This is a genomic window from Clostridium cibarium (genome assembly GCF_014836335.1).
GTDB classification, from domain to species: domain Bacteria; phylum Bacillota; class Clostridia; order Clostridiales; family Clostridiaceae; genus Clostridium; species Clostridium cibarium.
Window position 1 is genome coordinate 1 of the sequence record NZ_JACSRA010000016.1, and the last position, 57671, is coordinate 57671.

Sequence of the window (57671 nt, forward strand, 5' to 3'; positions counted from 1 at the left end):
CGCCGTATACCGAACGGTACGTACGGTGGTGTGAGAGGTCGGTAGATAAAATAATTATCTACCTCCTACTCGATTAAGCGTGTTATATTTGATTATGCAGTCAATCTTATTCTTATTTTATTCTTTTATTTCAAACCAATCAGGTGTTTTTTCAATTGAATTCCAAAGGTTTTTAGGTATATGAAGCTATTTTAGTTTTGAAATTTTGAGTTTTGTTGCAATTTCATTTTCTTTATCATTTGCTACTAGCTCAGTCCAGTTAGGATTTATAATTAATGTTTTACCTAATGCGATTAAAGGAATAGTATCTTTTACAATTTTAAGAATGGATTCAAGTGTTATTTTTTCATCTTTACTGTCTACAGGTTTTGCGGAAAGAATATTTTCTAATGAAGCATGTATATAATCTAAGTCAAGTTTAATTAACCGAATTCATCTTTTATTATAGTATGGAGAGAAGCAGTTTTGAAACCGCTTTATTACCTACATCATAAACTCTTTCATTGTAGTAGTTTAATTAATCATCAGAAATAGTTCTATATTCGTTACTTGACCAAGTTGTCATAGATGCCATTACTAATCTGTTTCTAGTAGTAATTCTACATGGGAATTTAAAAGTTTCAAATAAATTATTATACTTCGAATTCATTCTTTTGACTCCTCTTTTAAATATTTGCATTATTTTTTATTACTTCTAACCTCATGTATTATTATTTCTTCTTCGATAATGTTTTTATTTCTGTTTATTTATCATAGTTGCTAAAATTGCAAATTGAGTTTGTTGATATTTTGTAGATTTTAATCCAATAAATAGAAAAAAAGTAATAAAAATATAAAGTGTAAAAAAATATAGACGATATTCATATAGAGAGGAGAATGATAATATGAACAATAAAGAGACAATGCTTAAGTTGATTAATTTATTAAAGGGAAATGGGAGAAAGATTTTTGCAATTATTATTTTTTTGCTTATTTCTTCACTAATAGCTATAATTTCTCCATTAATTAATAGGGGCATTATGGACGATGGTTTTTTAAGCAATAACAAAAATGTTGTGATTTTTTATTCTATTCTTGCATTAGTATTAGTAATTATAGATAATTCGATAGAGTTGTGGAAAGAAAATGTGAGAGCAACTTTAAAGGCAGAAATTACATATAATCTTTTTAATAAGTCATTTCATAAATTAAGAAGGATAAATCTTTCAGAACTTAATAAAACAAATAATACTGAACTTTTAAACAATATACATAATGATATTTCTAATATATCAATGGTGGCTGATGGAGTTTTTTTTATTACCATAACACAAATATTTAATATAATAGGAGGAATTATAGGGTTATGTATAATTAGCTGGAAATTAACCATATTAGTTATATGCTTTATTCCTATAAAGTTTTTTGTTGCAAGGAAATTAACAAAAGAAAGAAATCAAATGGCAAATCACTATATGACAGGATATTCTAAATTTGCAAGGTGGTTTGGAGATACTTTAGGTGGGATAAAAGAAGTAAGGATATTTGGATTATTTAATAAAAAAATAGGAGAATTTAATGATATGCAAGGCAATGTCATTAAGCTAGAAAAGAAAATGACTATGCAAAATTCTTTTAACCTTGTATTTGATCGTACATTACAATCTTTTATTACAACTATATTATATATTATTGGTGCTAATATGGTATTTGACTTGAACTTAACTGTTGGAAGTATAGTTTCTTTTATTTCTTATTCTATTTATTGTATAAGTCCTATATCAGCAGTGCTTAATTTAGGACTAGTTCTATCAAATATACTTCCTTCAACAAGAAGATATTATGAGTTTCTACAAATGGATTCAGAAGAGGAAGAAAATAAAAGTACGGTTTCTTTAACAGAAGAGATGAGGAATAATCCACAAATTAATTTTCAAAATATATTCTTTTCATATGATGGTGAAAGAGATATTTTAAAGGATATAAGTTTTCAGATAAATCCAGGAGAAAAAGTAGCATTAATAGGGTTAAATGGATCAGGAAAGTCTACTATAATTACCTTGTTTATGAGATTTTATAGAGCATATAGTGGAAAGGTTCTTCTCAATGGAATGGATATTAATAAAATAAATATTGATGATTATAGAAAAAATGTATCTATAGTTTCTCAGGATAGTTATTTATTTAATGATACTATTAAAAATAATGTTTGCCTTTATAAAAACATTAAAGACGAAAAGTTTCAACAAATTTTAAAAGATTGTAATTTATATGAGTTTTATGAAAAACTTGATGAAGATTATAAAATAGGAGAAAACGGACGTTTACTATCAGGGGGACAAAGGCAGAAAATACTTATAGCTAGAGCTTTGGCTACTGAGAATAATATAATAATATTAGACGAAGCAACCTCCAATATTGATATAGATACAGAAAGGCAGATTAATGAATTGATTATGACAAAACTTGCAGATAAAACTATAATAATAATTAGTCATAAACCAAATGTGTTAAAATATATGGATAAAATAATAGTTCTAAAGGATGGAGAAATTAATGCTATTGGAGATCATGATGAACTTTTGAAAGAAAGTAAGGTTTATAATGATATATTAAATAATAGATAAATTTACAAAGTTACTATAGGAAAGAAAATTATATTTAAATACAATTGGCAAATTTGTGATTTTAATATATACTATTTAGTAGATAGGTTTCAAAAAAAGAGAGGTATTTTTGTGAGTGTTTAGTATCTAAAATAGTTAATTAAATATTAATTCTAAAAATGGTGGAGTATACCATTTATTTGTTGTGGAATTAATTATTACTATTAAAGATACAAGTCCACGAATTTACTTTATAAGGATAATACAATTATCTCTATTAATTGTTGAATTTTAAGCTGTGGAAGTATCCATAGCTTTTTTATTATACAAAAAAGAAATCTATCAAGATTTCGTAGGCTTGTAGTGTAATAAAGATATAAGGATGGTTTAATAGAATGAATAAAGAAACATTAGAAAAATTACATTACTACGAATTAAAAGAAATAATAAAAGGATATTGTGTTAGCGGACTGGGAAAAAGATTAATCGATGAGCTAGAGCCTAGTACTAATATAAAGATTATAAATAAAAGATTAAATGAAACATCAGAGGGAAGAAGATTACTAGATGCATCTTATATTATACCACTAGAAGGCATTTCTAATATTTTACTTCTTATAGAAAGTATGGAGAAGGGAGCTTCCTTGGATCCCAATGAATTAATTACTATATCTGATTTTTTAAGAGGATGTAGAAAGGTTAAGCAATTTATGAAGGATAAAGATGGATATGCACCTACATTAAGTTTTTATGGAGAAAATATTTCTGATTTAAGTTATTTAGAAGATGAAATAAATCAATCTATCACAGGCAGTATGGTAGACTCTAATGCTAGCAAAGAACTTAAAAAAATAAGAAGGCAAATTGATATATGCGAAAATAAAATAAAGGAAAAATTAGATAGATTCCTTAAAAATGGCGAAAACAAAGAGTGTATTCAAGAGTTTTTTATTAGTCAGAGAAATGGAAAATATACAATTCCTATAAAATCAGCTTATAAAAATAAAATTCAAGGGACTGTTATTGAAACATCATCAAAGGGAACAACTGTGTTTATAGAGCCAGAAATTATTGGGAGATATACAAGTGAGTTGTCTATATTAAAAGCAGAAGAGGATGTTGAAGAATATAGAATATTATCTACTCTAACAGATATGCTTTTTGAAAGAATAAAGGATTTAAAGATGAATCTTGAGGTTATATCTGAATATGACATGATTTGTGCTAAAGCTAAATATAGTAAAGCAATAAATGGGATAAAACCTAAAATAAATAATCGTGGATATATAAAGATTATTAAAGGAAAATATCCTCTTATAAATAATAGTGTTCCATTAGATTTTGAGATTGGTGAAAATTATAGAGGTTTAATAATAACTGGACCAAATGCTGGGGGAAAAACTATAGTATTAAAGACAGTTGGACTATTTACTTTAGCAGTACAGTCGGGATTCCATATAGGAGCTGTAGAAGGAACCGAGTTTTCAGTATTTCAAAAGATATTTGTTGATATTGGTGATAATCAAAGTGTTGAAAATGCCTTAAGTACATTTTCGTCCCATATAAAAAATCTAGCTGAAATAATTAGGAAAAGTACAAAGTCAACATTGCTATTATTTGATGAAATTGGCAGTGGAACAGAACCAAATGAAGGATCAGCTTTGGCTATAGCAATATTGGAAGAGTTATATCATAAGGGCTGTATTACTGTAGCAACTACTCATTATGGAGAAATAAAAAATTTCTCCAATGAACATCCAGATTTTGAAAATGCAGCTATGGAATTTGAAATAGAAACTTTAGAGCCATTATATAAACTTAGTTTAGGAAAAGTTGGAGATAGTAATGCATTGTATATTTCTAAGAAGATGGGATTATATAATTCAATTATAGAAAGAGCAAGAATATATATGGATACTAAAAATTACAATTACAGTTTATTAGAAGAGAGTAAGGTTATAAAAGACAAGGATGAAGAAATAGAAGAAGAGTTTTTAGAATATTCTATAGGTGATAGAATTATTCTTTTAGAAAATAATGAATCAGCAATTGTATATAAAGAAAGAGATAAGTTAAACAATATTATTGTATTATACAATAAGGAATTTATTCAGGTTAATTGTAAAAGAATAAAATTAGAAATAAAGGCAAGTGAACTTTATCCAGAAGGTTATGATATGAATCAGCTCTTTATAGATTTTAAAGAAAGAAAACTGGCAAATGACATTGCTAGAGGGTCTAAAAAAGCATTAAAAAAAATAAAAAAGAATAGTAAATTATAATAAGTATTGATTTTAGTTATAAAAATTTAAATTATATGTATTAGAAAAAGCTGAAGCATTTGCTACAGCTTTTTTATTTTAGATACAAAGATGTTGTTTACGATGCTATTAAGGTATTTTACGTAATAATTATGGACAAAAATTAGAAAGTGAAATAAAATTCTTATGGAAGTTTGTGTTATATTTAGTCAACAATGTACAATTAACAACTGGTAAATATCTATTGAATATCAAATTGTCAAAATATATTGATGGGAGGAACAATTAAATAAACAAATGAGATAATTATTGTATCAATAGATATATAGACTTCAGATATTTAATTCAAGTGATATGAAAACGATTGCTGAAGAACTAATGAAATTGTGAGGAAATAAATATGAAGTTAAGAAAAAGTTTGAGTTTTATTGTAGTTTGTTCTATGATGATGTCAGTATTTGGTAGTGTTGTGAGTGCTAAAACGTCAGATATTAAAAAGATAGTTGTTTCAAAAGATGGAGGCGGTGATTATACTACAGTTCAAGAAGCTATTAATGCGGTTCCTGATAATAATACTTCTTGGTATATAATAAATATTAGAAATGGTGTTTATAAAGAAGTAATCAGAGTGCCTGAGAATAAAAAGTTTATTAGTTTAATTGGAGAAAATGCAGAAAAAACTGTATTGACATATGATAACTGCAATAGTGTTTCAGGGACAACAGAGGATTGTGCCAGTACAGTTTTAGAAGGTGATGATTTTTTTGCTAAAAATATCACATTTGAAAATTCATTTGATTATAATAATTCACAACTAAAAAACAAACAAGCTGTAGCTTGCGAGCCTATGGGAGACAGGCAGGTATTTGTTAATTGCCGATTTACAGGTTATCAAGATACTCTCTATGTAAGAAAAGGCAGACAATATTTTCAAGATTGTTATATAACTGGACATACTGATTTTATATTTGGTGCTTCAACAGCTGTATTTAAAAATTGTGAAATAAATTCAAAATATAAAGAAGGTGCAAGTGTAACAGCACCAAGTACATTAACAGAGAGCAAGATTGGACTTGTATTTCTTGATTGTAAATTAACAAGTGATCCTAATCAACCAGCTAATTCTGTATACCTAGGACGCCCATGGCATCCAAGTTATGTAAAGGATCCAGTATGCTCAAGTGCTACTTTTATACGTTGTGATTTAGGAGAACATATTAATGTTAATGGCTGGACAAAAATGAAAAATGTAGATCCAAGTACAGAAAGACTTAGTGAATATAAAAATTTTGGACGAGGGGCTGTAATTAATTCGTTTAGACCACAACTAACGAAATTAGAGGCAAAGCAGTATAAAATTAAAAATATACTAAAGGAAAATGATTCGTGGAATCCTGAGAAAGTAATCTTATCTGCGGAGAAATGAAGGATATAGTATATAGTATATGGTTATAAGGAGTTGTATAAGAATGACTTTGCAATTATTCTAATTACAACTCCTTTTTTACACAAGCAGGTTCCATAATATTGGTTTTTGTATATAATATGATAAAACTTGCTTAAATTGTAAAAAAATATTATAATGAAATTGTGAAAATACTAGTATTTACACTAATTCCAAAATATATCAAGTGTTTTTGATTGGATTTTTAGAAGAAAATTAGGGATTAATGTACATTAAAGTCAAGATAATTAAAATATAATTAAGGATGATGTATATGCGTAAAAAAATAATAATTTCAACTATTTTACTTGTTTTTGCACTAAATTATGTTGGACAACCTGTGTATGCAAGTGAAAAGATGAGCACACAAAATGATAATTCAACTTTATATTCAGTTTCCAAATCATTTAATACTGGATGGGTGATTATTGGAGGAAATACTTACTATTTTAACAGTAATGGAGTTATGCAAGTAGGTCTTAAGGTGATTGGCGGAAAGCAGTATTATTTTGATACTAATGGAATTATGCAAACGGGTTGGCAAATTGTATCCAACAGAAAGTACTATTTTACAGCAGATGGATCAGCACAAACTGGTTTTTTTGCAATAGGATATAATACTTATTATGGTAATTACCTTGGGCAAATAGCAGTTGGTTTACAAACTATTAACGGAAAGCGTTACTATTTTGATGCTAATGGAGTTATGCAAACAGGCTGGCAGGTAGTAGGAAGTAGTAAATATTACTTCAAAGCAGATGGATCGGCACAACTAGGTTTTTTTACAATAGGAGGGGATACCTACTATGGTAATTCTTTTGGACAAATAGCAGTTGGTTTACAAACTATTAATGGAAAGCGTTACTATTTTAATGCCAATGGAGTTAAGCAAACAGGTTGGCAAGTTGTAGCCAACAGAAAGTATTATTTCACAGCAGATGGATCAGCACAAATAGGCTTTTTTACAATGGGAGGGTATATCTACTATGGTAATTACCTTGGACAAATAGCAGTTGGTTTACAAACTATTAATGGAAAGCGTTACTATTTTGATGCTAATGGAGTTATGCAAACAGGCTGGCAAGTAGTAGGAAGTAGTACATACTATTTCACAGCAAATGGATCAGCACAAATAGGTTTCTTTACACTAGACTATAATACTTATTATAGTAATTCCTTTGGTCAATTAGTAAAAGGAATACAAGTTATTAATGGAAAACGTTATTATTTTAATGATAATGGAATAATGCAAACAGGTTGGCAAACTATAGGAAGAAACACGTATTATTTTATGGCAGATGGTTCTGCTGCGACAGGATGGGTAACAATTGGTGGTATTTCTTATCATTTTGGACCTACAGGTATAATACTTAAAAATTAGATATTAAGTTTTTTCTATAAGCTAAGTTACTAACTAAAGGTTTATAGTATATAAATAATGAGCTGTTGCATTTGAATTGCTCTAAGGTAAGTAGAAAGTTCCAATTATGAAGTTAATGTCTGATTTCAATATTCAGTTGGAGTCAGACTTTTTTTTACTTTTCTGTGACCTCATTGTAATTTAATAAAAAAATAAAAATATAATATGTATTGTACAATTGTTGTAATTGGCTATGGAGTTATTTTATCTATATGCTAATACAATCCTCTATAGCATAAGCTTCCAATGATGGACTAGAAGAGGAAAATATTTTTATAATAAGAGAGGAGAATTTAATGGATAATTTAAAAATTAAAATGAAAGAAAAAATAGGGTATGCATCAGGGGATTTGGCAAGTAATTTAATATATCAAACTATTTCAATTTACTTATTATTTTTCTATACAAATGTTTTTGGGCTTTCTGCAGCGCAAGCAGGGGTGATGTTTTTAGTAGTAAGGTTTATAGATGCAATTAATGATCCAATCATAGGAACTTTAGTTGATAAAACAAATACTAGATTTGGACGGTTTAGACCATATCTATTATATGGAGCAGCTCCTTTTGCTGTTTTAGCTTTTCTTTGTTTCACTACTCCTAATTTTTCAGAAACAGGTAAACTAATTTATGCATATGTCACTTATGTAGGACTTTCAATTACGTATACCTGTATTAATGTTCCTTACGGGGCATTAACATCAGCTATTACAGATGATAATCAAGAAGTTGTTAGCTTGACATCTGTAAGAATGTTTTTTGCTAATTTAGGTGGGGTAATTGTTTCATATTTTGTTCCAGTACTTTCAGGATATTTTTCAAAGTCTTTTGGACTTTCAGGTGGTTGGCAAATAACAATGGGTATTTTAGGGATAGCAGGTGCAATTTTATTGTTATTCTGTTTTTCAAGCACTAAAGAGAGAGTGAAAAGTGTTAATCAGGATCATAAAATTAAGTTTTCAGATCTTTTTGAACAATTTAAAACTAATAGACCTCTTGTAGTGTTAAGTATCTTCTTTGTATTGATATTTGGTATTAATTCAATTAATAGTTCAATAGGAATATATTATGTTACTTATAATGTTGGACGACCTGATTTAGTACAATGGTATACAGTATTAGGTTCACTTCCTGCATTTATATGTATACCACTAATTCCTAAAATTAATAAAAAGATTGGAAAAAAAGCATTATTAAATATTTCACTTGCCATAACAGTAATTGGCACATTATCTCTTTTAATTATACCAACTGATATGGTTGGATTAATATTAATTTCACGTGTTATTACAGCAATAGGTTCTTTAACTGCTGGTGCATTTATGTGGGCATTGATTCCTGAGACTATTGAATATGGCGAATACGTTACAGGAAAACGTTTAAGTGGTTTGATTTATGCTATTATTGGATTTTTCTTTAAATGTGGAATGGCATTAGGGGGAGCAGTACCAGGAATTATATTAGGAAACTTTGGATATGTAGCAAATCAAGCCCAGTCATCACATGCATTAACAGGCATACTAATAACTGCAACAATCGTTCCGGCAATACTTATGGTATTAGCTTTAATAGATATTAATTTCTATAATTTAGATGATAAAAAATATAAAGAAATTGCAGCTAATTTAAAAGAAAGAGCTGAATTAAACATAGAAGGGAAGAATTTATAAGTATGATTAAAAATCCAATTTTAAAGGGATTCAATCCTGATCCAAGTATTTGCCGTGTTGACACAGATTATTATATTGCAACTTCAACATTTGAATGGTTTCCAGGGGTTCAGATACATCATTCTAAAGACCTTGTTAATTGGCATCTTATTACACATCCGCTAAAGACAACATCACTTCTTGATATGAAGGGAAATCCTAATTCTGGAGGGATATGGGCACCAGATTTAAGTTACCATGACGGAAAGTTTTGGCTAATATATACAGATGTAAAAGTAACAGATGGTATATGGAAAGATTGTCATAATTATTTAACTACATGTGAAAGCATTGATGGAGAGTGGAGTGAGCGCATTACTCTAAATGGATCAGGATTTGATGCATCTTTATTTCATGATGACGATGGAAAAAAGTATCTTGTAAATATGTATTGGGATCAAAGAATTTATCATCATAATTTTTATGGTATAGCTTTGCAGGAATACTCTGAAGATGAAAAGAAATTAATTGGTAAACCTAAAATCATATATAAGGGAACTGATATTAAGTATACAGAAGGACCTCATCTATATCATATTGGGGATTATTATTATCTTTTTACTGCAGAAGGTGGTACAACTTATGAACATTCAGAAACTGTTGCTCGTGCAAAAAATATAGAAGGACCATATGAGGTAGATCCTGATTATCCATTGTTAACTTCTTGGCACGATCCTAGAAATCCATTGCAAAAATGTGGTCATGCATCCCTCCTTCATACACATACTGATGAATGGTATTTAGCTCATTTAGTGGGCAGACCACTGCCCGTAGGAAATCAACCAGTCCTTGAACAAAGGGGATATTGCCCACTTGGACGTGAAACTTCTATACAAAGAATAGAATGGGTAAATGGCTGGCCAAAAGTTGTTGGAGGCAAACAAGGGTTAGTTAATGTTGAAGTACCTAAGATTCCAGAGGTAAAGTGGGAAAAAACTTATAAGGAAAAAGATGATTTTGATAGTGAGAGTTTAAATATTAACTTTCAATCACTACGTATTCCACTTACAGAAGATATAGCATCGTTAAAGGCAAGAAAAGGGAATTTAAGATTATATGGTAAAGAATCTTTAACTTCTACATTTACACAAGCATTTGTAGCAAGAAGATGGCAGTCATTTAAGTTTGATGCATCTACAAGTGTATCCTTTGATCCAGATACCTTTCAACAGGCTGCAGGGTTAACATGTTATTATAATACAGAAAATTGGTCTACTATACATGTTACATGGAATGAGGATAAAGGAAAAGTAATTGATATTGTTTCTTGTGACAATTTTAATTTTGATATGCCTCTTAAAAATGAAGTTATACCAATTCCAAGTTATGTTGAGTATGTGCATTTTAAAGTTGAAGTGCGTGTTCAAGGTTATGAATATTTTTACTCCTTTGATGGAATTGATTGGGTAAAGATACCTGTTACTTTTGAATCTAGAAAATTGTCTGATGATTATATAAGAGGGGGAGGATTTTTTACAGGAGCCTTTGTGGGAATGAATTGTATTGATATCACTGGAAGTAATAAAGCAGCTGATTTTGATTATTTTTGCTATAAAGAATTATAACAGTTAGACTTAAAAATGAAAATCACTAGCATAGTAATACTAAGCTAGTGATTTTTTTCATGTAATGGAACTAAAAATGATATAGTTATCTGTAACAAATGCCAATCATTTAAGTTATATTAACTAGGTACATAATTACTATAAGGAATACGAATGGTAACTCCGCTATCATCAAATTTATATGTTGTTCCATCAAGTGGATTTTTGTTTAAAGCTAAATTCATTCCAGTAATGTAAATAGCTTCAGCCATAGCGTGAGCATCTTGAATAATAGTACCTGTCATAAATCCTTTTTTAACAAGTTCTCTAGCTTCAGGGACAGCATCAACACCAACAATTGGTATTGTTCTTTCTTTATTTCCATTGTTATAGCCAAGCCTTTGTAGTATTTCAATGGCACCTATTGCCATGGTATCATTGGTTGAAATTATGGCTTCAATTTTATTGCCAAATCGTAAAAAGAGTAACTCCATTAATTTTTTAGCTTCCTCTTTATTGTTCCAATCACTATAAGCTAAATCAAGTTCCATAATATTTATCCCTGAATTTTTTATTGTAAGAACTGAATACTTAGCTCTGGCAATTGCTTCTAAATTATCTTTTTGTCCTTTAAACATGATATATTGCATTATATTGTCTTTGTTTTTGTCAATAATTGATTTCTTTTTATTCCATTCATCAATAAGGATTTCTCCTTCTAGGATACCTGCTTGCTCTAAAACAGTTCCTACAAATATAGCCTTGTAATAAGATTTAATAGGGTTTTTATTAGGTGGTTCTCTACTAAATAAAACTATAGGAATATTATGTTGTTTCACTTTATTAATTACTTCTTGTGAAGCATTTAGGTCAACTAGTTCTACTAATAAAAGTTTGAAATTTTCATTTTGTAATATTTTATCAAGAATTTTATTTTGTGTATCTTGTTTTTCGTTAGAAGAAAAAAATTGAAATTCAACTTTTCCTTCAGTTTCCTTTTGAATGTTTTTTAAATTATTAACGACTTCACATATAAATAGACCATTAATGTCATATACTATTACTGCTACCTTGCAAGGATTTATCCTCAATTTAGATTTGCCAAGTTTCATTTTGACACAAGTTTTTTGCAGAGTAAGCCAATTACTTGTCCATGTCATATTCTCATATCTCCTAATTTAATTAATAGATTAAATTAACAATTATTTTTAATATTATGCATTTATTTGGTATAGTGTTACACTATTATCTAAAGTTTTAAACAATAATTTATAGAATTTTTGAAAGAAGAATTATTTGAACCTCTTGGTATTAGAAAGACAGGATTTTTGATAAATTCGCAAAAAGAAGACGTCTTGTAAAAAACTATGCAGATGATATAAAAAGTTATGGCTGTAGTTATATAAACTGCAGCCATAATTCCTATTTATTCAAAATATCCATAGCTTCATCTCTATAAGAATCCATAATATAAGGGATCTTAGTAACTTTTGTACATTCTTCAGTAAGACTCATAAGGTCTTTTCTAGATAAAGAAGGAAGATTGAAACATCTTGTTCCGGCCATAAGTTGTTGTAGCCCGACTTTTATTTTATCAGAATAACTATAAATACCAATAGCTCCAAGAGGAATGTTTTCTATTTCTTTAGATCCTACTAAATTCTTAACTTTTTCATAGCAAACAAAAATTTCTTCAGGAGTTTTACCAAATTCACTAATTGTTTTAGGAAGATCATTAGATTTTAGCCATTTATCTATATTTTTACCTACCATACCAGGGATCATAAGAGCCCTTCCCATACAAACTGCTTTCACAAAAGGTGAGCCTAGAGCTAGTGCTTTAAATACTCCATCTTCAGAAGAAAAACCTCCAGCAAAAGCAACGTCGGGAACCTTTTCTCCTTTGTCTTCCAAAATTTTTAAGAATTCATAGGCTGCTGAATGTAGGTAAATAGATGGCATACCCCATTCTTCCATCATTCTCCAAGGACTCATTCCAGTTCCACCAGAAGCACCGTCTATAGTTAATAAATCAATATTAGCTTTAGAAGACCACTTTATTGCCATTGCAAGTTCAGGAAGTCCATAAGCACCAGTCTTTAGAGTTATTCTTTTAAAACCTAGTTTTCTAAGTCTTCGAATTTCTGCCATAAATTCATCTTCACTAATAAATCCAAGACGACTATGTCTTTCAAATTCTTTGATTGAACCATCTTTAAAAGCTGCTTGATTAATTGGATCAGAAGGATCAGGGGTTACTATATATCCTCTTTTTTGCAATTCTAAAGCTCGTTCAAGACTATTAACCTTAATTTCGCCCCCTATACATTTTGCGCCCTGACCCCATTTTAATTCGATTGTTTCTATACCATGTTTTTCTATAATATATTCGGCAACTCCAAGTCTTGTATCTTCAACGTTCATTTGTATAAGAAGTTCTCCAAATCCTTTATGATATCTCTTGTAAACTTCTATTCGTCTATCCATTTCAGGTGAAAATTTTACTTTATTATTGCTATCTAGTACAAGTCCGGGATCAATACCACAAACATTTTCTCCACATACAATAGTTACTCCAGAGATTGCAGCCCCTATAGCAAAGTGTTCCCAGTTCTTTCTAGCAATTTCAGTTGATCCAAGTGCTCCTGTAAAAATAGGGACACTCATTTTTACTTTTTTATCCCAGCCATATTCTGTTTCAGTATTAACTGTAGGGAAAAGAGCATTATCAGAATTTGCCACAGCATCATTTGGAAGACCTTTTCCACCTAGTGCATAACCATGTATGTTTAAATGTGAATAATCTACAGGATAATCTTTATCTCCTCCAGCAGTTATTTCTCCAAAAGGACCTGGATAGATAAGTTCTCTGCCACGAAAAGTAGATTTAAATACCTCACAATTTCCACGACATCCATCAATACATCTTGAGCATAATCCACTTGAAGGAACTACATTTCTTGAACGATTAAAAGTTCTTGTACAGTCATTTGAATTTGGTTGATCTAAATTCATTAATAGCCTCCTATAAAAATCAATTTAATTTTAAATCTATTTAATAAATAGATTTATAAATAAATTATATGAATCACTTAATAAAGTTAAGCAAAATATGGTTAAAAATTTAAAAAATTAAGTGTTTTGATAAAGTGGAGTTCTGAGGATTGTGTTATTAATGATTTAAAGTTAGTAAATCTTTGAGAAATTTTAGTAAAGTGACCACTATTATTACATTTTAATATCATATTTATGTGGAAAGTATGGAGAGCAGTGGTATCCAATAATATCTAAATGTTGTATGGTTAATTTCATTTGTGTATATTATCAATCACTTTTTTTAATCTTTCCAGAGCTTCAATTAAAGGTTTTGTTGGACATGCTAAATTCATACGCTCATATCCATTTCCCTCTTTTCCAAATAAATATCCCTCATCAAAGAATAGTTGAGATTTATGCATTAATTTTTCTAGTTCATTTATGGTTAAACCAAGCCCATTAAAGTCCATCCATTGTAAGTAAGTTCCTTGAAGGTCGAATACTTTAATAATTGGAATATTTTCTTCGATGTATTCCTTTAATTTTGCATGATTATTGTAAACTAATTTTATTAATTCATCTAACCAATTTTCACATTCCGTATATGCAATTTCACAAGCTTTATATCCTAAAATATTAAGGCCAAAGAATCCATTCGATTCTACTTCTTTTAAATACGTATTTCTAATTTTTTTATTTGGAATTATAATATTGGATGTTTGAAGCCCTGCCAAATTAAATGTTTTGCTAGGTGCAGTGCATACAATCATATTGTTTGCCAAATCTTCAGAAATTGAAGCAAATACAGTATGTTTAAAGCTTGGCATAATAAGATCAAAATGTATTTCATCAGAAATAATAAAAATATCATTTTTTAAACAAATTTCACCTATCTTTTCTAATTCAGCTTTATTCCATACTCTCCCGGTTGGATTGTGAGGGCTACAGAATAGTAGTATCTTATTATTTGATTCTTGAGCCTTCTTCTCTAGGTCATCAAAGTCGATTTCATAAGTTAATCCCTTTGTAATTAGTGCGCTAGTAACTAGTTTTCTATTATTTTTTCTTACTGCTCCATAAAAAGGATAGTAAGCTGGGGTTAAAACTATAACCCCTTCCCCTGGGGCAGAGAAAGCTTTAACTGCTGAGTAGAATGCTCCTACAACACCTGGAGAGCCAACTATCCATTCAGGACTTATTTCCCATCCGTGTCTTTTTTTCATCCAATTACATACTGAATTTAAATAGTTATCTGTAGTTTTTGTATAACCTAAAATAGTAGAATCAAGATGTTTTTTTAATCCTTCTATTATTTCAGGTGGGTTCTTAAGTTCCATATCTGCAACAGAAAATGGAATTATTTCAGCGGAAACGTTTGGAGTCCATTCCTTCATTTGTTCCCATTTTGCTGATCCTGTATTTTTTCTATCAACTATAGTTTCAAAATCGTACATAGTATTTCTCCTTTCATAAATGCTATTTTTTCCAGTGTAGCACAATAAGTTTTTGCTATCAATTAAAGTAAAAAAAGTGAAAAATTCATGTGGAAATAGAAGGGGAGAAAGTATAACCGTATAAAATGAATAAAAAATAGAAATATTGACAAAAATAAAATCCTATGATAACCTTGTCATACAAGGAAATACACAGTATTGTTATATGGTAAAATGCTAATACTCTTTGTGGTATTGTATTTTAGATTTTAATAAAAAATATTATTTTAATAGGATTGTTACTGGTAATGCAGGCTAGACCTAAGAAATATAAAATGAGAGTTCTCTTTATATTTCTTAGGTATTTTTTATATAAATTAATATTATATTTAGGAAATACTAAGTATAATAAACGAAATGCATTAATAATATATGAAGTTTAGGAGGAATAATTATGTCAATTAAATTTCCAGAAGGATTTTTATGGGGAGGAGCTACAGCTGCTAATCAATTTGAAGGTGCGTATAATGAGGATGGAAAAGGATTATCAACTCAGGATATAGCTCCAAAGGGGATAATGGGACCGTTAACTAATGAGCCAACAAAAGATAATATGAAACTCATTGGAATAGATTTCTACCACAAATACAAAGAAGATATTAAATTATTTGCTGAAATGGGATTTAAGACTTTTAGATTATCAATTGCATGGTCAAGAATATTTCCAAATGGTGATGATAAAGAACCAAATGAGAAAGGGTTAGAATTTTATGATAAGGTGTTTGATGAATTAGCTAAGTATGGAATTGAACCATTAGTAACAATTTCACATTATGAAACACCACTTGCACTTGCTAAAAATTATGACGGGTGGGTTAATAGAAAGTTAATAGGATTTTTTGAAAACTATGTAAGAACTATATTTACTAGATATAAACATAAGGTAAAATATTGGCTAACTTTCAATGAAATAAACTCTGCAATTCATGCACCATACATGAGTGCAGGTATTTGGACACCAAAGGAAAAATTAAGTAAGCAAGATTTATATCAAGCTATGCATCATGAATTAGTTGCAAGTGCATTGGCAGTTAAAATTGGACATGAAATAAACTCAGAATTCAAAATAGGATGTATGATCCTTGGAGTACCGAATTATCCATTAACTTCAATGCCAAGTGATGTGATTAAGGCGATGCAACAAGATCGGGAAAATCTTTTCTTTGCAGATATTCATGCAAGAGGAGAATATCCAAGATATATGAATAGATTTTTTAAAGAAAATAATATAGAAATAAAAATGGAACCAGGAGATAAAGAAATATTAAAAAATACAGTAGACTTTATTTCATTTAGTTATTATATGAGTGCTTGTGCTACTTCAGATCCAGAAAAGAATAAAAAAGGACCTGGAAACATTCTATCAGGAGTACCAAATCCATACCTAGAAGCTTCTGAATGGGGATGGCAAATAGATCCAGAGGGGTTAAGGTATATTCTTAATTTATTATATGATAGATATCAAAAACCATTATTTATAGTTGAAAATGGGTTAGGTGCTGTTGATGAACTTATCACTGATGAAAATGGTAATAAGACTGTAATTGATGATTATAGAATTAAATATCTAAATGATCACTTAGTTCAAGTTGCTGAAGCTATTGAAGATGGAGTTGAACTTATGGGATATACTACATGGGGATGTATAGACTTAGTAAGTGCATCAACTGCAGAACTTAAAAAGAGATATGGCTTTATATATGTAGATAGAAATGATGATGGAAGTGGAACTTTAGAGAGATATAAGAAAAAGAGCTTTAATTGGTATAAAGCAGTTATAGCTACAAATGGAACAAGTTTAAAAAAATAAATATAAAATCTTTAAATATATAAAGGTAGTCTATATGATATGCTCTCTTTATAGTAGACAGTTAAAATAATAAAACTGTTACTATAAAGGGAGTGTTTTGTTATGGAAAAGAGGCTAGAGTGCAAGTTATATTGAAGAATAAGCTTTTTTTATCTAACTAATTGAGTTATTGAGGAGAAACTTACATAACAATTACTAAAAGTCAATTTATAGAATAGCTGGATTTTCATAAAGTATAACAAAAAATACTCGAAAATAATAAATATGAAGAAAAATGTACCATTATGTAAATATTATGGTAATGATGCCGTTTAAGTATGTAAGAGATAAGAGATTAATAGTCAAAGGAGTGAAGATATATTGAAAGATTATATTGGAGTAGGATATGGTGATGATATACAAAAATCAATAGAAGAGGCTACAGCTGGACTTAATGATTCAAAAATAATATTTGTTTTTGCAGAAGCTAGTAAATTTAAAGAAGTAGTAGGATTAGTAGGGCAAAAGTATCCAAGTGCAATAGTTATAGGTACAACAGGTTATAGCTTTGCAAATAGAAATATAGTAAAAGATAATGTTGTAGTATGGGCAATGAAAAGTGGAGTAGAAGTGGAAGCTGGTGTTTTGCAAAGCGTAAAAACATTTCCAATAAAAGATATTAAGCCGTTAGAAGATAGTGTTAAAAGAATTGATGCTGGGAATGATAATACAGTTTGTATGGAATTTTGTACTGGGTCAGAAGAAAAAATAGTATCTACACTTAGTTCAGCAATAAGCAAAAAGAATATACCTCTAATTGGCGGAACTGCTCAAGGAGCTGATAGGGATGGAGTTAAATGTGTATCATTAAATGGAGAAATATACAATGATGCTTGTGTATATGTACTAATTAAAAATACAGATGGGAAAGTGAAAGTATATAGTGAAAATATATATAAGGTTAAAAGTGAAAATTTTGTTGCGACTAAAGTAGATGTAGAAAATAGAAGAATTTTAGAACTTAATAGAAAGAGTGCAGCAAAGGTGTATTGCGAAACTTTAGGTATTACAAAAGATGAAATATCTAATTATGTACTTACAAATCCTTTAGCAAGAGTAATAGGAAAGGAAGAATTTTTAACAGCTATTAAATTGGTAGGGGAAAATGGCGACTTAAGCTGTTTTAAAAGAATTAATCAGAATGATGTTTTGAATATATTAGAGCTAATAGATTATAAAGAAGCAATAAATAATACATTAAAAAGAATAAAAGATGATTTTTCTAATATATCAAGTATATTTTCAGTAAATTGTATATATAGATTTATGTTATTTGAAAGCAGAAATTTTACTGGTGAATATGCGCAAATGATGAGCTCGATTGGACAACATATAGGCATTATCGGGGAAGGGGAACAATATAATAAGCAACACGTAAATCAAACAATGGTATGTGTTGTTTTTGAATAGAGGAGAGATGATGAAATGGGTTTATTTGGACGTAAAAAAATAATTGAAAATAATGTAATTAATGATAATACTAAAACAAAAAATAGTGATTTAAGTGAAAAAATGTATCCACTTAAATATTCTGTGAACTATTTAAATAATAGAACAAATGATTTAATTAAAGAGGAAAGTGGTACAAGCAATGAATTAAAAAGAATTGAAGAATCATTTGTAGAAGTAAAAAGCAAGGCTCAAGAAGTAAATACATCTATATCAAACTTTAGAGGACATTTTAATGATATAAAAAATGTTTCAGATGAATTTAATGATAGAATGAATAATATATTGAGGTGCGTAGATGATGCACAAAAGAAGGTTGTAGATTTAAAGGGTAGTTCTAAATCGGTAGAAGATAGTTTTCTGATTATTGAGAAGACCTTTGAGCAATTTCAAAAATCCTATGTAATGATTAAGGAATATACAACAAGTATTATAGATATAGCGGATCAAACTAATCTTTTAGCCCTAAATGCGTCTATAGAAGCAGCAAGAGCAGGAGAGCAAGGAAAAGGATTTGCTGTTGTTGCGGAAGAGGTAAAAGAATTATCTGGAAAGATTAAAGAATTAGTTAATGGCGTAAATACAAGCATGGGAAATGTGGAGCAGGATACTAATAAGCTTAATATATCACTTAAAGATTCAAAGAATGCACTAAGTGAAAGTTATAAGAGTGTAAATAATACAGAAGAAATTTTTGAAGAAATAAAAGTTAATGTAGATGGAGTTAGTGATATTAATGGAAAGATATCTACAGTAATTAATGAGTCAAATATAGAAATACAAAATATAAATGATAATATGAATAATTCTATTAAATATTATGATAGAGTAACAGATGATATTGATAACTTAAATACTCAAATTACTAATAAGGGTATAATTTTTGAAGATATCACAAACTTCTTAGAGCAAATGAATCCGTTAATTGATCATATAGTTGAAAAGAATAAATAAAAATTTATTTTAGAAAAAACAACTACTTCTTGTAACAATTTATTATCTTGATTGTTGACAAGAAGTAGTCGTTTTTATTCAGTTTACACAAATCTATCTACATTCCCCAAAGCTTTTATTATGGAATTTTAAATTACTTTTATTTATTTTAATTTTATTCTTATTACAGACACTGAATTTTTATCAGCGTTATAATCAAAATTATTTGAAATGTAGGATAATTTTTTAGTCTTTATAGATATATTTTCAGGATTTTCAAATGAGTTAGTAGCACTTGTATTTTCACCAGTTATATATTCTACACTAGCTTTTGAAGAAATATTTTGACTTCCACTTATATTAATTTTGATTTTCTTGTCTTTATCTGCTACATTCACAACCTTAACTATTAAGTCATTTGAACTTGAATCGTAGCTAGTAGACGTGTATACGTCAGTACCTCTTCCTTCTTGAGTAAATTCATTAGTCAATTGTCCATTAACATAACAGCTTACTTTATTTCCATTAATAACTACCTTTATTTTATAATTTTCTCCAGTATTTATAGTTGCATATTTGGCATCAGCTTCACTTACAGTTGATTTTGATCCATTTACTATCTTTTCTACAGCAGTTTTAGTATTATTCCATCCACCCAAGTTATACCAATAGTAGTTTGAAGAGTCTTCTGCTCCAAATCCAACCAAGAAACCTTCTTTACCACCTAGTTTTTTTGCATCTACTTCAAAAGTATAATTGCTCCAGTTATTACTATTAGTTATTACCTTGCAATTATCAGCTATTTGATCTAATTCTAATTTTCCATCTTTGAGAGACCAATTTCCACTTACTTTATTCCATTTGCCATTATCGATGTCAAAGTTATCACTAAATATCTCTTCTCCAGTATTATTATTTGTTACTTTTACATTATCGTATTGAACTTGTGTTGACCATCCACCAAGGAGTATTCCTCCTTTAATATCATTATTTTTTGGTATAGTTGGTTTTATAAGATCTCCTTTAAGAATTTGAGTTCCTAAATTAGTACTAAATAATTTTTGTACATAATAATTTGGTGTAGCATAGTTTGTACTACCATTAAACCAAATCATATTAGGAGACCATTGATAATCATCTGATTTTGCAAATAATGGTGCATAAGATGCCATTTTTACTATATCTGAATTTCGTTCAAGGCCTGTTAAATAAGCACCTTCAGCAAGTGCAGATCTTAAAGTGTTACTTTGGGAAGCGTATTCACCAAGGAATACTTTTTGGTTATTTCGATCATATTTATCATATCTATTAGTATTATTCAAAAACCAATCAGGATCCATATAATAATGTTCATCTACTACAGTGTTAGGTACTTTTGCCTTTATCCAATTCCAATTATCATCAAATAATGAACCAGATGATGAAGGACCGGCCGAGGATATTAATGTTATGCCTGGACATTTTTTATTTAGTACCTTTTGAAATTCTTCAAATCTTTTATGATATTCATTTCCCCATTGTTCATTACCTATAGCCAAATATTTTAAGTTAAAAGGTTTCCTGTGACCCGCTTCAACTCTCTTTTTACCCCAAGTGGTTGTTTCATCTCCATTAGCGTATTCAACTAAGTCAACAGCATTTTGTATAAATGAATTAAGATCGCCACCTATATCTCCCATGTAATTAGGAACTCCATTAACACCTCTAGCCTGACATGTCATACCACAGTTTAGAACTGGAACGGGAATAGTATTAATGTCTTCACATAATTGGAAATACTCAAAAAAACCAAGACCAAATGATTGATTATATCCCCATATATTAGGGATTTCTTTTCTTTCTTCTACATTCCCAATAGTATTTTTCCAATTATACATTTCCTCTTTTTTATTACCCTCAATAACACATCCACCTGGGAATCGTAAAAATTTAGGCTTTAAATCTTTAAGTCTTTGAACTAAATCTTTCCTTAAGCCATATTTCTTATTTTTCCAAGTATCTTGTGGAAATAGAGAAACCATATCTAAATCTATTTTGCTTTCATCCCTTATTGAAACTGTAAACTTAGCATTAGAAGTGCTTTTTTTGGCTCTTAAATGACCTTCAAATTTAGTCCACTTATTATTTATTTTGTTAATTTTTTTGCTTTCGGAAATGATATTTCCATTTTCGTCTTCTATTTGAACAGTTAATGATTTACCATTTTCAACATTACGAGCCCAAAAGGAAAAATCATATTTATCTCCATCTTTAACAGTTATGCCTTTATAACCATCATTGGATATTTTTAAGTTATCACCATCAGTTGTAGAAATTAATTCTATATAACTTGGATTATTGCTATTTAAAGGATTGTCTTTGCATACTTTAGCAGATGAATTGTTTGAACCTTGTTGTTCAATTTGCCAAGAATCTAAGGGGTTTTTAAACTCAAAGGAACGATTTTCTATAAGTTCTGCATATAATCCTCCGTCTGCACCGTGATTTATGTCCTCAAAAAATAATCCAGTTAACATATCACTTTCATTGAATAATTTTTCATCAGTATTTACATTTAAGATATATGCATCATTAGTTTCAGTATCTTTTGCTGATACACTTGTGTATCCAGAAGCACTACTAGATGTGAAGATAATTGTAATAAAAATTGTAATAAATTTATGTTTCATAATTCTCCCCCTAACTATAGTATCTTTGTATGCGGAATTTTATTTTTGTTATTTATTTTTAAATCTTAAAGTTATCTTTTTTACCTCCTTTGTTACAATTTTAAAAAATAAAAATCCTACATATTCATACTTACAAATTTTGGAACATACAACGACATTCTATACCTTTTATTTGTAAAAGTAAACAGGTTTTCACCAGTTTGTAATTATGATTTTGAAATAAAACTATTTATTTATACGTACAAATCGTATACTGGATATACCAATGATGAGGCTGTTGTGCTTAAATTTACCTGTATTTTAGTATATAAGTTTATTTTATATAAAATTAAGGTTATATTAAAAGAGAATATAAATTTACTATAATTATTTACAAAATGTAATAAACTATAAGGATAAGGGAGGCGATAGATATGAACAATTTAGAGAAGAAAACTAAAAGATTTGAAACAGTATTAACTTTAGCTCTAAAAATACCAGGCATTAGAGTGAATAGAAAGGATTTTTTAGAAAAAGAGTTAAACGGTTATATTTCTCAGGAAAGAATAAATAAAGCTATTAAGCTTAATACAATAGAGGCTAGCATTAATTTAAAAGTATTAAATAAAATAGCTGATAATGTAATTAATAAAAGAACAAATCAAACCGCAGGAGCCTCTTTTATAGCAGGATTACCAGGTGGGTTTGGTATTACGGCAGCTATTCCAGCAGATGTTTTACAGTACTTTGGAGTAGCACTTAAAATAGCACAAGAATTGGCATACTTGTATGGTTTTGAAGATCTGTGGAAAGATAATAATATTGATGATGAAAAAGTTAAAAATGAGCTAATACTTTTTCTAGGAGCTATGTTTGGGGTTGGTGGTGCAACTACTGCTGTAAGGTTGATTTCAAATAGTATGGCAAAGCAAGTATTTAGAAAATTGCAAGAAAAGGCATTAGCTAAAACTATTTATTATTCTATAATAAAGAAGATAAGTATTGCAATAGGTATAACTATGACAAAGGACACATTTGCTAAAGGAGTATCAAAAGCAATTCCTATTTTAGGAGGCATAATATCTGGTGGAGTAACATATATGTCTATGAAACCAATGGGAAAGCGACTTAAAGATGTATTATCAAGTTCCTTTGGTGAAAAATATACAATAGAGAATTTAGAAAGAGATATTATTGAATTGGAAAAAGAAACTGGTGAAGTTATAGAAAAAAAGTATAAAGATGAAATAAAAGAATTAGCTATTGAAGAAGAGGGGGTGGGAAAAGATGGAAATATACATAGTGCAAGAAATTTTGATTTAGCAGATGAACTCTTCAAATTAAAGAATGTGTTTGATGAAGGAATAGTAACTGAAGAGGAATTTGAAGAGATAAAGAGAAATATTATTCATAGAAGTATGAAAGAAAATTAATAACACTTCATACTATATTTTTAAACTGTTATTACACTACTTGGTCTTGTAATAACAGTTCTTTTATTATTTCATGGATTTCATACCAATTGCAAACGCGGATGATATTTTTATTTATAGGTTTTCTATTATAGTTTGTGTCAATTAGCAGCACTTTAAAACCTGCATTTGAAAGTTCCATTGCGTTATCATAGCTATCTTCAATAAATATATGGCAGTTTAAATTCTTTGCAGTATCAACTTTATAAGAATTACCTAACACAAATAAATCGTCATAAGGAATTTTATTTTTTATTAAATATCTAATGGTAAGTAGAGTGAGACTTTTATCTCTTGCTGTGACAAAATAGATATTATTATCTAAGTTAAGTTTGGTTATAACTGATTTAGCATCATTTCTAAGTTTCTCAGTTGAATGTAAATTGAATTTATACTTTTCATAAAATTGGGAGTATTCCTCTTCCGTAACACCAACTACCTTGTGTATACAATATTCAGTTGCCTGCTCTTTAGTAATATTAGTATTAAAATATTCATTACAAAGATCAAGCCAGTAGTAAGCATCTGTTATGGTTCCATCAATATCAATACAAATGTTTAAGTTCTTCATTCATTTTCACCTCTCTTTTATTATCATAGTATCATTTATAAGTTAAAAATAAATTAAGCAATGATTATATTTTGTAGACATTTTTCTATGAATTTATTGTTTTGTGGATTATAGAGTATTTAGATAGTAACTTGATAGATGAATACAATGCTATATATAAGGGTTAAATAAGATTTAAGAAAATTTTACCTAAAAGGAATAAAATTGTATAAAAGAATGAAAAATGCAGTTGTATTTTGTATAAGTTAACAATATAAAACAAAATATAAAAGAGTTACACTATATTGGAAGATGAAAATCAAGGAATAAAAAATAGAAAACTATAATAATTTATTTGGCTAGAATTTCTTACTTGTATTAATAAGTTTTGAAGTGGAGGATAAAAATGAAAGGATTAGTTTTTGACAAAAATCGAGAAATTATAGTAAAGGATAGGAATGAACCACAAATATGTTCTGAATGTGAAGTGAAAATTGAAATAAAATATTCAGGAATATGTGGTACGGATTTACAAGTGTTAAAAGGAAATTTAAACTGTATACCGGATATTATTCGAGGTCATGAAGCAGTAGGTGTAGTAAAAGAAGTTGGTTCTAAGGTAAAAACTGTGAAAGTTAATGATAGGGTAGTTATAGATCCTAATCAATATTGTGGTAAATGCTTTTATTGTAGAAATGGTGAAAGTAATTTTTGTATAGGTGATGATGGCAGATTGGCTGTTGCTGGAATGACTAAAGATGGATTATTTGCAAAATACTTTGTTTGTGATGAAACTTTTGTCTATAAAATACCAGATGATTTAAGTTATGAAGCAGCGGTATTAGTTGAGCCGTTAGCTTGTGTATTGCATAATATTAAAGCTGCAAACATACAACCAGAGGATGCTGTACTTATAATAGGGGCTGGACCAATGGGAGCACTTTCCCAAATAGTTTGCGAAAAGATAGCAAGATTAACAGTAAGCATTGAAAAAAATGATTTTAGAAAAAAACTTTCTGAAGAAATAGTTCATTATGCATATTATCCAGGGGAATTAACAGAAGAGAAATTAAGAAAAATAAATATGAATAGAAAATTTGATGTAATCATTGATGCTGTAGGAAATCAAATGAATATATGCGAAGCTATGATAGAAAGAGGAGGAAGAATTGTTATTCTAGGAATTGATTCTACTTATAACTTCAAGTTTAATCCTGCTAATTATCAAGATAAGGCAATAAAAATAATAGGAGCTGGTGAATATAATTTATTGTTTCCAAAGGCTATAAAATGTGCAACTATGTTAGATGGTTTAGAGAAATTGGTGACCAAAATATGTCCTATAGATGAAGGAAAAGAAGCTTTTGATGAGTTATTATCTGGAGAAATGGAAACCATGAAAACAGTTTTTAAATTTGAATAAAAGAAATTAAAATTGTATATAGAGAGTGATTAATATGATAGAAGTAAGTAATTTAAATAAAATAGAAAAATTTATAGAAAGACAAAAGGAAAAGAAAAAATATTTAATATGGATGCCCAAAGTTTGGAATACTATATGTTTTGAGAATATAGTATCAGCAAAGGAAAATGAGATTGAAGTAGATGCATATGAATATATTTTTAAGTTAATAAAATTCTTAAAATCAACAAACTATGAAATGCCAAAAAGTAATGATTTTGATAATAGTTCAATATATTGTTCTTTAGTTAGATATTCAACTGCTTGGGACTATAACCATGACGGTAAATTAGAAATGGGAACGTTTCTAAAATTAATTATATTATTACCTATGCTAAAAAATATAGGAATAGATATTTTATATTTATTACCTATAACAGAATATAGTGAATTATATAAAAAAGGAGATATAGGAGGCCCTTTTGTAGTAAAAAATTATTTTAAATTAGATGAGAATTTACATGATGAATTGTTAGATGAGATAGATGATTTCTCGTTAAACAATGAATTTGCTACATTAGTTGAAGCCTGTCATCTTTTAGGAATAAGAGTAGTGATAGATTTTGTGCCAAGAGTTACGGCGCGGGATAGTGACATAATAAAGGAGCATCCAGATTGGGTATATTGGATTAAAAAAGAATATGAAGATGGTTTTCAAACTCCAAAGATACCTGAACTAGGATTTTTTGAAGAATGTACATATGATAACTTAGAAATAATATATAAGTCTAAAGAGACAAAACAGCATTTAAGAAAGTTTTCTCAGTCACCAGATATATTAAATCCAAGTTTATGGAAAAAGTTAAAGGAGAGGTCAGAAGAAACGGGGGAAAATTTGTTGTTATTAGTTGAAAAAGAAATGAAAATAACAACTCCACCTGCACATTCAGATTGGGTTAATGATGTACAACCTATTTGGACAGATATTACTTTTTTGAAGATATTTATGGATGTGTACCCTGAAGTTCAAAATTATTTGAATAATGATCAAGCGCCTTATGTTATGTTTGACACAATAAAGGCTAATAAATTTCAAGGAAGAGAACCTAATTATGGATTGTGGCAGCATTTTGAGGATGTTTTGAGGTACTACATTAGAGAATATGACATAGACGGAATAAGAGTAGATATAGGACATACTTTACCACAAAGGTTATTAAATCATTTATTCGATGTTGTGAAAGAATTAAAATCAAATTCAATATTTATGAGTGAAGATTTATTTAATAAAAATCATGAATCAGCCTATGAAAGCGGTTATAACATAATGCTAGGAAGTGAATGGCTAGAAATGTCTAGAATAAATAAAGAGAACTTGACCAATTTTTTGGCAGAGCTACAAGGGTTAAAGATTAGTATTTTTGGTTGTGCTGAAACTGCTGATACTCCTAGAATAACAACTAGAGACGGTGGAATTCAACTAGCTCGTTCAATTGCGGTGTTTAATAGATTCTTACCTAATGCAGTTCCTTTTATAACAACAGGTGGAGAAGTAAATGAAGATGAACCTATAAATTGTGGACTTGCAGATAATACAAATGGAGCTGAAATACCTAGAGCGTTTTTTAACAAAATGAAGATAAAATGGACTAACAAAAATGCTCAGTCAATGATTGATTTATTAAAGAATTTGAAAAAGTGTAAAAGTAAATATTTAAATATGTTAAATACTAAACATTTTGAAATTTTAGATTCTCCAAATGAAGTAATTATATATGCTTACAAATTTAAGGGGAGAGCTTTAGTATTAGTGTTTAACTTAAATATGAATGAAGAAAAAGAGATAAATATAAATAAAGCAATTAATTTTACAACAAATCCTATAATTGTTATAAATAGCGTGGAAAATGATGAAAGGAAAATATTAAATAAAGAAACTGATAAGCTTAAAAATGGACAAGCTATTGTTTTAGTTTCTGATTATTTAATAAGTAAGGAATAAAGTGATGAGCGTAGAAAATAAGAAAAAAATAGTAATATGGCACGAATACGATGGAAAAGCAGATACGATATTAGGCTTTCTCGAAGAGATAGCTAAAGAAATAAGTGAAAAAATAAATGTAGATTTTATATTTAAAATGATGAATATGGTTGAGTATAAAGAAAAGCTTAGTAATATTTATAGAACGCAAAATGGTCCACATATGGCTTTAATCCCATCAGATTTGATAGCATTTGCTGAACGTGGATTATTTTCTGAGGTGCCAGAATCAATATTTGATGGATATGCTGATAAGAAGATATACAAGACAATGAGTTACAAGGGAAAACAATATGGTGTGCCCCTATTAGGTGGAAACAATGCTGTTATTTATTATAACAAGGAAATATTAAAGAATGTTCCAAGAGATTTTCAAGAATTGAGAAAGATGAAGGTTGAATTTCAAAAGAAAGGTATTACTCCAATGGCTGTTGATATGGAAATACCTTTTTGGTTTATACCATTCTTTTCAGCATTTGATGGTTGGCCAATAAAGGATGAAAATTTAAAATTAGATTTTGATGCTTTAAAGAAAACATTTGAGTTTTTAAGAGAGTTAATGCAAGAAGGGATAATTGTACATTATAGTTCCATTGATCCTGTGACTAATACAGATTCTACGAAGTCAATGATAGGCAATTTTATAGATGGGAAAATAGCCTGCATGATGAATGGAGAATGGATATGCGATTACTTAATACGTTCATCCTGCAAAGAAAAATTAGGTGTGTGCTTAATCCCCAATATAAAAGGAAAACAGGCTAAAGTAACTACGTCTACTGCAGGAGTAGTATTCCCTTGTAATTCGTTAGAATCTCAGTATAAGGAACCTATAATGGAATTTGTTAAGTATATGATGAGTGAAGAGTGTCAATTAAGATTATTTAAGGAGATTAATAGAATACCTGTTAACAAGAAGGTTGTTGAAGAAGTTAAGCGAAGTGGATCAGAAGTTATAAAAGGTATTTTAAATCAACTTAATTTTAGTGAGACAATCCCGGTGGATTTAAAAATGAAGAGTATTTGGGATGACATAGAACTTGGAATTAAGATGTTAAAAGATGAATCAAATTCAATTGAGGATATAGTAAAAGTTGTCTTACATGAAAATTAGGGATATGCCTAAAGCAAAATAGCAATAAGGAGGATTTGTGAATATGAAGATAATACTTTTAAGTCAAGTATCAATAGATGGAAAGTTAACACTAGGAGTAGGAACTTCAAGTAAAGATTTATTTAATCTTTTAGATGATAATGATAAAAAATTTATTCATGAGTTTAGAGGGAAAGTCAACGGAATAATGGTGGGAAAAAAGACTATAGATACAGATAACCCATTTTTGACTAATAGATATGAAGAAAATAAAAATCCGGTAAGAATAGTGCCAACAAGTACGATGAATTTAGATTTTTCCTCAAATATTTTTACTGATAATGAGAAAACAATAGTAGTAACAACCGAAATGGGGAAAGATGATAAAAAAGTAGATTTTATAAGAAACTTAGGAAAAGAATGTTTGATTTTTGGAAAAGATAAAGTGGATTTTAAAAGTCTTTTTAATTATTTAGAAAAGGAACTTAATATGAAAAGCATAATGGTAGAAGGTGGAGGATATCTAAACTGGACACTTTTTGAGCAAAACTTAATTGATGAAATAATACTTATGCAATTGCCAGTAGTAATAGGTGGTTATAATAATATTTCACTTGTAGATGGAGAAGGATTTAAGGATTTAGAATCAATTAAGAAATTTAAATTCACAGAATGTAGAACAAGAAAAAATTATAATCTGTTAAAATTTGAAAGATAAATAATAATTATATTTAAAATACATATTAGCATATAAAACTTAAAAACTGAGGAGGTAAAGGATGAATAGACAAGACATTAATGCAGTTATATTTGATATGGATGGAGTTCTTGTTGATAGTGAGCCTATATATTTTGAAATAGAAAGGTATTTATTTTCTCACTTTAATGTAAAAGTATCTAAAGAGCAACATGAAGCCTTTGTTGGCACCAGTATAGAAAATATGTGGGATAAGCTTATAAAGGAAAATAACTTAAAGGAGAGTAAAGAGAGGGTAATAAAATATCATAAAAAATACGTTATAAGCCATATGGAAAGTTTGCCTCAGTTATCATTGACCAAAAATGCAAGAGAGCTTTTAGAAGATTTGAAAGAAAAAGACATAAAAATTGGATTAGCTTCATCATCGCCAAGACAGCTAATAAATATAATTTTAAGTAAATTAGATATAAAAAATTATTTTGAGGTTATAGTTAGTGGGGATGAGGTTGAAAAAAGTAAACCTCATCCAGAAATATTTTTAAAGGCAGCACAGCTTTTAGGCGTAGAATCAAAGAAATGTGTTGTAATAGAAGATTCAGCAAATGGAATAAAGGCCGCAAATAATGCAGGGATGAAGAGTATTGGATTTTTGAATACTCATTCTGGTAAACAAAACTTAGAAAATGCAGATATTATAATAAGGGAATTTCCACAAAAAAGCTTACATCTAGATATTTAAGTTTTTGAATAGTTACTTAAAAAATATGATGAGAAGGTGTAAATATGGATTTAGAAATAGATAATAAGTTTAAGGAAGAATGTGGAGTTTTTGGTGGTATAGATTTTGATAATAAATTAAATTGCAGTAAGTTAACATATTTCGGATTATATGCACTTCAACATAGGGGGCAAGAAAGTTGTGGAATAGCTGTATATTTAAAAGATAGAATAAAATGCCATAAAGATGTAGGTACTGTGAATCAAGTATTTAATGAAGAGATACTTGATGGTTTGAAAGGAAGTTTGGCTATAGGGCATGTTAGATATGCAACAAATGGGCAAAACTCTAATATAAATGCTCAGCCCTTCATAATCTCTAATGGAAAAGAAAAAATAGCAATTGCTCATAATGGTCATCTTTTAAATGCAAAAGATTTAAAAAGTAAATTAGCAAAGTACAAATTAAATTCAACAGTAGATTCAGAAATATTAGGATATATGATATTAAATGAGCTAGAGAAGAATGTATCTATTGAGAATAGCATAATAAGTTTAATGGATGATATAAAAGGAGCATATTCATTGGTGATAATTGTTAAAGACAAACTTATTGGTGTACGAGATCCTTTAGGAATGAGACCTTTATGTATTGGCAAATTAAATAATTCATACTTTATAGCATCAGAAAGTTGTGCTTTAGATGCTATAGGAGCAGAATTTGTAAGAGATATAGAACCAGGTGAAGTAGTTACTATAGATAAGTATGGGATAAAAAGTGAAAAGAAACAAATAGAAGAGCAAAAAAAGCTTTGTATATTTGAATTCATGTATTTTGCAAGAGAGGATAGTAAAATAGATGGTATAAGTGTTTATAAAGCAAGAGAAAACATAGGAAAAGAATTAGCAAAATCATTTAAAATAGATGCGGATTTGGTTGTAGGAGTACCTGATTCAGGTATACCAGCGAGTATAGCATATGCTAAAGAAAGTGGTATACCGTATGGACAAGGCTTTGTAAAAAATAAATATGTAGGTAGGACATTTATAAAATCAACTCAAAGTGAAAGAGTAATGGCTGTTAAAATTAAGTTAAATCCAATACAAGAAAATATAAATGGGAAAAGAATAATACTAATTGATGATTCATTAGTTCGAGGTACAACTTTAAAAGGAATAGTGAAACTACTGAAGGCGTCTGGAGCAAAAGAGGTTCACGTTGTAATTGCAGCTCCGCCTATAAAGTTTTCATGTTTTTATGGGGTAGCAACATCAAATAGAAAAGAGTTAATAGCTTCTAGTAAATCGATAGAAGAAATAAGAAAATATATATCAGCAGACTCGTTGGATTTTATGAGTGTTGAAAGTTTATTAAGGGCTGTAGGTAAACAAAACAATAGCTACGGATTTTGCACAGCGTGTTTTAATGGAGAATATCCTTATGTTGAAGATGAGGAGGTCCAGTTAACCAAAAAAGCTATTAATTTTTAAAATATTAATATTACAGATAATTTTATTATAATTTAAAAAGTAGTAGGTGATTACTACATATGAAAAGTTTGAAGTGGAGAAAAAGTATGATTGAAAAAATTTTTAAAAGAAATCCATATCTTAGAACTATGTTAGCGATAGCTATACCAGTTTCTATTCAAAGTTTATTTCAAGCTTCATTGAGTATTATTGATCAAATAATGGTAGGTGAGCTGGGAGAAAATGCAATTGCGGCTGTTGGATTAGGGTCAAGATTTCCTAATATTTTTATAACGACTTTAAATGCAATTGGTGTCTCAACTTCTATTATGGTAGCTCAATATTGGGGAAAGAAAGACAAAAAAAATATAGCACGTTCATTTGGAGGAAATTTATTTATTGGACTTGCTATAACTATTATATTTTTTATTATTTCATTTATACTTCCAAAACAGGTATTAGGTTGTTATACAAAAGATGCTAATGTAATCGAACTTGGAAGTCAATATTTAAAGACCATTGCTGTTGGATATATACCAATACTTCTAATAACTATGTTTTCATCAGTTTTAAGAAGTACAGAACATGTAAAATTGCCTATGTATGCAGGAGTATTTGGTATTGTAATGAATACTTTATTAAATTATGTTCTTATATTTGGCAACTTTGGTTTTACTCCAATGGGATTACAAGGTACGGCATATGCTACAAATATAACTAGATTTTTAGAAGCTTCAATTCTATTTGTGTGTGTATATGTGAAAAAATATCCTGGAGCGTATAAGTTTAAGGAAATATCTGATTTGTCAGTTAGCTTTATGAAGAAAATTATTGCTATATCTACTCCGATAATAATAAACGAATTTCTATGGGCATTAGGAGAAACAATGTATTCTATTGTATATGGTAGGATGGGAACTAGCGATATTGCAGCTATGACTTTAACATATCCAATACAAAATTTAAGTATTGGTTTACTTTCAGGGGTAAGTGTTGCAGCTGGCATTATGGTAGGAAATAAACTTGGTCAGGATGAAAGGGAAGAGGCATTTAAATATTCAAGAAAGTTTGTTCAGTTAGGCATTGTAAGTTCTGCAGTATTTGGAGTTTTATTAATTTTATTGTCAAAAGTATATGTGGTTATATTTAATATATCTGACGATTTAAAGGAGTGTACGGTAAAGATATTAATTATGTATTCTCTAGTTTTATGGATTAAAGTTTCAAATATGATAATAGGTGGCGGAATTTTAAGGAGTGGTGGTGAAACTAAATATACGCTATTTCTTGATATGTTTGGAACATGGGGAATAGGAGTTCCGATGGGATTTGTTTCGTCAATTATTTTTAAATTTCCTATTGAATGGGTTTATTTAATAATTTCAAGTGAGGAGCTTGTTAGATTTATTATTGGAATGAAAATAATGTATTCAAAGAAATGGATGAATAATCTTACTGAAAGAGACGTTGGTAAATCTATAAGCTGAACAGATAAGAAATTTTTTTGTGTGGTAAAATTAAGTGTTTGGTTAAATTTGTATTATAATATTGTGGTATAGAGTTAAAATGTAGTGCAAGAAAAGGAAAGGAGGGATATGAAGTATGGAAACTAAATTGAAAATTACTGAGAATTATAATCATACAATTTATGCTTCTTTTATAGGTTATATTGTACAAGCAATTATTAATAACTTTGCGCCACTATTATTTTTAACTTTTCAGAAAGAGTATAATGTGTCGTTGGATAAAATTTCTCTACTTATTACCTTTAATTTTGGAGTTCAGTTGATGATTGATTTGCTTTCTGCCAAGTTCATTGACAAAATTGGATATAAGATATCCATTGTGGTTGCACATATATTTGCAGCTGTTGGATTGATTTCACTTTCCATTTTGCCAACAATTCTTTCCAATCCTTTTGGTGGATTAGTGGTAGCAGTTATGCTTTATGCCATTGGAGGTGGATTAACTGAAGTTTTAGTTAGTCCTATTGTGGAAGCCTGTCCTACAAAGAGAAAAGAAGCAGCTATGAGTCTGTTACATTCTTTTTATAGTTGGGGACAAGCTGCTGTTATCTTATTATCTACAGCTTTTTTTGTAGTAATAGGTATATCTAATTGGAGAATTCTTACGATTATATGGGCAATTGTTCCCTTATTAAATGGAATTTATTATGCCATTGTGCCTATTGAGACACTAAACAAAGAAGAAGAAGGTATTAGTATAAGGCAGCTTATGAAGAATCGAGTTTTTTGGCTAATGGTAATGTTAATGATTTGTGCAGGTGCGTGTGAACAAGCTGTCAGTCAGTGGGCATCTGCTTTCGCAGAGGCTGGACTTGGGGTTTCTAAAGCTATAGGGGATCTAGCAGGTCCTTGCGCATTTGCTCTTCTTATGGGAAGTGCAAGAGTATTTTATGCAAAATTTAGTTCGAAAATAGAATTGCAAAAATTTATGATGATAAGTGGTGGATTGTGTTTAATAAGTTATCTTATTACATCACTCTCACCATATAAAGTTATGGGATTAATTGGATGTGCGCTGTGTGGACTTTCTGTGGGAATTATGTGGCCAGGAACATTTAGTATTTCATCTCTTAATATTAAAGGTGGTGGAACAGCTATGTTTGCTTTGCTTGCTTTAGCAGGAGACCTCGGATGTTCTCTAGGGCCAACTTTTGTTGGCTTTATGTCTGAAACTTTGAATAATGATTTAAAGAAAGGAATCTTAGCAGCGATTGTTTTTCCCATTATGCTTATTGGAGGATTATTAATTTTAAAAAACACACAAGAAAAAAATTGTAAAACATTTAAAAATAACCTATAATTATTAAAAATACTATATATTTGGAGGACAAAAATGGAAGATGAAAATTTTAAATTATCAGAACTTCCTTATGAAAGAATCACAATAGAATCTTTTGAAAAAGAAGCTTTGGGAATAATTAATGAATTTAAAGAGGCTAAGAGCGGAGAAGAACAATTCCAAGTTCATAAAAAGTACTATTCCTTATATAAAAAGGTATATACTGCAATAGTTTTAGCAGGACTTAGACATAATGGTGATGTATCAAATAAGTTTTATGAAGAGGAACAGGAATATTATGATGAAGTATCTCCTAAAATTAAAAGCTATCAAGTAAAATATCAAAAATTACTTTTTAACTCTAAATATAGGCCTTTCATGGAAAGTAAGATAGGAGAAGTAACTTTTAAAAATATTGAAATTCAATTAAAAGCTTTTGATGATGTGCTCATTCCACTTAAGCAAGAAGAAAATACTCTTGTATCAAGATATAATAAGTTAATTGCTCAAAGCAAGGTGGAATTTAGAGGTGAAACTCTTAATTTTTCTTTATTAGAAAAATACTTAAAGTCAGATAACAGAAAAACAAGGGTTGAGGCTGCGAAAGTAAAATGTGAGAAATTACTTACAATTCAAGATGAATTAGATGAAATTTATGATAAGCTTGTAGCTAACAGAGATGCACAAGCTAAAGCTATGAATTATGAAAATTATGTTGAACTTGGTTATTATAATATGAAACGTAATTCCTATGATAAAAATGATGTAGCTAATTTTAGAAATCAAGTTAAGAAATATCTTGTTCCATTTGCAACTAAGATGCATGAAGAGAGAAGAAAGCGCATTGGAATAGATAAACTTGATTTTGTTGATGAAGGAGTTTATTTTCTTAATGGAAACCCTGTTCCTGTTGGAACACCTAATGACATTTTTGCAGCAGGTAAAAAAATGTACAGTGAGTTATCTCCTGAAACAAAAGAGTTTTTTGAATTTATGTTAAATCATGAATTATTCGATGTCCTTGGAAGACCTAATAAAGTAACAGGTGGTTATATGGATATGCTTTTATCTTATGGGGCACCAATTATCTTTGCTAATTTTAATGGAACAAGCGGAGATGTAGATGTTATGACTCATGAATGTGGTCATGCATTTCAGGGTTATCTAACAAGAGAGTATGATATCATAGAACATAATGATATAACTATGGAAACAGCGGAAACCCATTCTATGTCCATGGAGTTTTTTACAGGTAAATGGATGGATTTATTCTTTGGAGATAGAGGGAATGACTATAGAAAAATGCAATTAGAAGATGCTATTTCATTTATACCATATGGGTGTATGATAGATGAATTCCAAGAAATTATTTATACAAGACCAGAACTTACTCCTAAGGAACGAAGAAGAGTTTGGAAAGAGTTGGAGAATAATTACAAACCACATTTATCTTATAAAGATGATCCATTTTATAGTGATGGACGTAGATGGCAAGTACAAAAGCATGTATACAACTATCCATTTTACTATATTGACTATTGTATTGCGCAAACATGTGCTCTTCAGTTTAAAATAATAATGGATGAAAATTACAAAGATGCTTGGAATAAGTATTTAGAATTTTCTTTAGAATCAGCTAAAGGTTATTTTCCTAATATGCTTCATAAAGTGGGAATTAAAAGTCCTTTTGAAGATGGTTTTATAAAAGAGCTTGTTGAAAAAATTAAATTATAAAAGTTATTAAAAATGCTATGATGTAGATTTTCATTATAGCATTTTTAAAAGAAATTAATTACATAAATTATATAAAATTTTTAATTTTCTAACTTTAATTTATTAGGAATAAGCTATTGAAATTTTACCTGAATAGTAGTAAACTGGCTATTAATCAAGAATATAATCATTAGTAAGTTTAAAAAAACTAAAGGAACTATAATACAATAATTAGAGATTTTTCTAGTGAAAAATAACTTACATAAGAAAAGAGGAATTATGAAGAAAATATTTGGTTTAATAATCAGGATTACACTTGGATTTTTATTATGCGCATTTGGAACTGTAATGGCTCTTAATTCTAATCTAGGATTAAGTCCATGGGATGTATTTCATCAAGGACTGACAAAGGTAACTAGCCTAACAATGGGACAAGCTAGTATTATAGTTGGAATACTTATAGTATTAATTACTAGAATACTTGGGTTAAAAGTAGGTTTGGGGACAATAGCTAATATGATAGTAATTGGATGTTTCATTGATTTTATAATATATATAAAAATAATACCAGTTTGTAACAATTTGTTTACTGGAATAATTATGATGATAGGAAGTTTATTTGCATCAGCTATAGGCAGCTACTTATATATTGGGTGTGAAATGGGTTGTGGTCCAAGAGATGGACTTATGATTGCATTGGTTAAACTAACAGGTAAATCAGTAAGTATAATAAGGTTTTTTATAGAAATGGGAGCTTTAATCATCGGTTGGTTATTAGGTGGCTTTGTGGGAATTGGAACATTATTTACTGCATTTGGAATAGGATATTGTGTTCAATTTATATATAAGATATTTAAATTTGATATAAAGCTATTAAATCATAGGAATATTAAAGAAGGAATACAATTCTTTAATGAATGTATTACAAATTAATATGAATGTAAGGGTCATAATGAAAATTTCATTATGACATATTTTTTTATGATTTTGTTTAATTAAAGGATAAGAACTAAAATTAAAGTATAAGTTTACTTAAGTTCATGTTGAAATAAATAGGTATGAAACTAGAAGAGATGAGTAATTCTTTATTTAAGATACTACTTAAATGCAATACAAAAAAATAAGCTATATCAAGCAATTGCGATATAGCTTATTTTTTATATTATTCCATCATTTTTGTTAACTTCTTATTTAAAGTTAATAGAATTAAACCTATAACTATTGAAATGACAGCTATTCCTCCGAATATTTCTAAGTGTCCTAAAGTTTCAGTATATGCAGCAACAACTCCTGCTAATTTATTTGCAACAAAGCTGCTTAGTAACCAAATTCCCATTAAGAATGATGCGAATTTTGCTGGAGCTAATGAACTTACCATGGAAAGCCCAACTGGGGATAAACAAAGTTCTCCCATAGTATGAAGATAATAAGCACCTACAAGCCATATCATGTTAGCTTTTATTGCAGTATCAACTACATTTCCACCTCTTTGCATAACAGCTCCTACCATAAGCAAGAACCCTATACCTAGCATAATCATACCTATAGCCATTTTTTGAGGGATACTTAAATCTCCTTTTTCTCTTGAAGCTAGTTTGTACCAAAGCTTTGATACAGGTATTGCAAATAAAACTATAAAGAATGGATTTAGTGATTGGAACCATGAAACCGGTACTTCCCAACCTCCAATATTTCTATTTATATACTCTTGAGTATATATAGTAAGTGAACTTCCGGCTTGTTCAAAGCCTGTCCAGAAGACAACAACAAAAGCTGTTAATATACATATAACTATAGTTCTGTTTCTTTCTTGTTTAGTTAATGGTTTATTTTGTACTTTTTCACCCATATTGTTTTTTTCTTTAGTTACTGGCAATTTTCCTAAGTCACCAAGATATTTGTTTGATAAGGTGTTAAATAAAATTTGTCCAATAACCATACCAATACCAGCAGCTAAGAAACCATATCTGAATCCATAATGAATAATTTCTCCACCTTGTGTTGTAGCCATTATTTTTTCAGCTAAAGTACCACATACAAGAGGAGCTAAAAATGATCCTAAGTTTATCCCCATATAGAAGATTGTGAAAGCAGAATCTTTTCGTTTATCTCCATCTGGATATAGTTGTCCAACTAAAGTTGAAATGTTTGGTTTAAAGAAACCATTACCAATAATAAGTAAAAATAATCCTATGTACAATGCGGTTGTACTTTGATTTGAAAATAAGGTGAATTGTCCCAAAGCCATTATAATTCCACCAATAGTAATAGCTTTTCTATGTCCTATATATCTATCTGATATATAGCCACCTGCTAATGGGGTAAGGTATACAAGAGCTGCAAAAGAGCTATAAATACTCATAGCTGAAACTTTGTCTACCCCAAGACCACCTTTGACGAATTCCGTAGTTAAATACATTATAAGTAATGCTCTCATACCGTAATAACTAAATCTTTCCCACATCTCAGTAAAAAATAACATATATAATCCTGGTGGGTGCTTCATTTTTTTTGAAACTTCATTTCTAATATCATCATTTTTTTGTCTAAGTTCCATAATAACCCTCATTTCTATTATTTACACAATATTATGATTTTAGCAATTAATTTTACATTTTGCAACAAGGAAAGTTTGATAAATTGTTATTTATTATAGAGAAAAATTAAAAAAATATGAAAATGAATATAAAATTTTTTGAAAAATAACATGATTTTTTAGGATTGATTTTACTGATTTGTAAAGGAAGAGAATTTATAAATTTTCTTAAACAACGAATATTTATACAAGTAATATATTAATTAAGAAGGGGAAAAATTATTAATTAGGAATATTTTGATTTAAGTGGTACAGTGAGGTAAAATTTATTATGAACAGGGGGTTTTACAAATGAAAGAGTATATTAACAATTACAAAGGGTTGCCTAAAGAGATGTATATTTTATGTTTTGCTAATCTTATTAACAGGCTTGGGGATTTTGTTGTACCATTCCTTGCATTATATCTTACTCAAAAAATAGGTATGACGGCTACAGCTTCTGGAATTATAGTTACTTTATCGTCAGTTATAGGTATACCTGCATCTATTATTGGTGGAAAAGTATTAGATGTGTTTGGAAGAAAAAAGATATACATACTATCTCAAAGTACATCAGCATTAGCTTTAATACCTTGTGCTTTTACTAAAAACGTATCAATAACAGTGGTGTGTCTATTAGTAAGCACGTTTTTTAATGGATTTATACGTCCTGCCTTTAAGTCAATGGCTACTGATATACTGCGTAAAGAACAAAGGCAAGCAGGTTTTTCACTTCAATATCTTTCAATAAATTTAGGGGTTTCTATAGGACCTATTATGGCAGGATTTTTATTTAATAATTTCTTACCTATGCTATTTATTGGAGATGCAATGACATCATTAATAGCGGTATTTTTAATATGGAGAAATGTAGAAGAAACTTATTCAAGAAGCAAGAAAGTTGTAGTAGAAAATAAGGCGGAAAAAGCCGAGAAAGGAAATACGTTTCAGATGCTTTGGAAAAGACCTCATTTATTAATGTTTTTAATTTTAAGTGCAATGTATAGTTATATTTATAGCCATTTCAAATTTGCATTACCTATAACATTAAATGATCAGTTTAATGAAAATGGTGCTAAGTATTTTGGATATCTAATGAGCATAAATGCATTAACGGTAATATTATTAACTGTATTTGTAACTGCTTTAACTAAAAAGAATCACCAGTTAACAAACATGGTTTTTGCAGGAATTGCATATGCGATAGGTTTTGGAATGATGTCCTACATTAGTGGTTTTGCGTTATTTATTTTATCAACAACAATATGGACTATTGGGGAGATATTAAGTTCTATAAGTTCAGGTGTGTATTTAGCCAATAATAGTCCAAGTAATTATAGAGCTAGACTAAATGCTATTTCAAATATAGGGTGGTTTTTAGGTTCAGCATTAAGCACTTCATTATCGGGAGCGTATATTGAAAACTATGGAAGTAAAACTATATGGACATTAATATTTATTCTATCACTAGTATCAGCTTCACTAATGTATGCCTTAAAAATATTTAGTAATAAGAAAAGTAAAGAGGAAGTTATTGCTGCGTAAAGTAATAAGTATTTTTTTATTAGGAAAAGGTAATATTTGCTTTTAGTCCATGGTGCAAAGAACAGCAGAATTTTAGCTTTGACTTTGCACCTTGCTATCAATAAGCTGTAAATTATTTTCTTTTATTATGTCTATTAATAAATCGGCATAAATGTTATTTCCTGTTTCATCTTGCTTTGTGCTATATCCAGCATTCTCCATAGACTGAGCTTGGTCAATATACTGTGAAGAATTGAAAACACCATTTTCTTTATAACGCTTATTATTTAAAATAAATTTACCATAATCATCTAAAGATTCTGATTTAGTTGAATAACTTCTAAAATTGTCTTTTATAACAGAATTATAATATTCTGATGTAGTCATGGTTACTTTTTTTCCCTTCCAACTATTATCGGCTTTTATACCAAAAAGATTATTTGCTTGGACACTAAGATCAGATTTTCCCCAATTAGATTCTAAAATAGCCTGAGATATTGTAATTGAAGGAAGGATTCCGTAGTTATTATATAATTCAATTGCTTTTGGAGAAAGTTCATCAATAAACTTTCTACTGGAAGAATCTTTTCTTAAGTTATTTGGAACTAAACCGATTGAATCCAACTGTTCTACATATTTATAAGCTTTTTCTTTTTCAGAATCAGTAAAAGATAATTTCTTAAGTCCGTCTTCCAAATTTAGAAGTTTATATTTATTTTCTTTGGAGGTATTTTCTAAGAAAGTTTGTCCCAATTCTTGAATGCTGACATCGGTTGATTTGGAAATATCTTTCTTATATCTTACATAATCAATGGCAGCTAAATATTTCCAATTAACTTGAAGTTTTCCTTTGCTTATTTTATCTGCAGAATCTATATAAAGTTTTATTTCTGTATCATTCAATTTGATAGTATCATCTTTATGAAAAATAAGTAATAATATAATTCCAATGCATCCAATCAAGAATAGAAATATTAATCTCTTTAATGTTGTTAGTATTTTTCTTTTAATTCTTTCATACAGTGTAAGTCTTGTTTTGCTTCTATTTTTTCTTTTTCTCTTCATAAATCCCTCATATATTTTAAAAAAAGTTTTTCTTATCATCTATGGAATGAATTAAGCTATATATCTATATTAGCATAAGATTGATTTCATTTAGTAATATTCTATTAAGATTAATATTTTTTTAATCAAAAAACAATTTTCATATAAGATATATAATAGGTAACAATAGAAATAGAACTACTGGTTAAATCCCGGTAGTTCTATTATTATGATGTATTTTTTCAATTTAACTAATTATTTGCTGTTAATAGGTTTGTTGGATTAGGGAAAAAGTTAATTATTTAGCATATTTGGATACTAGTTCAAGTAGTTCTGGTTCATAAGAATTTACATATTCATAGAAATTAATATTTCTATTTTCAATAAGTAATGCTAGTTCATATAGAAAATGTGGTATTTCTCTTGCTAGTATATCACCAAATATTTTTCCAAGTTTTGCATTGTTATTTCCAAATGATCCATTTATGTGAAGTTCAAAGACATCTTCTATAGTATCATCAACTTTTTTACGTTTTCCTGTGAAACCAATATCAACTATTTCATGAACACCACATGAATTTCCACAGCCAGATATATGGATTTTTGGAAGTATATCTTTTGTATATCCTTTTTCTTTGAAGAAATTAATTATTTCATTTAAAGTTTTTTGACTTTGCAAAATTCCTACTTGACATATTGGAACGCCAATACAAGATACACTTTGTTCAAGAGAAGTTTCTCCACCAAGTCCTTGAGTCAGCAAAAGTAGTTTCTTAGCTTCTTCGCCATTTAAATTTCTAAAATAAATGCCTTCAGTCATTGTAAGTCTTATATCTAAATCTTCTACTGATTTTAATGAATCTAATAGTTTTCTTAAATCTTTAATATATATTTGACCGCCAATTGGATGGAAATATACACTGTATAATCCATCTTGTTTTTGTTCATATAATCTTGGATGTTTAATATCTATTTTCTTTCCTTCTTTTAGATATTCTTTTGAGTTTACTATTAAATCTAAATTTTCTTTACTCATAACTTCTTCTAAATGTTTTTTATAGGTTTGAATAAATGTATCTTTGCCCATTCTTTCTAGTATGTATCTTATACGAGCTTTACCTCTATTTTGATAATCACCTTCAGCTATAAACATATTAGTCATAGCTTCTATATGGTAAAGAACCTTGCTTGGTTCAATAAGTTCATCATATTCAATAGCAGTTTTAGGATTTCGACCAAGGCCACCAGCCATAAAAACTTTAAAATATTCTTTGTTATCTTGTTTGGTAGCTAGAAACCCTAAATCAGTAACGGTACAGTGTCCAAAATCTGCATCACTACTTGAAAAAGATACCTTAAGTTTTCTTGGTAATTTATATGATGTTATTTTGTTTAAAAAGTGATTATTTACAGCTAAAGCATATTGAGTAACATCAAAAGCTTCTAATCTATCAACTCCAGAAAGTGGAGATAGAGCTACATTTCTTGGATAATTTCCACCACTTCCTCTAGAATATATTCCATTTTCTATTCCATCTTTCATTATCCCACATATGTCGTCTATTGATAAGTTATGGTATTGGACAGCTTCTCGTGTAGTCAAGTGTATTTTATCTAATTCATATTTTTCAGCTAAATTACATAAAAACTTTAGGTTAGATATATTTGTTATACCAGAAGGTATTCTAAGTCTTATCATAAATTCTTTTTTGCTACGTTCAGAATATACTCCCATTCCGCCAGAAACTTTTTTAAAATTTGCAACGGAAACTTCTCCTTGTAAAAATTTATGACCTATTTCTCTAAAGTTTTCTATTTCATTTAACAACTCTTCATTTAAATTATTCAAAATTATTCCTCCTTACGTAAAGCAAAGTTACTTTTATCACATTATATCACAAGCTTATAAGTTTAGTATGTGATAAAAAATACAAATTTAATGAAATTTACGGTGAAATTGTAATATTAATCCTAGAACTAATTAAAAAAGAGTGAGTTTTTGCTGAAAAGTTTTAGCCTACTTTCTATTTTAAAGATTTTTAGAAAAAAACTAATTTATAATTGTTGTTTATTAAAATATTTTATTTATTAATAGAAAAATGTTACAATTTTAATTATAAAAGGATAAGTAAGATAAGTCTGTATATTTAAGATAAATGGAGGTAAGGTATGAGGTTAGAAATAAGTAACTATTTAAAAAAAGTTAAACCGTTATTAAAAGAATTATTAAAAGAATTATTAAAAGAATATGATTATGCATCAATATTAGCAACAGATTCTAAGGGTAAAAAGTATAAAGTAGACAAGAGTAATATAGAGCTAGGTGATGAATATTTCTCTGAAAGAGGTTTTTTAGCTAGAGTATACTGCAGTGAAGGATATTTTGAATATGCTTTTGATGAAATTAGTAAAGAGGAAATTCCTAGTTTGCTTAATAATATAAAAGAGGCTTCAAAACTCAGAAATAATACTAATTTAGATACTATAAAATATGAAAAGAAGGTTGAAGAAAAAATGTTCTTTTCAAAAGGTGTAGATATAAAAATACATCCAGAGAAAGTTAGTGCGGAAAAAATTATTAATGAATTAATAAGTATTAAGGATAATGCACTTAAATATGAAAAAAATCTTTTGGATATTTTTATTATGTATGATTATCTAGTTGTAAATAAGATGTTTATCTCATCAAACAAAGATTTAGAGCAGGCATATATTAATTCCATGGCAGTAGTTATTCCATATATAAATTCTGATAACGGTATTAAGGAGAGATACACTGGTTTTAGTGGCATAAAGGGAGTAGAAATATTGGAAGAAATAAAAGAAGAAGTTGAAGGCGCAATAGATATAGCTAAAGAATTAGTAAAAGCTGAGAAGATGATTTCTGGAGAATACGATGTTGTATGCACTCCTGTTATTACTGGATTAATAGCTCATGAAGCATTTGGACATGGTGTAGAGATGGATATGTTTTTGAAAGATAGGGCAAAATCAAAGGATTATATAGAAAAATATGTAGCATCTCCTCTGGTAACAATGAGAGATGGTGCAGTAGCGGCTCTTGAAAATGGCTCATATTTCTTTGATGATGAAGGGGAAATAGCCAGTGATACTGTAATTATAGAGAAGGGTATATTAAAGTCAGGAATTAATGATATGTTGACAGCTAATGCGTTAAAGGTAAAATCTACAGGTAATGGTAGAAGAGAAAGCTTTCATAGAAAAGCATATACAAGAATGACAAATACATTTATAGAAAGTGGTAAATCTACATTAAATGAAATGATTGCGTCGATAGATTATGGATTTTTAATAGATGAAATGAGAAGTGGTATGGAAGATCCTAAAAATTGGGGTATTCAATGTATGGTTAACATAGCAAGAGAGATAAGAAATGGAAAATTAACTGGGAAAATATATTCGCCAGTTATTATGACAGGATATGTGCCAGATTTGTTAAAGTCTGTTTCAATGGTGTCAAAAGATTTTGAGTTATCAGGTTGTGGACATTGTGGAAAAGGGTATAAGGAATATGTTGTTGTATCTGATGGTGGACCATACATTAAATGTAAATGTAGATTAGGGTAAGGAGGTATTATAATGTTAGAAGTTATATTAAGGGAACTTAAAAATAATAATATTGATGAATATATTATTACAGAAAGTCAATTAGAAGCTGTAGAACTTTATTTTATAAAAAAAGATTTGGAAATGAATAGAAAGAAAAAGTTGAAAGAATATAGTGTTAGAGTTTTTAAGAATTTTATTGGAAATGGAATAGAGTATAAAGGAGATTCAACTGTAAAAATACATGCTTTTACTAGTGAAGATGAAATGAAAAAAATAATAAAAGATGCGTATTTTTCTGCTTCATTTGTTAAAAATAAATCATATTCACTTCCCGATGGATTTATGGGGGTAATAAAAGAGAAAAATAATATGAGTAAATTAAGTTTAGAAGAAAATGCGATAGAAGTGAAAAAATCATTATATAAATATGATAATTTAGATAAGGGGTTTATTAACTCAGCAGAAATATTTGTGGAAAAAAATAATAAAAGAATAATCTCATCTAAAGGAGCCGATGTTTCATTTGTAAAATATAATGTTTCAGGTGAATTCATAACACAGTGGATAGAGAATCAAGATATAGAAATTTACAATAACTTTAGTTATGATAGCCTACCTGGAGAAGAATTATCTTTAAAGGTTAAGGAAGCATTGATAGCAGCAAACTACAGGGATAAAAGTAGTGAACCATTAAAAAGTGGAAAGTATAATTTAGTTCTATCAGGGGATAGTGTTATAGAAATATTAAATTATTATATAGCTCAATCTAGAACATCATTTGTTTATAATAAATATAGTGATTTTAAAATTGGAGATTTATTACAAGGAGAAGATGTTAAAAGTGATAAGTTAAACTTAATATTAAGTTCTAGTATTCCTGTAGATGATAATGGTACAAAGCTAGTAGATAGAGTTTTATTAGAAGATGGAAAGTTAAAAACCTTACATGGCGATTTTAAGTTTGCAGATTACTTAAATGTACCTAAAACAGGGGATTATAATTGTGCTTCATTAAAAGGTGGATCTGTAAGCGTTGATGAAATGTTTCAAGAAGGAGATATTCATATTTTAAGATTTTCAGATTTTCAAATGAATCCTTTGACAGGTGATTTTGGAGGAGAAATAAGATTGGCTTTATTAAAAAAAGATAATAAGGTTATACCTTTTACGGGGGGATCATTATCTGCAAATATTAAGAAATTACAAAGTGATATAATACTATCTAAGGAAATATATAATAATAATTCCTCTACAACCCCCAAGGCTATAAAATTCAAAAATGTTGAAATATCAGGGAGCAATTAAAGGGAGTAATATATAAAGAAATTTATATGTTTTATAATTTTTTATTATCCAAGCATGTAAACCCATGACAATAAAATAATTGTCATGGGTTAGTTTTGTTAAGTAATAGTTCTAGAAGAAGGTAAACTTTCTAAGTCATTTGCTTTTTCAATGCTTTTTTCACTAGGTGAATAATTAGCTTTTGAATTTGGAAGATACAGTCTTTTGAATATTTTTACATCAGAATCGCTAGGACCTGATGTGTTTTGAACGGGAATTTCTTGTATAGGATAATCTCCTGACATTTTATTTGAGGGAATTTTCTCTTTATTCATTTAAACACTCCTAACATATTTATATATAATTCTATTTATATAAATATTCTTTGAAAAAGGAAGAGTATTATTCATAGAATATTTAAATAAAGCATATCAATATATAATTAAGACTGAAAATGGAAGGTGAGAGTCATGTCAGTAGAGAGTATGCTAATTAAAAAACTGTTTAAACAAGAAAATCAAACTCCATTTAAAGTTATATTTAAAGATGGAGAAGTATTAAATATAGGTGAAGGAAAAGCAAAATTTGTAATTAGGATTAATGGTAATATAGATAAAAATTTATTGATCACGAGTACATCATTAGCTTTAGGAGAAGCTTATATGGATAAGATAATAGAGATGGAAGAAGGAGATTTATATAATGCTTTAGATATTTTATTAGGTAAATTAGATGAATTTAAAGTAGATGAAAAAGCTTTAAGTAAATTAATGTTTTCTTCTACATCTAAAAAAAATCAAAAGAAAGAGGTCACTTCGCATTATGATATAGGAAATGATTTTTATGAGATGTGGTTAGATGATACTATGAGTTATTCATGTGGATATTTTAAAAATAATAATGATACATTGCTTGAAGCTCAGAAAAATAAGGTTCAACATATCTTAAAGAAGTTGCAATTAAGTGAGGGAATGAATTTACTTGATATTGGATGTGGATTTGGATATTTATTAATTGAAGCAGCAAAAAAATATAAAGTTCATGGTTTAGGAATTACATTAAGTGAACAACAGTATTTAAAGTTTAAAGAAAGAATTAGGGAAGAAAATTTGGAAGAGTATTTAGAAGTTGAACTTATGGACTATCGTGATCTGAAAAAGAGTAATTTGAAATTTGATAGAGTTGTAAGTGTTGGAATGATAGAACATGTTGGTCGTCCTAATTATGATCTTTTCTTTAAAAATGTTGATTTGATTTTAAAGGACAAAGGATTATTTCTATTACATTTTATAAGTGGAAGAAGAGAATACCAAGGAGATCCATGGATTAAAAAATATATATTTCCGGGAGGTGTTATTCCAAGTCTCAGAGAAATTATAAATATTGCAGGTGAGTTAAATTACTATACATTAGATGTTGAAAGTTTGAGAAGACATTACCAAAAAACATTACTTTGTTGGTATGAAAATTTTAATAATAATATAGATGAGATTTCAAAGATGTTTGATGAAAGGTTTGTTAGGATGTGGAAGTTGTACTTAGGTGCATGTGCTGCATCTTTTCATAATGGAATGATAGATTTGCACCAAATATTATTCTCAAAAGGAAATAACAATGAATTAGAAATGACAAGAGAATATTTATATAAATAGAAAATTTAGAAGGTACAGTTACTAAATTAGCTGTACCTTCATTTATTGTGATTTATGGCAAGTGATAAATAATATAATTATGTTAATGCTAATTATTTAATTGTTATATCATCTAATGCTACATAACCATAGTATTTATAGTAAGTAAATCTTATTTGTTTTGTATTTTTATCTAGATCATAGCTTAAGGTATCTCCGTAACTTGGAAAATCAGAAATATCATCAATAGTTGTCCAGTTAGTTCCATCAAATTTTTCAATTAGGAGTTCTGAATAATATATGCTATTTCCCTTTAGCCAAAATGATAGAGTTCCTTGACCTGAAAGGTCGAAGCTAGGTGTTACAACTGTACTTCCATCTGAGTTTAATCTTAAAGCTGGTGCTGATTTTCCAGAATTACTGCTTGTAGTATATACACCTATACCAGATGAAATATCCCATCCTGTTGGTATTCCTGATGATATAGAACTGCTTGTTCCAACTAGATTATCAAAACCTTCATTTAAGGAATCTGATTGTTGTGAACCAGAAACGGTAACAACGCAAGTAGCTGTTTTTCCGCCATCTACTGTTTTAGCAGTAATTACTGCTTTACCAGCAGCTTTTGCAGTTACAAGACCATTAGATACTGTAGCAACGGATGGGTTGCTGCTTGACCAAGTAACAGATTTATTTGTTGCATCAGCAGGTGTAATTGTTGTGCTTAAAGATACAGTACCGCTTACATTAAGAGTGGCAGAAGTTCTATTTAAAGAAACGCCTGTTACCTTAACTGTATCAGTTGATGAACCAATTCCTACGGCTGCATATGCATTATTTATAGCTGAAACTTCAGCACTATTAGCACCGTACAAGTCAGTTGCTGCTTGAACTAATGCATTTCTAGATCCAAGGAAGTTAGTTGAAGAAGTCATATATTCTGTTAATCCTCTATAATAGATTTTTGCAGTTTTTTCACATCCTATAGATTGAGCTACTAAATATGCAGCTTTGTTTGGAATACCTGAATTAGTGTGAACTCCGCCATTATCTGAAGAAGTATTTACATAGTCGCTCATATTATCTGGTTGATCATATAATGTTGGATTAGCTAAGCTTCTAAGTGCATCTCCAGGTTTATTTGGGGTATAAACATCATCTCCAACTACCCAGTCAGAAGAATTGAATTCCCATGTTCCGCCATTTTTAACGTTATATCTGTCATATGTTTGAATAAGTACTCCTAATATATCGGATATAGACTCGTTTAATGCCCCAGATTGATCTTGATAAGTTAAGTTAGCAGTACGTTCAGTAACTCCGTGAGTCATTTCATGACCAACCACATCTAAGTCACCACTTAAATAAGTAAATGTGCTTCCATCACCATCGCCGTATACCATTTGAGATCCATCCCAAAAAGCATTGTTATAGTTAGAACCATAATGAACTGTAGATACTAAATTCATACCACTATTATCGATACTTGTTCTGTTAAATAAGTTTTTATAGAAATCATATACAACTCCAGCAAAATAATGAGCGCTAACAGCAGCTTTTAATGAAGTAGTATTGAAAGTACTTGAATTGTTAGTAATTAAAGTACCTGGTTGAGTTTCTCTATTGTTAGCAGTGTAAGTTAATATTTGACTTCCAGAGCTAGCTTTGGTAGTATCCTTTAGCTGATACTTGCTTCCAGATAAATAGATATTAAGTGGTTTAGTACTTCCATCAACAGCTATGCCAGTTCCTTTTGCAGCACCGTCGTATCTAATTTTATCTTCTTTGTTTATTATAGTTCCTGAAGTAGCTTCAACATAAACATCATAGTTTGTTATTTCAGGTTCATAAAATTTAATATTTACTTTATAAGTTTTATAGGCTTGTCCATCTTTAATGAAGGCTACAGTTTCTACTTTAGGATCATAAGCCAATTCCTTATATTTGAATTCTTTTTCAGCTATTTTTATAGCATCCTTTTCTGTTATGGATTTGTCTCCTAGCTTAGAAATGCTTGAAATTTTATTTTCTACGTCTCCTGTGACATTAGTAGCTTGTCCATCTTTATTATAATGAAGAATAATAGATTTATCTTTAACAGGTATACCATCAATATATTGATTCATTTTAACGTGTGTAAATCCTAAAGAATCTCTTTCGGATTTTTCAATCTTAAGATTATCTTGTACGTTATCCAAATTAAATAATTCCTTGTTTTTCTCAATAAAGTTAAGTGCATCATCGTTATTTGTTATTTCTTCATCCGATAACTTTCCTGATAGAAATACTTTTCCTTCTGAAGAATCGATATCGTATTTTAGTTTATTATCACTTAAACCTTGAAACTTTTGCAAAATTTGTTCTTTTGAGTCTGATATCGCGATTTTCGAATCAGTGGCGTAAGCTACATTAGGTAAAAGTGATAAAGTTAAAGTTGAACTAATTAATAGTGATAAAATTTTCTTTTTCATAAAAATACCCCCAATATAATATTTATTTGCTATTAAATTACAATTGCAACTGTTGTAAATAATTTTACAGTAAATATAAAAACTGTCAATAGAATACTGCTAAAAATATTATTTTTTTTAATATATTTGGATGAAAATTATAAAAATGAAAAAAATGCAACTATAAACTTAATTAATACAAGTTTTTCAATAAATGACTAAAAAAGTAAATTTATTAAAAGTGCTTTTTAAATCTCTATTTCAGTCATAGAATACTTAAATTAAGTGAGAAATGTAGAATAAGGAATAAAGTGGGGATTTTACGAGGATAACAAGAAAATTGTACCAGTAAATGGTACAATTTATTAAAATAGTGGAGGTGATTTTATGAATTATAGAAAAATTAAAAGAGCAATAGCACTTATAATAGTAACTCCTATATTTTCAGTTGTGGGATTTACTATGCCAGCTAAAGGAGAGGTTTTGCCAAAGTATGCAAACAAAGTTGTAGAATCAAAGGAAGAGAAAGTCAAAGAACCCTACAACTACGCCAAGGCTTTTCAGTTATCTATGTACTTTTATGATGCAAATAAATGTGGCCAAGTAAATGGAAATGATAAACTAACTTATAGAGGAGATTGTCACTTAGATGATGCTAAAATACCACTTGTACCTAGAGAAAATCAAGGAAAAGGGACAAACATGTCTAAAGAGTTTATCGATGCAAATATAGATACACTAGATCCAGATAAAGATGGTTGTGTTGATTTAAGTGGAGGGTATCATGATGCAGGTGACCATGTTAAATTTGGCCTACCACAAAGTTATTCAGCTTCAACTTTAGGTTGGGGGTATAATGAATTTAAAGATGCCTATGCAAGAATTGGAGAGCAACAACATATAGAAGATATTTTAAGATGGTTTAATGATTATTTCTTAAAATCAACTTTTAGAGATAAGGATGGAAATGTCGTAGCATTTGCTTATCAAGTAGGTGATGGAAATTCAGATCACTGTTATTGGGGATCACCAGAATTACAAACTACTGATAGACCAGCATATTTTGCAACATCAGAGACTCCTGCCAGTGATCAAAGTGCAGGTGCGGCTGCTTCTTTAGCAATAAATTATTTAAACTTTAGGGATAAAGATGCAGAATATGCAAATAAATGTTTAGATACAGCTAAAGCATTATATAAATTTGCACAAAATAATAGAGGCCTTGGTTTCTCAGGAGGATACTATAACTCAGGTGGAGATGAAGATGAACTTTCTTGGGCAGCAGTATGGCTAAATATTGCAACTGGAGAAAATTCTTATATAAATGACATAACATCTGTAGATGAAAGTGGAAATTATACAGGTTATATTAAGAAGATTCTACACAGTAAAGCAGATTCATGGCAAAATATTTGGGTTCATTCTTGGGATACAGTTTGGGGGGGGGTATTTGCAAAACTTGCACCTATAACCAATGATCCAAACCATTGGTATTACTTTAGATGGAATGCAGAGTATTGGTCAGGTGTTCAACATGAAAGTTCAAGTGATGCAACTTATTTAAAACCAACACCAGGCAATTTTAGAGTAATAAGTACTTGGGGATCTGCAAGATATAATACAGCAGCTCAGCTTTGTGCTTTGGTCTACAATAAATACAAGCCTAATAAAGGATTTGTAGAATGGGCAAAATCACAAATGGATTATATTTTAGGAGATAATCCTTTAAATAGATGTTACGAAGTTGGATATTCAGAAAGCTCAGCTAAGTATCCACATCATAGAGCATCTCATGGATCAGTAACAAATAGTATGGAAAATCCAGTAGAATCAAAGCATACTTTATGGGGAGCTTTAGTTGGAGGACCAGATTTTGAAGATAAACATGAGGATGTTAGAACAAATTTTGTATATAATGAGGTAGCTATTGATTATAATGCAGCCTTTGTTGGAGCTCTTGCAGGACTTTATGATATATATGGTGAAGGGCAAGAGCCAGTAAAAAACTTCCCACCAAAGGAAGAAGATACTACACCTTTCTATACAACTGCAAAGGTTGAACAGGAAAATAAGGAAAGAACTCAAGTAACAGTTAGGGTAAACAATGATACTGCTAATCCACCACATAAAGTATCAAACTTGAAAGCAAGATATTTCTTTAATATTTCAGAAATGCAAAAAGCAGGACAAACTATTAAGGATTTAAGTGTTCAAGTAATGTATGATCAAGCCAAAACTCAGGATTCAGTTGCTACAGCAATAAATGGACCATATGCTTACGATGAGGAAAATGGTGTTTATTATGTTGATATTGATTGGGATGGAGATAACTTTCATGGAACTAGAGAACTTCAATTTGCTTTAGTTGCAGCTCAGGATTCTAATTATACAACCCATTGGGATCCAAGTAATGATTGGAGTAGAACAGGGCTTTCAACTACTGACTTAACTAAAACTGATAATATATCAGTGTATTTAGGTGAGAAAAAGGTATTTGGTACAGAACCAGCAAAAGCTGCAACAATAAATATTGTTACACCAACAGATAAACAAGAAATAGATTATACTGGTGAAAATAAGAAACCAATAAATATAACTACAGATGTAAAGGCTAATGATGAAAAGATTGATTATGTAGAATTCTATGCAGATGATAAAAAGATAGGAGAAGCAAAGGAAGAGCCATATTCGATTGAATACATTCCAGAAAGTGTTACTTCAGATATCTTTAATAAAGACGTAGTATTAACAGCAAAAGCAATTACTACTACCGGAAAAGCTGTGTTAAGCAGTTCAGTTAACATTAAAGTTATTTATAAAATACCACCAGCACCAGTGGCCAATATAGTAATACCTGAAGAAGGAAAGATATTAGATGTAGCTTCAGCTGAAACAGAAACTGATATTAATATAGAACCTATTGATGAAAATTCTGATGTAGAAAAGATAGAAGTTTTTGCAAATGATGAAAAGATAGGTGAAGTATCTGGTAATAAGGGTACTGTAAAATATACAGCTCCTACAGATAGTAATTTACATGGATTGGTTAAAGTAAATATTACTGCTACAGCAACCTTAAAGGATGGAAGTATAAAACCATGTGTTCCAGCTGAGCTAAAGTTAAAATATCCTGTAAGTTGCAGCTTAAATTTAGATATTACAAAGAGTACAGATGATTCAACAGTAAATACAGTTGGCACTAATTATTTAATAACCAATACTGGAAGTGAAGCTGTAGATTTATCTAGGGCTAAGATACGTTATTATTTTAAGAGCGATTCTAAGGCAAGTCAAAAGTTCTTCAGTGATCATGCAAGTATGGTGTTTAGAACTTCACCATGGTATGTAGATGCCACAAGTAGCATTAAAGGAAAATTTGTTAAGCTAGAGAAGCCAACTGAAAATGCAGATACTTATTTAGAAATATCTTTTGAAGGTTTAAAATATTCTTTAGGAGCTAATGGAACTATTGAATGTCAAACACGTTTTGCAAATGCAGATTGGTCTATGTTTAACCAAGAAGATGATTATTCATATAAGGATAATAACCATATCGTTTTAATGTATGATGAGGTAGTTGTAAGTGGTGTTGAACCAGAATAGTATTTATTTAAGAAGTAGAGGACAAGTCATATGGCTGTCCTCTTTTTGTGCATGTTTTGTTAGAAAAAGTGCAAATTATCTTATAATAAATGCTTTATAGAAATTTATTATAAATAAGACATATTGTCGTCTTATTTATAATGTTAAAATAATAATACAATAAAGGAGGATATGATTATGGGAGCACAGCTGAAAGACATATATAATGAAAAATTGTTACATGAATTTGGTGAAAAGGTTCATAATGTATATTGCAAATTTGATCCAAAAGGTTTTACTGATGATATTATTACTGGTGATTGGGATAGTCTCCCACTAAAAGCAAGGATGAGACGAATCACAGAAACTTTAGGGCAACACCTTCCAATGAGTTATGGAGATGCACTAAATGTGCTTTTTTCAATTGATGAAAGCTGTATTGGGTTTCCATATCTGTTCTTTCCAGATTTTGTGGAGGTATATGGTCAAGAAGAGAAATACTTGGAGCTTTCCATGAAAGCGTTGGAACGATTTACTCAAAGGTCTTCTTCGGAATTTGCGATAAGACCTTTTATAGTGAAGTATCCAGATCGTGTTATGAAACGTATGATGATTTGGGCAAAGCATCCCAATGAACATGTTAGACGCTTAGCTAGTGAAGGTAGTCGTCCACGACTACCTTGGGGAATGGCTCTTCAAATATTTAAGAAAGATCCGTCACAGGTTATTAATATACTGGAACAGCTTAAGAATGATCCTTCACTTTATGTAAGAAAAAGTGTTGCTAACAATTTAAATGATATATCAAAAGATAATCCTATTGTTGTACTTGATATAGTGAAAAAATGGATTAATATAAATCCCTATACAGATTGGATTTTGCGAAAGGGATGTCGTACTTTGATTAGAAATGGGAATCTGGAAGCCATGAAACTGTTTGGCTACACAAACTTTTTAGCTGAAAAGTTGCAGATTACAGAAGCGTCAATTTCCCTGGGGTTATCTAGTATAAAGATTGGAGAAAGCTGTGAGTTTAGATATGAACTTGATATTCCAAAGTGTGAATCGGCACATATTAGAATTGAATATGGAATTGACTTTGTGAAGGCAAGAGGAAATAAATCACGGAAACTATTCTTGTTGTCGGATAAGACTGTAGAGGGAGGAGCACATATTAGCGGTATTAAGATACACAGTTTTGCTGATTTAACCACCCGACGTCATTATCCTGGTGAACATAGAATTGCTTTACTGATCAATGGACAGGAGAAAGCATATACAATACTTAAAATAATTTAAGATTAATAAATAGATTACTTACATATATAGTGTTTTAATTTTTGGAGGTAGCAAAATGAAAAGTATATCCAATATCATATCTTTATTAAGAATATTGTTGTCTGTAATCCTGTTCTTTTTAAAACCATTTAGCATATTGTTTTGGATTGTATATTCTGCATGTGGATTTAGTGATATTATTGATGGATATATTGCAAGAAAAATTAATTCAGTTAGTAGACTTGGAAGCTTTCTTGATAGTGTTGGAGATGTTGTCTTTTTTGCGATTTTTAGTATTATTTTTTTAGCAAAAATCATAATTCCGATGAAGATATGGATATGGGTAATATTCATCGCTGTTAGTAAAATTGCTTCAATTATTATCTCATACCGCAAATTTCATGAATTTGTTATACTTCATACTTATGCCAATAAAGCAACAGGGTTTCTTTTATTTATTTTTCCATTTGCATATATATTTTTAAATATAAATATTTCAAGTTATATAATTTGTATTATAGCAAGTTTAGCTACAATTGAAGAATTAATTATACATTTGGAGTCTAAAGAATTATTAAGAGATATCAAAGGAATATTTTTCAGTTAACAGCACAGCTAGAAAGTTCAAAGGAAATAATTTGCACTGCATAGTTAGAAAATAGATTAATTAATCTATTTTTTTCTAGTAAGCATTATAGATATTATTACACTAACAGTAAGAATAAATATAATTATAAAGATTGAAATAGCTACAGGTATATGGTACATAAAAGAAATACCAAGCTTTATTCCTGTAAATATAAGTATTAGACCTACTCCGTACTTAACATATTCAAATGTGCTATGGAGTTTTTCTAAAAGAAAATATAAATTTCTAAGTCCCAATATTGCAAGAATGTTTGAGGAATATACAATTAAGGGATCAGTTGTTATTGCAAATATTGCTGGTATTGAATCTATTGCAAAGAGTACGTCAGATCCTTCTATTAGAAATAGTAAGGCAAATAATGGTGTTGCATGAAGTACATTATTTATCCTTATAAAAAATTTTTCTCCATGGAGATCTTCAGTGACTGGCATTATTTTTTTAAGGATATTAATTAATTTGCTGTTTTCAAAAGATACATCATCTTCATTGTTAATCATAATTTTTATACCGCTAAAAATAAGCAATATACCAAAGATATTTAGAATCCACTTAAAGTTACTTATTACAGCAATACCTAGCATTACAAATATAAACCTTAATATAATTGCTCCTAAAATACCATAACGCAAAACTCTTTTTTGATATTTTGGGATTATGCCAAAATTTGAAAATATCAATAAAAATAAAAAGAGATTATCAACACTAAGGCTTAGTTCTATAATATATCCACCAAGAAATTCTAAAGCTTTAGTTGAGCCTAAATAAAACCAAATGATTATATTAATTATTAAAGCTACACAGGTAATTAATAAAAATTTATATAAGTGTTTTTTAGTAGACATTATTTTCTCTCCTCTATCTTTAAATTTTCAAATTGGACTTATATATAGTTTATCCAAATAAAAAAAATAAATGTAAAGATGAGGAGAAAGTAAACACTAGTAGAACTTTTGAAATGTATGAATTAATTAAGTACTTTTTTTAGCTTTTTTTGTAAGCTTATTTTTCTATTGTTGACTGTAGAACAAGGCATGTTCTTCCAATTCGCGTAAGATTTTAAACTATTTTGCTTAAGCATATTAAAAACTAAAAGCTCCTTTTCTGGAGGAGTTAGGGTATCTATTAATTGAAAGAAGTTAGAAGAACTATATTTATAGTTTAGATTATCTTCAAAAGAACTAAAGAAGTTAGCATTTAGTGAACTAAGGTCACCGTCAAAGGTAAGTGTATTTATTCCTTGAACTTGCTTAGTTATATTAGATTTTTTTACAATAGCATAAATGGAATTTTTTATAGCATTAGTAGCGTAAGCAACAAATCTATGAGATACAGGATTGTACATTTCTATTGCATGAAGTAATGTTATATAACATTCATTTTGGATATCTTCGAAATCATACCCATCTATAAATGCTTTACTAGAAAAGTTAATAATAAAAGGAGTAAATTCACTAATTAAATTTTCTTTAGATTTAATATCACCTGATTTACATAATGATACAAGGGATTCGATGTAATCATAGTTCATAGGGCGCCTCCGTTAAAAAAGATTTATAAATGATAATAGGTATAAAAGTAACTGGCCATGGCTACTTCTATACCTAAGATCTTAGGAATTATATACCTAAATATTTACATATTTATATTATCAGTAAAAGGTATGAATGTCAATAAGTTACAAAATAATAATGTTTCATACAAGCAATTTCAGCTTGATCTATTAGCATTTATACATATATGCGCTATACTTTAA

39 protein-coding genes and 1 pseudogene are annotated in these 57671 nt (G+C 29.2%); 27 read left to right on the forward strand and 13 right to left on the reverse strand.

Going from position 1 to position 57671, the window contains the following annotated elements; translation table 11 throughout:
* Positions 1-517: 517 nt before the first annotated feature.
* Positions 518-649: a hypothetical protein gene (locus H9661_RS19880; RefSeq protein WP_279232070.1), complete on the reverse strand. Its 132-nt coding sequence runs from the start codon at positions 647-649 to the stop codon at positions 518-520.
* 235 nt (positions 650-884) lie between these two features.
* Between H9661_RS19880 and H9661_RS10845 the strand changes: the two genes are divergently transcribed.
* From H9661_RS10845 to H9661_RS10870, 6 genes are all read left to right on the forward strand, one after another.
* A complete protein-coding gene (locus H9661_RS10845; RefSeq protein WP_191768759.1) occupies positions 885-2606 on the forward strand; it encodes an ABC transporter ATP-binding protein in 1722 nt (573 codons plus the stop codon).
* Between the two features lie 374 nt (positions 2607-2980).
* The gene (locus tag H9661_RS10850; protein ID WP_191768761.1) at positions 2981-4867 is read left to right on the forward strand and encodes an endonuclease MutS2; all 1887 of its coding nucleotides are present in this window, start codon (positions 2981-2983) and stop codon (positions 4865-4867) included.
* A gap of 379 nt (positions 4868-5246) precedes the next feature.
* The gene (locus H9661_RS10855) at positions 5247-6272 is read left to right on the forward strand and encodes a pectinesterase family protein (protein ID WP_191768763.1); all 1026 of its coding nucleotides are present in this window, start codon (positions 5247-5249) and stop codon (positions 6270-6272) included.
* Between the two features lie 292 nt (positions 6273-6564).
* On the forward strand, positions 6565-7671 hold the full coding sequence (locus H9661_RS10860; protein WP_191768765.1) for an N-acetylmuramoyl-L-alanine amidase family protein: 1107 nt from the start codon (positions 6565-6567) through the stop codon (positions 7669-7671).
* 335 nt (positions 7672-8006) lie between these two features.
* Complete coding sequence (locus H9661_RS10865) at positions 8007-9377, forward strand: glycoside-pentoside-hexuronide (GPH):cation symporter (RefSeq protein WP_143317649.1); 1371 nt, start codon at positions 8007-8009, stop codon at positions 9375-9377.
* A gap of 2 nt (positions 9378-9379) precedes the next feature.
* The gene (locus tag H9661_RS10870; RefSeq protein WP_191768767.1) at positions 9380-10981 is read left to right on the forward strand and encodes a glycoside hydrolase family 43 protein; all 1602 of its coding nucleotides are present in this window, start codon (positions 9380-9382) and stop codon (positions 10979-10981) included.
* Between the two features lie 119 nt (positions 10982-11100).
* Here the strand turns inward: H9661_RS10870 and H9661_RS10875 are convergent, their stop codons facing one another.
* The 3 genes from H9661_RS10875 to H9661_RS10885 all read right to left on the reverse strand — a co-directional run bounded on the left by H9661_RS10875 (position 11101) and on the right by H9661_RS10885 (position 15450).
* Positions 11101-12120, reverse strand: a complete 1020-nt coding sequence (locus H9661_RS10875) for a galactose ABC transporter substrate-binding protein (RefSeq protein WP_191768769.1) — start codon at positions 12118-12120, stop codon at positions 11101-11103.
* Between the two features lie 262 nt (positions 12121-12382).
* Positions 12383-13975, reverse strand: coding sequence for an FMN-binding glutamate synthase family protein (locus H9661_RS10880; RefSeq protein WP_191768772.1), 1593 nt, complete (start codon positions 13973-13975; stop codon positions 12383-12385).
* A 293-nt stretch (positions 13976-14268) separates the two neighbouring features.
* The gene (locus H9661_RS10885) at positions 14269-15450 is read right to left on the reverse strand and encodes a MalY/PatB family protein (protein ID WP_143317653.1); all 1182 of its coding nucleotides are present in this window, start codon (positions 15448-15450) and stop codon (positions 14269-14271) included.
* 433 nt (positions 15451-15883) lie between these two features.
* Here H9661_RS10885 and H9661_RS10890 point away from each other — a divergent pair, with 433 nt between their 5' ends.
* From H9661_RS10890 to H9661_RS10900, 3 genes are all read left to right on the forward strand, one after another.
* Positions 15884-17299, forward strand: coding sequence for a glycoside hydrolase family 1 protein (locus tag H9661_RS10890; RefSeq protein WP_143317654.1), 1416 nt, complete (start codon positions 15884-15886; stop codon positions 17297-17299).
* 360 nt (positions 17300-17659) lie between these two features.
* The gene (locus H9661_RS10895; protein ID WP_143317655.1) at positions 17660-18748 is read left to right on the forward strand and encodes an FIST signal transduction protein; all 1089 of its coding nucleotides are present in this window, start codon (positions 17660-17662) and stop codon (positions 18746-18748) included.
* 15 nt (positions 18749-18763) lie between these two features.
* Positions 18764-19741 (forward strand): methyl-accepting chemotaxis protein, encoded by a 978-nt coding sequence (locus H9661_RS10900; protein ID WP_143317656.1) that lies wholly within the window; start codon positions 18764-18766, stop codon positions 19739-19741.
* A 143-nt stretch (positions 19742-19884) separates the two neighbouring features.
* Here H9661_RS10900 and H9661_RS10905 read toward each other — a convergent pair whose 3' ends face one another.
* Entirely contained in the window at positions 19885-22389 is a 2505-nt protein-coding gene (locus H9661_RS10905; protein WP_143317657.1) for an alpha-L-arabinofuranosidase C-terminal domain-containing protein, read from the reverse strand.
* A gap of 413 nt (positions 22390-22802) precedes the next feature.
* Here H9661_RS10905 and H9661_RS10910 point away from each other — a divergent pair, with 413 nt between their 5' ends.
* The gene (locus H9661_RS10910; RefSeq protein ID WP_191768774.1) at positions 22803-23801 is read left to right on the forward strand and encodes a bacteriochlorophyll 4-vinyl reductase; all 999 of its coding nucleotides are present in this window, start codon (positions 22803-22805) and stop codon (positions 23799-23801) included.
* Between the two features lie 31 nt (positions 23802-23832).
* Here H9661_RS10910 and H9661_RS10915 read toward each other — a convergent pair whose 3' ends face one another.
* Positions 23833-24411: a 5' nucleotidase, NT5C type gene (locus H9661_RS10915; RefSeq protein WP_143317659.1), complete on the reverse strand. Its 579-nt coding sequence runs from the start codon at positions 24409-24411 to the stop codon at positions 23833-23835.
* Between the two features lie 385 nt (positions 24412-24796).
* On the opposite strand from H9661_RS10915, the gene H9661_RS10920 reads away from it, so the two are divergent.
* From H9661_RS10920 to H9661_RS10965, 10 genes are all read left to right on the forward strand, one after another.
* Complete coding sequence (locus H9661_RS10920; RefSeq protein WP_143317660.1) at positions 24797-25813, forward strand: zinc-dependent alcohol dehydrogenase; 1017 nt, start codon at positions 24797-24799, stop codon at positions 25811-25813.
* Positions 25814-25847: 34 nt separating this feature from the next.
* A complete protein-coding gene (locus H9661_RS10925) occupies positions 25848-27794 on the forward strand; it encodes an alpha-amylase family protein (protein WP_207729672.1) in 1947 nt (648 codons plus the stop codon).
* A gap of 4 nt (positions 27795-27798) precedes the next feature.
* Positions 27799-28947 carry a sugar ABC transporter substrate-binding protein gene (locus H9661_RS10930; protein ID WP_143317661.1) on the forward strand — a complete coding sequence of 383 codons (1149 nt, stop codon included), beginning with the start codon at positions 27799-27801 and terminating at the stop codon, positions 28945-28947.
* 43 nt (positions 28948-28990) lie between these two features.
* A complete protein-coding gene (locus tag H9661_RS10935) occupies positions 28991-29644 on the forward strand; it encodes a dihydrofolate reductase family protein (protein WP_143317662.1) in 654 nt (217 codons plus the stop codon).
* Between the two features lie 61 nt (positions 29645-29705).
* Positions 29706-30365: an HAD family hydrolase gene (locus H9661_RS10940; protein WP_191768776.1), complete on the forward strand. Its 660-nt coding sequence runs from the start codon at positions 29706-29708 to the stop codon at positions 30363-30365.
* A gap of 44 nt (positions 30366-30409) precedes the next feature.
* Entirely contained in the window at positions 30410-31834 is a 1425-nt protein-coding gene (gene purF / locus H9661_RS10945) for an amidophosphoribosyltransferase (protein WP_143317664.1), read from the forward strand.
* An 86-nt stretch (positions 31835-31920) separates the two neighbouring features.
* Positions 31921-33300 carry an MATE family efflux transporter gene (locus tag H9661_RS10950; RefSeq protein WP_143317665.1) on the forward strand — a complete coding sequence of 460 codons (1380 nt, stop codon included), beginning with the start codon at positions 31921-31923 and terminating at the stop codon, positions 33298-33300.
* A gap of 115 nt (positions 33301-33415) precedes the next feature.
* Entirely contained in the window at positions 33416-34639 is a 1224-nt protein-coding gene (locus tag H9661_RS10955; RefSeq protein WP_185966847.1) for an MFS transporter, read from the forward strand.
* Positions 34640-34672: 33 nt separating this feature from the next.
* Positions 34673-36352, forward strand: coding sequence for a M3 family oligoendopeptidase (locus H9661_RS10960; RefSeq protein ID WP_143317666.1), 1680 nt, complete (start codon positions 34673-34675; stop codon positions 36350-36352).
* A 258-nt stretch (positions 36353-36610) separates the two neighbouring features.
* Positions 36611-37264, forward strand: coding sequence for a YczE/YyaS/YitT family protein (locus H9661_RS10965; protein ID WP_191768778.1), 654 nt, complete (start codon positions 36611-36613; stop codon positions 37262-37264).
* A gap of 229 nt (positions 37265-37493) precedes the next feature.
* Here the strand turns inward: H9661_RS10965 and H9661_RS10970 are convergent, their stop codons facing one another.
* A complete protein-coding gene (locus H9661_RS10970) occupies positions 37494-38888 on the reverse strand; it encodes a peptide MFS transporter (protein WP_143317668.1) in 1395 nt (464 codons plus the stop codon).
* 330 nt (positions 38889-39218) lie between these two features.
* Between H9661_RS10970 and H9661_RS10975 the strand changes: the two genes are divergently transcribed.
* Complete coding sequence (locus tag H9661_RS10975) at positions 39219-40451, forward strand: MDR family MFS transporter (RefSeq protein ID WP_191768781.1); 1233 nt, start codon at positions 39219-39221, stop codon at positions 40449-40451.
* A 72-nt stretch (positions 40452-40523) separates the two neighbouring features.
* Here H9661_RS10975 and H9661_RS10980 read toward each other — a convergent pair whose 3' ends face one another.
* Positions 40524-41495: a glycoside hydrolase family 73 protein gene (locus tag H9661_RS10980; RefSeq protein WP_143317670.1), complete on the reverse strand. Its 972-nt coding sequence runs from the start codon at positions 41493-41495 to the stop codon at positions 40524-40526.
* 277 nt (positions 41496-41772) lie between these two features.
* Positions 41773-43323, reverse strand: coding sequence for a nitrite/sulfite reductase (locus H9661_RS10985; protein WP_191768783.1), 1551 nt, complete (start codon positions 43321-43323; stop codon positions 41773-41775).
* Positions 43324-43643: 320 nt separating this feature from the next.
* Between H9661_RS10985 and H9661_RS10990 the strand changes: the two genes are divergently transcribed.
* The gene (locus H9661_RS10990) at positions 43644-45062 is read left to right on the forward strand and encodes a TldD/PmbA family protein (protein WP_143317672.1); all 1419 of its coding nucleotides are present in this window, start codon (positions 43644-43646) and stop codon (positions 45060-45062) included.
* A 12-nt stretch (positions 45063-45074) separates the two neighbouring features.
* Positions 45075-46349 (forward strand): metallopeptidase TldD-related protein, encoded by a 1275-nt coding sequence (locus H9661_RS10995; RefSeq protein ID WP_143317673.1) that lies wholly within the window; start codon positions 45075-45077, stop codon positions 46347-46349.
* 98 nt (positions 46350-46447) lie between these two features.
* Here the strand turns inward: H9661_RS10995 and H9661_RS11000 are convergent, their stop codons facing one another.
* Positions 46448-46663, reverse strand: a complete 216-nt coding sequence (locus H9661_RS11000; RefSeq protein WP_143317674.1) for a hypothetical protein — start codon at positions 46661-46663, stop codon at positions 46448-46450.
* A 135-nt stretch (positions 46664-46798) separates the two neighbouring features.
* Between H9661_RS11000 and H9661_RS11005 the strand changes: the two genes are divergently transcribed.
* Positions 46799-47980, forward strand: coding sequence for an SAM-dependent methyltransferase (locus H9661_RS11005; protein ID WP_143317675.1), 1182 nt, complete (start codon positions 46799-46801; stop codon positions 47978-47980).
* A 92-nt stretch (positions 47981-48072) separates the two neighbouring features.
* On the opposite strand, the gene H9661_RS11010 is transcribed toward H9661_RS11005, so the two are convergent.
* A complete protein-coding gene (locus H9661_RS11010) occupies positions 48073-50430 on the reverse strand; it encodes a M4 family metallopeptidase (protein ID WP_191768785.1) in 2358 nt (785 codons plus the stop codon).
* 366 nt (positions 50431-50796) lie between these two features.
* On the opposite strand from H9661_RS11010, the gene H9661_RS11015 reads away from it, so the two are divergent.
* The 3 genes from H9661_RS11015 (at position 50797) to H9661_RS11025 (ending at position 55876) form a co-directional block, all read left to right on the forward strand.
* A complete protein-coding gene (locus H9661_RS11015; protein WP_191768788.1) occupies positions 50797-54012 on the forward strand; it encodes a glycoside hydrolase family 9 protein in 3216 nt (1071 codons plus the stop codon).
* Between the two features lie 177 nt (positions 54013-54189).
* Positions 54190-55290: a DNA alkylation repair protein gene (locus tag H9661_RS11020; protein ID WP_191768790.1), complete on the forward strand. Its 1101-nt coding sequence runs from the start codon at positions 54190-54192 to the stop codon at positions 55288-55290.
* A 55-nt stretch (positions 55291-55345) separates the two neighbouring features.
* Positions 55346-55876 (forward strand): CDP-alcohol phosphatidyltransferase family protein, encoded by a 531-nt coding sequence (locus tag H9661_RS11025; RefSeq protein WP_191768792.1) that lies wholly within the window; start codon positions 55346-55348, stop codon positions 55874-55876.
* Between the two features lie 65 nt (positions 55877-55941).
* On the opposite strand, the pseudogene H9661_RS11030 reads toward H9661_RS11025, so the two are convergent.
* Positions 55942-56766, reverse strand: a pseudogene (locus tag H9661_RS11030) (TerC/Alx family metal homeostasis membrane protein); the annotation flags it as partial.
* 116 nt (positions 56767-56882) lie between these two features.
* Positions 56883-57446: a sigma-70 family RNA polymerase sigma factor gene (locus H9661_RS11035; RefSeq protein WP_143317680.1), complete on the reverse strand. Its 564-nt coding sequence runs from the start codon at positions 57444-57446 to the stop codon at positions 56883-56885.
* Positions 57447-57671 lie beyond the last annotated feature (225 nt).

Bases quoted from the DNA above. Each gene is read 5' to 3' on its own strand.
- H9661_RS19880 (WP_279232070.1), bottom strand. From the start codon at position 649: ATGAATTCGAAGTATAATAATTTATTTGAAACTTTTAAATTCCCATGT.
- H9661_RS10845 (WP_191768759.1), top strand. From the start codon at position 885: ATGAACAATAAAGAGACAATGCTTAAGTTGATTAATTTATTAAAGGGA.
- H9661_RS10850 (WP_191768761.1), top strand. From the start codon at position 2,981: ATGAATAAAGAAACATTAGAAAAATTACATTACTACGAATTAAAAGAA.
- H9661_RS10855 (WP_191768763.1), top strand. From the start codon at position 5,247: ATGAAGTTAAGAAAAAGTTTGAGTTTTATTGTAGTTTGTTCTATGATG.
- H9661_RS10860 (WP_191768765.1), top strand. From the start codon at position 6,565: ATGCGTAAAAAAATAATAATTTCAACTATTTTACTTGTTTTTGCACTA.
- H9661_RS10865 (WP_143317649.1), top strand. From the start codon at position 8,007: ATGGATAATTTAAAAATTAAAATGAAAGAAAAAATAGGGTATGCATCA.
- H9661_RS10870 (WP_191768767.1), top strand. From the start codon at position 9,380: ATGATTAAAAATCCAATTTTAAAGGGATTCAATCCTGATCCAAGTATT.
- H9661_RS10875 (WP_191768769.1), bottom strand. From the start codon at position 12,120: ATGACATGGACAAGTAATTGGCTTACTCTGCAAAAAACTTGTGTCAAA.
- H9661_RS10880 (WP_191768772.1), bottom strand. From the start codon at position 13,975: ATGAATTTAGATCAACCAAATTCAAATGACTGTACAAGAACTTTTAAT.
- H9661_RS10885 (WP_143317653.1), bottom strand. From the start codon at position 15,450: ATGTACGATTTTGAAACTATAGTTGATAGAAAAAATACAGGATCAGCA.
- H9661_RS10890 (WP_143317654.1), top strand. From the start codon at position 15,884: ATGTCAATTAAATTTCCAGAAGGATTTTTATGGGGAGGAGCTACAGCT.
- H9661_RS10900 (WP_143317656.1), top strand. From the start codon at position 18,764: ATGGGTTTATTTGGACGTAAAAAAATAATTGAAAATAATGTAATTAAT.
- H9661_RS10905 (WP_143317657.1), bottom strand. From the start codon at position 22,389: ATGAAACATAAATTTATTACAATTTTTATTACAATTATCTTCACATCT.
- H9661_RS10910 (WP_191768774.1), top strand. From the start codon at position 22,803: ATGAACAATTTAGAGAAGAAAACTAAAAGATTTGAAACAGTATTAACT.
- H9661_RS10915 (WP_143317659.1), bottom strand. From the start codon at position 24,411: ATGAAGAACTTAAACATTTGTATTGATATTGATGGAACCATAACAGAT.
- H9661_RS10920 (WP_143317660.1), top strand. From the start codon at position 24,797: ATGAAAGGATTAGTTTTTGACAAAAATCGAGAAATTATAGTAAAGGAT.
- H9661_RS10925 (WP_207729672.1), top strand. From the start codon at position 25,848: ATGATAGAAGTAAGTAATTTAAATAAAATAGAAAAATTTATAGAAAGA.
- H9661_RS10930 (WP_143317661.1), top strand. From the start codon at position 27,799: ATGAGCGTAGAAAATAAGAAAAAAATAGTAATATGGCACGAATACGAT.
- H9661_RS10935 (WP_143317662.1), top strand. From the start codon at position 28,991: ATGAAGATAATACTTTTAAGTCAAGTATCAATAGATGGAAAGTTAACA.
- H9661_RS10940 (WP_191768776.1), top strand. From the start codon at position 29,706: ATGAATAGACAAGACATTAATGCAGTTATATTTGATATGGATGGAGTT.
- purF (WP_143317664.1), top strand. From the start codon at position 30,410: ATGGATTTAGAAATAGATAATAAGTTTAAGGAAGAATGTGGAGTTTTT.
- H9661_RS10950 (WP_143317665.1), top strand. From the start codon at position 31,921: ATGATTGAAAAAATTTTTAAAAGAAATCCATATCTTAGAACTATGTTA.
- H9661_RS10955 (WP_185966847.1), top strand. From the start codon at position 33,416: ATGGAAACTAAATTGAAAATTACTGAGAATTATAATCATACAATTTAT.
- H9661_RS10960 (WP_143317666.1), top strand. From the start codon at position 34,673: ATGGAAGATGAAAATTTTAAATTATCAGAACTTCCTTATGAAAGAATC.
- H9661_RS10965 (WP_191768778.1), top strand. From the start codon at position 36,611: ATGAAGAAAATATTTGGTTTAATAATCAGGATTACACTTGGATTTTTA.
- H9661_RS10970 (WP_143317668.1), bottom strand. From the start codon at position 38,888: ATGGAACTTAGACAAAAAAATGATGATATTAGAAATGAAGTTTCAAAA.
- H9661_RS10975 (WP_191768781.1), top strand. From the start codon at position 39,219: ATGAAAGAGTATATTAACAATTACAAAGGGTTGCCTAAAGAGATGTAT.
- H9661_RS10980 (WP_143317670.1), bottom strand. From the start codon at position 41,495: ATGAAGAGAAAAAGAAAAAATAGAAGCAAAACAAGACTTACACTGTAT.
- H9661_RS10990 (WP_143317672.1), top strand. From the start codon at position 43,644: ATGAGGTTAGAAATAAGTAACTATTTAAAAAAAGTTAAACCGTTATTA.
- H9661_RS10995 (WP_143317673.1), top strand. From the start codon at position 45,075: ATGTTAGAAGTTATATTAAGGGAACTTAAAAATAATAATATTGATGAA.
- H9661_RS11000 (WP_143317674.1), bottom strand. From the start codon at position 46,663: ATGAATAAAGAGAAAATTCCCTCAAATAAAATGTCAGGAGATTATCCT.
- H9661_RS11005 (WP_143317675.1), top strand. From the start codon at position 46,799: ATGTCAGTAGAGAGTATGCTAATTAAAAAACTGTTTAAACAAGAAAAT.
- H9661_RS11010 (WP_191768785.1), bottom strand. From the start codon at position 50,430: ATGAAAAAGAAAATTTTATCACTATTAATTAGTTCAACTTTAACTTTA.
- H9661_RS11015 (WP_191768788.1), top strand. From the start codon at position 50,797: ATGAATTATAGAAAAATTAAAAGAGCAATAGCACTTATAATAGTAACT.
- H9661_RS11020 (WP_191768790.1), top strand. From the start codon at position 54,190: ATGGGAGCACAGCTGAAAGACATATATAATGAAAAATTGTTACATGAA.
- H9661_RS11025 (WP_191768792.1), top strand. From the start codon at position 55,346: ATGAAAAGTATATCCAATATCATATCTTTATTAAGAATATTGTTGTCT.
- H9661_RS11035 (WP_143317680.1), bottom strand. From the start codon at position 57,446: ATGAACTATGATTACATCGAATCCCTTGTATCATTATGTAAATCAGGT.